Genomic DNA, 57,671 nt, shown 5'->3' with positions numbered 1-57,671 from the left:
CCACCAGCCTGCCCTCCTCAATGGAGAAAAAGAATTCAATCACCGATATTCTTTTTTGCTGCGGCAGCGAGAATCTGCGGTCCATCCCTTGCTTGGAGAACTCAAAGTCCGGCAGCTTCGGCATATCCCGGTTTCCGAGATAATTGGCCCTGATCGGAGTCAGTTTGACGTCCGGGTACATATAGAGCGGCAAATTCTCAGAAACCAGATCATAGCTCGCTCCGCCAAGCGGAACTTCCTCTAAACCCTGGCGAATGCTGCGGATGAGCTCCTGCCAGCCGCTATTCTCCCCTACCCTTATACCCATCGGGAAATTGACGGCAAAGTTGCCCGGTGTCTGCATGAAGCTCTTGCCGCCCAGCTCTCTTCCGTGTACCCGGTGGCTGACGATAACCTTTGATTGCTGGAAGAGATCGCCCAGCATCCGGTATAGAGGAGCCAGCAAAATCGGGTAGACGTTGCTGCCAAAGTGCTTTTTGGCCTTACCTAAAATCGACGATGTATTTTCTTTGTCAAATTCAAAACGCATAATCCTTGCGGACTGCTCATCATTTGGCCCCTTGAAAAAATCGGCGGGGAGCTTGCATACGGACTCCGGCGGAAACTGTGAAGACCAATAATCCACATAGTTTTTGGCATGGATTCTTTTCTCTTCCTGCGCCGCCCGTACAAAATCGGCAAACGGCTTAGCCTTCGGAAGCCGCACTTGCTCCGACCCTGATCCGAGTCCGGCGTAAATTTGCCAAATCTCCTGCAATAACAGCTGATTCGTAATGACATCCGAAATCAGGTGATGGCCAACCGCCGCGATATCGTACACCGACTCCGATACTTGAACCACGATAATTCTCCATAAAGGCCATTGATCGACCTTGAAGCCCTGTATCGCTTCGGTCAGGATTGTTTGGATCTCTTCATTTCTGTGGGCTTCCTCCATGTGGCTGCCATCGTAGAAGTCCACATTGCTGGCCATATCCCCTTCCAGGAAACGCTGTTCCCATCCAGAGTCTTGTTGCACCAGAACGCTTCTCAGCGCGTCATGACGCTGGTTCAGCAGAGCGGCGGCTTTCTTAAATTGCTGTAAATTGAGCTTCTGCTTGTATACAAACCGGGTATAGCCCGCCCAGCAGTACGGATAGTCAAAATAATTCATCAGCCAGCTTTGAGCCGGCGCAAGCGGAAGTGTGTTCTCCCCGGTCAAAGGGCGTTTCACTGAAGGCTCTTCCGCTCGTGGCTGTTCTTTCGCTGAACCTGATCCGCTGAACATAACGCGCAGCGCTTTGCGGTCCAGCTTGCCGTTCGGATTCTTGGGCAGCCGCGGCAGCCATTCCAGCCGATGCGGAACCATGTAGTATGGAAGCTTCCGGCCAATGAAATCTTTGATTTCTTTGTCTTCAGTCTGCTTTCCTGACAGGCAGGCGAGCAGTATTTGTTGTCCGGGAGAGGGCTCGATGACAATGACGGCTGCCTCATCAATCTTGGCATGAGCGCCAAGCACAGCCTCAACTTCACCCAATTCCACCCTGAAGCCGCGAAGCTTCACCTGATTATCGATGCGGCCATGATATTCGTAGCTGCCGTCCGCCCTTTTCGCCGTTAAATCACCCGTTCGGTAGATGAATTCTCCGGGAATTTCCGCGAATGGATTGGGATGAAAAGCTTCACGGGTCTTCTCCGGATTGTGCAAATACCCTTTGGCAAGCTGAATGCCGCCAATCCACAATTCGCCGATCTCGCCCTCGGGCAGTTCCCGCATATGCTCATCCAGATTCTTGATAAACACTCCAGGAATGGGCTTTCCGATGGGAATACTCATCTCACCAGCCGAACCCGGTCTTTCGGAAATAATGTGATAAGTCACATCTATAGAAGCTTCTGTAGGACCATAGAGATTAGCAAGTCCGGTGGATTTGCCATACCGGTCCATCCACTTCTGAACCGGCGAGAGAGGCAGTCCTTCTCCGCTAAAAATCAACCAGCGCAGCGCGGGAAACGTATATCCCTCGTCCTCCAGTGAATTTACAAATTCACCAAACAATGAAGGCACAAAGTGCATGACATTGATGCGGGTATCGGCCATCCACTGGGCTAAACTCCATGGATTCTTGACGACCTCCTTCTGTGCAGGACATACGGTCCCGCCATACATTAGCGGCCATAATAGCTCCCAAACCGAGATATCGAAGCAGCAGGAAGTCTTTTGCGCTACCCGTTCACCGGGTTGTAACCGGAAGGTCTCTTGATGCCATTCCAGCCGGTTCATATAGCCCCGGTGATTGAGAATGACTCCTTTGGGATTTCCGGTTGATCCTGACGTATACAGAACCACCATTACATCATGGGGCGAACTATCGACGTCAGGATCTCGATCGGAGCAATTCCTCCATTGCGCCGAATCAGCATCTTCATCCAGAATAGTTAATGTCTTGATAGACGGACTCTCCGAAACGATGAAGTCCGCCTGCTCTTTCAGCAGCTGTTCCGTCAACAGGAAATGAAGCTGAGCGTGCCGGGTAATATACTTAATCCGTTCAGGCGGATACACTGGATCAAGAGGAACATAAGCGGCCCCGGCCTTCAGAATTCCTAAAATTCCAATCAGCATTCGATGACCGGGGAGCGTCATAATCCCGACCAGACTTTGCGACTTCACTCCCTGTGAGCGAAGATAATGTGCCAATCGGTTAGATAATTCATCCAGCTCACGGTAAGTGACGCTTCGTTCTCCGTCCAGGACAGCGATCGCATCCGGTGTGACCTTGCATTGTTCGGAGATTTTCAAATAAGGAATGTCCGTTCCCGCCACTTTGTCGTTCACAGACGGCCGAATGTTCCTGTCTGCCATAGTGGAAATCATTTCATTGATTGTCCGGCACCCGAACAAAGACGCCTTATCGATATTCTCGAATACGTTGCCAAGCCGCGCGATGAGCCGGATACGCTGTAAGGAATCCAGGCCCAGTTCAGCTTCCAAATCCCTGGACATATCATCGGCCTCAAGTTTCCTAGTGCAGATTTCTTCAACGATTCTCCGTAATTTTTCTTCCATTTCTCTAGCCACTTCAACAACTTGCGTTCCCGGCATACCAGCGAGAGGTTCAGCCGTCTTCACTTCAACAGCGGCGAGCCTGTTAATATTTTCGATGAATCTACCCATATGCTCTTCCATGTACCCGTCGTCAAAAAAGGAGCTGTCATAATTCGATGTGATCATAAGTCTTCCTTGAAAGATTTCAACCAGGTTGTCTATCGTCCCGGGATTGGTGCCTGTGTAAGCTTCATAATCATGGATTTCATAATTTCCATATTTCTTATCAATGGATGTGTTCCCTACGAAGGAGAGGTAAAGATTTGATTTTAGAGTCGAACGGATCATGGAAGCTACCGCATCCGGCATGCTGCCATTCTGCAGACGGATCGAGTCTTTGGCATAGTGTGCAGCTCTGCAGGTCTGCGCCCTGTCCATTCCTGAGGATAACTTGCTGTTAATTACTTCTTTGGTTCTGCCAATCAGCGATTCCCAACCTTCGCCGGCATCCTCACAAGAAAAGGTGAGGGCAAGATTCTGCGCAAACGCGCTGAGTACGTCCGTTGCATCCATATTGGGGTAGAGCCTTCCGCTTGTCGGCAGATTGAGAATAATTCGGCTTTGCTCCTCCCCCTGCTGTTTTATCGTCTTTAGATACGCGCTGACCAGAAGAACAAACAGTGAGGTGCGCCATGCTTTCGTACGCTGAATAAGGAGAGCCGTTGTTTGCTCATCGATCCAATATTTCCGGGTATGAATCACAGGCCCGGTTGAGTGTTCAGCGGAAAACGTTCTGAAGGATTTATAAGGGTTAAAGAAATAGGTTCCCCTGCCCTGCTGCTGTACGTAATCATCCAGAGCTTGAATTTCCTCCGGCGCATTCCACGCATTCATTTTCATAACGATATGGTTATATTCATTGGCACGCAGGGCAGGCCCTAATTCCGCCATTCTTTTTTGTGACCTCGCGCCATAAATCTCCAGCAATTCCTTCAATATCTGCTGGTTGCCCAGACCGTCCGAGATGAGATGGTTGATGTCCAATATGAGCTCATATTCATCATCGGCGGTACGTATTACGGAGATAGTGTGCAGCGGCCACTGTGTAATATCAAATTTATGATTGAGCGAGTCTTCAAATTTCCGGGAGATCACTTGCTGCTGATTCTTTTCGTCCAGATGCCGGATATCCTCTACAGAAATTTCCGGAAGGGCAACATCCGTGAGCAGCTTCAGGCGGTAGCCTTTCAGACTGCTAGTCCCCTGATCAAGTGTAAACACGCTGCGCAGTATGGGATGGCGGTACACAAGTTCTCTCCAGGACTCCCGCAGACTTCCGGCATTCAGCTCACCCCTAACCTTCACTCCCGAGCTGATGGAGAGATTGGCTACAGATAAATAGGTAACCAAGAATAAATACTGGCTATGTATCATTTCAAGATATTCAGGATCATTTTCAGAAATTTCTGTCAAAACAGGAACGTCAGTGTTTATAACCGGTTTGGGGCCAATGCTATTATTCTTCCGCCAATCGACAAACAACTCCACAATATCCCCTATTGTCTGCAGGGTGAGCAGTGCAGCAAAAGAATATCTGCAGGTAAAATCATCTACCTGATCTGCAGGAATGAGTCTGAGCATACCGTTCATGAGCGAAATCATTTTGATGGAATCCAGACCTAAATCACTTTCCAGATCCATATCCACATGCAGATCCTCTATGTTGTGGCCGGCGATTTCGGAGATCAGTCCGCAGACCTCCACTTTCAATTGTTCGCGCATTTCAAGGGGTATGGATAATGCATTGGAAGTAACTGCGATTTCCGGATACTCCATAATATTTCTTCGGGAGGCTTCCCACTCCTCAAAAACCTTCACCAATTGGCGGACAGTTTGTATAATCAGTAATGACCCCACCGGATGGGCAGCATTAAAATCATCCAGTTGTTCCTCCGGGATAAGTGTAATCATTTCATTCATAAGCGTAATCATCTTAATGGAATCCAGACCCAGATCCTCTTCCAAATACATTTCAAGATCAATATCTTCAATCCTATGACCCGTTACACTGGAAACTATCTGAAAAATCCTTTGTTTTGTACTGCCGCTTTCTTTTGCTGGATCAACGTACATTTTGCTCATTAAGCTATCCCCCTCAAATAGTGAAATTCGCTTTGACCAACATCAAATACACCCTCACACTATCCATTCATGAAAGACTAGACTATAGATGCAAATCCTACTTGGGTTTATTGCCTCATACTATGTATGTACCTTTTACTGGGATTTCATGTCAATGATGATTTTCCTTAAATTTCATTTTTTATAAAATTTAACATTCCATTAACATAGATATGTATTAATACTATATAATCTGTTTTTACTAAATTTTCCAATAAAGTTTCAACAGGCAGCCAATTCATAACGAAAGCTTAAAAAAAAGAAGACGGACAGCATATGGATTTACGCTGCCCGTCTTCTGTTTCAAGTTATATGCAAACCGAAAATACCTCTCCAGAGTCTACTGCCCGCTGATATCCGCTTCATCCCCTCAGCCCCATCCGGTTGCCGGAGCTGTACCGGGCGAGCCCCCGGTGGAACAGCGTTAACGCGCCTGTCCCCAGCACAGTTACCGCAGCCAGCAGTCCGCCCATAAAGCCCCAGTTGAACTCCCGCAAGAAACCGACCGGCATATAGCTGATGAATCCGGCAGGCAAAATGGTAAACAGCATGATTTTTCCCCAGCTTTTGAAAATATCCGTTGGGTAGGTGCTGAATGACAAGAAGCCTATAAACATCTGATACCCGATTCCTTCCGCATTTCCGATATAGAAGGCAAGAGACTGGATCAGCAGGTTAAAAAAGGTGAAGATCATGGCGGCCAGCAGCACCGCAGCACCATATTTTATAAGCCCTAGCGGGGTATGCTGCCCGAACCAGGCATAGATCAACAGCCCGAACACAAAATCCCCTACCGCCGTAAGCGACATCCGGTTGACCAGAACATTCAGCAGCACCGGCTTGGGCTGAGCCAGATACAAATCCAAGTCACCGTGCGCCACGATAAAAGCGATGCGCAGCGTATTGCCGAACAGCATATTAGATATGCCAAAGCCGGCCGTGCTGACGGCCCAGACCATCATCACATCGCTCAAGGTCCATCCGTTGATCAGGGGAAATCGCTGAAAGTACATGGCCCAAAAGAACAGGAACACCGCATTGCTTAAGGCCATCATCCCCGCCGTCATGAAGAAGCTGAGGCGAAACTCCATGGCGCCGGCGAGATTCAGCTTCCATGCTGTAAAGACAAAGCCGTATTTTCGTTTAACCGCCGTTAACATTAAGCTTGTTCACCCCTCTCCTGTACACCAGGCTGAGCAACAGCCCGAACACCAGGCCCCAGGCAGCCTGGATTCCCAGCATCTGAAGCATTCTCCCGGCTTCAAATTGAACGGCCGTCTTGACCGGAAAGTAGATCATGGTCTGAAAAGGCAGCCAGCGGCAGATGCTCCGGAACGGCTCAATAAACAGCTCCAAGGGGAGCAACATCCCTCCCACTGTAAACAGCAGCTTGTCGTACACGAAGACCAAGCCTTGAATTTCTTCAACCCAGAAGGCACAGAGAGCCAGCATCATCCGGATCATAAAATTTAGCGTTACCGCCGCAGCCGCCACCGGCACAAAGCCGAGCCACCCCCATCCGAAGCCCGGGAGGCCGAAAAGCGCTAGACCCAGGGCGCCTCCCACCAGCAGGTTGACGACAAGCCTTACGGCAAATTCCCCGGCAAACTCCGCATACCGGTAGAGGATATAGCTCACAGGTCTGCACAGCAGGTACCCGATGCCGCCCGTCTTCACCTCGTCCTCCACAGTAATATGAAGCTTCGGCATAGCCGTAACCAGGGATTCCGAAAAAATCAGATACCAGATCAATTCCTCGAAGCGGTATCCTCCGATGACGGTCTCCCCTGCACCGGCATAAGTGGCGGTCCACAGCTGAATGAAGATATAGAGAATGATGAGAAGAAACAGCGTCCTTACCAGCAAATCCATAACATACATGAACTGATTTTTGACCGTTATCCGGCTGACGGCTCGATATTTGCGCAGCTTGACCGATACATTCATAAGGAACCTCCAGAAGCCTTGCCTTGGTGAAAAGCGGCTGCATGCGCAGCTTCCTTCTCCGCGCCTGCGGGATACCCGGCCAAGGAGCCTCGCGCCCCGCCGGTGCGCTCGTATATTTTGGCGATAATCTCCTCCATAGGAGGATCTTCAATGGTTACATCTTCTACCCTGTAGTGGGCGACGATGTATCCAAGAACCTCTTCGATGTTAATAACTGCGGTGTCTACGTTAAGCTTCAGCCCGCTCCCCTGCTGCTTCAGGATTTGTACGCCGGGGAGATCCATGGAGGCAGGCTTCTCCTTTAGCCGCAGCTCGATGGTTTTGTAGGTGAGGTAATCCCGCTTCATCCGGGATACCTCCTGATCGAGAATGATATCGCCATGGTTGATGACGATAGCTCTTTTGCACAACTGCTCAATATCGCCGGCGTCATGAGAGGTAAGGAACAGCGTGGTTCCTTCCTCCCTGTTCATCTCTACGATCAGGTCGCGAATCTTCTGCTTCACGACAATATCCAATCCGATGGTGGGTTCGTCCAGGAATACCACCCTCGGGCTGTGGAGCAGCGCCGCCACAATCTCACAGCGCATTCTTTCGCCAAGAGACAGCCTGCGCACCGGAGTATTCATATAAGGCCCAATCTCGAAGCGTTCCGCCAGATCGTCTCTGCGGCGCAGGAAGTCCGTTCTTGGGAGCTCGTAGATTGCCCCGAGCAGCTCGAAGGAGTCTACAGGCGGAAGATGATACCAGAGCTGCGACTTCTGCCCGAATACAGACCCGACCACGAAGCCCAGCCTGCCGCGCTCTTTCCAGGGGCACAGACCGAGCACCTCTGCCTGGCCTGATGTCGGATGCAGAATACCGGTCAGCATTTTGATCGTAGTTGATTTTCCCGCCCCGTTAGGTCCCATAAAGGCCAGGATTTCTCCCTCCTTCACCGCAAAATCAATCGGCCTCACCGCTGTTTTCTCCTTGTATACAGGCCGGAACAAAGACTGTACACTGCCGCGAAGCCCCTGCCGCTTTTCCTTGACATTGAACACCTTACTTAAGCCCTGCACACGTATGGCCGACATTGACAGTTCCTCCCCGGTTTTACTCCTAAAATAAAAAAAAGACCCTGGCATACGAATTTGCCGGAAGTCTTTTAACTCTATGATGTGACGCCATGATGTGGGTGACACCGTGCAGCATATTCGCAGCGCCTGGCTTTGCTTGGTTCAGCGGACTTGAGCCCCATTTCCCAGATATCCTTCCAATTATTTCTACCGATACTACCATACGGACAAAGAAACTGGCAAGTATAATATTACATATGTACGAGAAGTATTTGAGGGTTACCGGTCCAACAAGCTTTTCAACTTATCGAGCAGTTGCGGACTCAGATCAAGAATGCGGCTGTATATGTCTTTGGGCGAATCAAGCAATACCGTCTGGACTCCGGAAGGACCGATAATGAGAAACGCGACGGGAGTTACGGACGCGCCCGCTCCTATACCTCCTCCAAACGGCAGCGACGAAGAAGCAGAGCTTGAGAATTCGGTGCCCCCGGTCACAAATCCAAAATGGGTTCGGCAAATGGGGATTACGACGGTACCGTCCGGTATCTGGATCGGTTCTCCGATGACGGACTCTGCATCGATAACGCCTTTCAGATTAGGCAATGCGGTCTCCAGCAACCGATGAATATGCTCGGACATGTAAGCACCTCTCTATCGCTTAAGTGCTAACTAGTCTTGACAACATATTATCCCTTCAAACGGTCAAAAAAAGAAGACGGGGACGCATCCCCGCCTTTCTTGTTACTGAACCGCCTCTTTAATCGGCTCAGCAGCCTTGTTAACCAGCGGATTCCGGCTTATCATACTTCCCGCTTGCCCGCCTACAACCCGGCCCACCCGGTCGCCCAGTACGCCTCCAAGCATCGCCCCAACCACGGTGCCTACGCCGGGCATCACCGTACTTCCGAGCACCGCTCCGTACTCGACACCAGCCATTACGCCGACAGCCCCGGTTACGTTCTCAACCGTGTGCGCCGTATATTCCTTCTTGCTCAGCTGCCCTTGCTGCAAGCTCTTCGTGTCCTGAAGCTGCGACATGCCTCCGGCAAGAAGGCCTGCCCATAGCGATCCGCCTTGGAACATTAGGAAGCCCTCCATTCATTAAAATAACCGCATCTTGCGGTCTCATCAGATTGTGCCCAATTTGACTATTAGTTATCGGCTGTATTCTTGGAAATTGTCTCCTCATTTCGAGTAGTTAGCGACTGCAGCTTGCTTTGTGCCGAGGTACCCGCATCCTTCGCCATTTCGGTTAAATCGAGCACGGTCTCCGTCCCTTTGACGGCCCATCTCCTCACGGTTTTTCTAGCTTCCGGCGATAATGCCAACCATAATGCCGCAGCGCCGAATATCAAACCCGCACGTGATTTTATCATGAGAACCCTCCAAAAAAAGGATTAACTTAAGCAGATAAGATTATCTCTCAAAGCAAGGCGTTTTATGCATGAAGCTCCTTTAATCCAGCGCATAATCCAGTTTAAATTGCAAATACTACTTTTTGCGTAAAAATAAGCAGTAAATCCCCCCTATAAGGAGCAAATTCATGTCGATTACCGCTCATAGCAGGTTTATCCGCTTTTTGCCGGGGCGTATTCGCCTGGAATTTGCGGGTCTGCTGCACAGCAAGCCAACAGAGCTGTCTTTGCGTCAGGATCTGGCGCTCCTGGCGGGTGTCACTAAAGCCGAAGCATCCGCGATAACCGGCCGCATTCTCGTTATATATGACGAACGGCAAACTTCAGGGCGCCAACTGCTGCATCAACTGGAGCTGCTGGAGAGCAAGTATAACGGCCATGATAAAGAAGAAACAAGCATTCAAACATCCCAGGGCGGTCCTGAAAATGCAGCTGCCGAGCGGGAGGCATACGCCGAAGCGGCCGCTTCTTTGGAAACGCCAGAGCTGCCTGTGCAACCTTCGGTGCATGAAAGCTCCATTCCGGATTCACAGGCTGAACCCGAAACGCTGGTAACAAACTTGGCCCCGGTCTATCCCAGGTCCGCTTCGCCGCCAGGCGTCCCCCTCCCGCTTGCGATTGCGATGGGCGGACTTCTGGTGCTTGGAACCAAGCAGCTGATGTTCGGCAAATCTGCATTGGCCGCAAGCCCCGTTCCCTTCTACATGTCCGGGCTGGTCGCCGCCGTTACCGGGTATCCTTTTCTGCGAAGGGGCTTTAATCATCTCACCAAGCAGGGTAAGCTCAGTCCCGATCTGATTCTCGGCACCGCTGCGTTAGGACTTGCGCTCGTCCGGGAAAATCTTGTTGTATTGGGTGCTGTAAGCATTCTTCAGTATGTAAATTGGAAACGCAGCCGGATCGGGCTGACCGATACGGATGCCCAGCCGCTTTCTCCGGAAATTCAAGCCTACAGCGAGCGTGCCGGCCGCTTAGGCGCGGCCGCCGCGGCAGCCACCTGGCTGTTCACCCGCAGCCCTCTGCGGGCCATCGCGGTGCTGCTTGCCGCCAATCCGCGGCCTGCAACGATTCCGGTTAAGACGGCTTGGCAGCAGGCGGAGCTTTACTCCAAAGAAGCGCAGCCGAGTCTTCCCCAAGGAGCGCCGCTTTCGCATTTGGTCCAAACCGGCACGCTGCTGCTGGAAGACACATCGCTGCTGATGCAGACGAATATTCAGGAGACGGAATGTGTGTCACATGAGGAAGACCCGGACAAGATCATATGTCTAGCAGCAGGCTTGATGAAAAAAACCGCGCATCCGTGGAAAGAGGAAGTGCTGAATAAGGCAAAGCTAACCTGCCGTACGCTGCGTTCGGCCTTCCACGTCGCCGAAGAGGAGGACGGAATGAGCGGCCTGATCAGCAATACGTCTTATTGCGTCGGCAATCTTGGCTTTTGCAAGCGGCACGGAGTTGCCTTTGAGCGGTATTATCTTGAAGCTAAACGGATCGAAAGCAAAGGCTGCGAGGTACTGTACTTGGCGAAGCAAATCGGCGGGAATTGGATAACCCAAGGACTGATCTACCGCAGTCAGCAGCTCGATTCCGGGCGCAGGGCACTGCTCTCGCGGGCACGGCAGCAGGGCATTCAGGCCGCCGTGCTGGAGGATAGCCCCGGCATCGGCCGGGAAGCGCTCGCCCGGCTCGGCCTGCAAACGGATTGGCTGAACACTCCGATCAGTGAAGCGGCGGAGCGCATCGCCAAGCTTCATGAACAAGGAAACCGCGTGCTCCTTGTGAGCGAGTCTTTCGGTGGTGAGTACAGCCGCTATTTAATGGAAGCCGGCGTCCCCGGTGTAGCTTTCGAGCAGCTTGAGCGGGTGCTGGACGCCAAACAATCCGCTCAAAAGCTGGAGAATACTATAAATGAGCACTTCCAAATTACGAAGAAATGGAATGTACTCGGAGCTCTGCTGGCCGCCTTTGGCATGCTTAGCGCCCCAATTGCAAATTTGGCTAACGACGCCCTGTCGCTGATCTTTCTTTCCCGCACGCAAAAGCTGGCTCAGCAAGCATTTCCCGCTAATGCAGGTAGTGCCGCGTATGCCCATAACGAGGTGGCAGCGACGGCAGAAGCCGCCATGTGGCATGGTTTGCCCTGGGAATCTGTCACGCAGCAGCTTCAGGTTAACGCGCAGCGGGGCTTAACGGCGGCTCAAGTAAACGAATCGCGCAGCCGGTACGGAATGAATCGGCTGGCCGAAAAAGAGCATACCCCATGGATTGTCTCGTATGCTAGCCAGTTCAAAGAATTTACGACGCTGATTTTGCTGGGTACCTCCGTGCTCGCCCTGTTTACGGGCGGACTGTTCGACGGTCTCGCCATGGGCGCCGTGCTGCTCGCCAATGCAGCGATCGGCACGTTCCAGGAGCGAAAAGCTGAGCGGATTGTCGAAAGCTTGAATCAGTTTCAGCCTCCGGCCAGCAAGGTCATCCGTGACGGTGCGGAACAAAATATAAGCGCCATCGACCTGGTGCCGGGCGACATCGTCTGCCTTGAGCCAGGGGACCGGGTGCCTGCCGATATTCGTCTCATTCGTGCATGGAACCTGGAAGTTAACGAAGCGGCGTTAACCGGCGAATCAGTCCCTGTCGTGAAGCAGGAGAGCGAGGCCGAAGAAGATTGCCCGCTGTCTGAGCGCAGCTGCATGCTGTATATGGGGACGGATATCTCCCGGGGAAAAGCTTTGGGTGTCGTTGTCCAGACCGGCATGAATACGGAATTCGGCCACCTGATGTCGCTGCTCAAAACCAATGAGAAAACAACTACCCCGCTTCAGGAGAAGGTTACGTCCATTAGCAAAAAATTTATCAAATGGGCGTTTATCGCCGGAAGTATCGTATTTGTTTCCGGGCTTCTGCGCGGCGTTCCGTTTCCTCAGTTGGTGAGCACCTCGATCACGCTTGTCGCCTCGGCGATTCCCGAGGGGCTTCCGGTTACCATCACGATCGCGCTGAGCGCGGGTATCTTCCGCATGTCCAAGAAAAATGCGCTCGTCCGCAAGCTGTCGGCTCTTGAGACACTGGGCCATGCGACGATCATCTGTACGGATAAGACCGGCACGCTGACGAAAAATGAAATGACGGTCAAGCAAGTCGCCGCCATCGGCCGTGCCTGGGAGGTATCCGGGGGCGGATACGACCCGGCGGGCGGTTTCCGGGATAAGAGCGGGGCAGAGGGCGGCTCCAGCCTGCCGGATTCCACGGCGTATGAAAGCTCCCCTGCGCAGCCGGAACTGCAGCGAATCCTGCAGATCGCCTGCTTGTGCAATAACAGCAAATTGGTCAAGCAGGGAGACAACTGGTCGATGCAAGGAGATCCGACCGAGGGCGCGCTGCTGGCCATGGCCTATAAAGGCGGGGTCAAGCCGGAGCAGCTGACCCACTGGCATCGCGGCGCGGAGGTTCCTTTTGATTCCGGCACGGGAAAAATGAGCGTAATGTGCAAGGACACTTCGTCCGGGCATGCTTGTTACATTTTCTCCAAGGGCTCCGTAGAATCGATTCTCCGCCGCTGCAGCAAATATCAGCAGGACGGCGAAGTGTACCCCGTCACCGAGCAGCTTCGAGCGGATATCCTGAAGGAAAGCGAACGGCTCGCTTCCAGCGCTCTGCGTGTGCTTGGCTTCGCCTACCGTCCGCTGGAAGCAGATGAACATGATCAGCAGGCGGACCTCGACGAGCGGGATATGATCTACGTCGGCATGGCCGGCATGATCGACCCGCCGAAGGCCGATGTGCAAAAAAGCATCGAAGAAGCGCTCTCTCTCGGCGTGAAGCCTGTCATGATTACCGGGGATCATCCGATCACGGCGATCGCCATCGCCGAGCAAATCGGCATTGTGGGCGGCAGCCAGCCGGGTCAAGTCCTCACCGGTCATGAACTGGACCGGATGAGCGACGAGGAGCTTGAGCAGTCTGTCGACCGGGTGTCCATTTTTGCCCGTATGACGCCGGAGCATAAGCTGCGCATCGTCAGCATGCTGCGCAAAAAAGGGCATATCGTCGCCATGACCGGGGATGGCGTGAATGACAGCCCAGCGATCAAGCGGGCGGACGTCGGGATCGCGATGGGTCAGGCCGGGACGGAGGTAAGTAAAGCAACCGCCGATATCGTATTGAAAGAAGACCACTTCGGCTCCATCGTTGAGGGGGTCAAGGAAGGCCGTACAATTATCGGCAATATCCGTAAGGCGCTTGGCTGTCTGCTCACAGGCAATCTTGCGGAAATTCTCGTAACGAGCGTTGCCGTTATTGCCGGGATGCCGATTCCGCTTGTGCCCATTCAAATTTTGCTGATGAACATGCTGACGGACGCGCTGCCGGCCATGGTTCTGGCCGTCAACCCAGGCAGCAAAGCGAAGCGGACGAAACGGGCAAATATTGTGGACAAGCCGCTGTATCGCAAGGTTATCACGCGCGGAGTACTGCTTGGCGCGGGATCGCTCGGTCTGTTTGGTCTGGCTCTGGCCTCCGGGCAGCCAGTAGCGGTGGCGCAAAGCGTCGCTTTCGCGACGCTGGTGGCAGGCCAGCTGATCCAGACGTTCTCCTGGCGCCAGGAAGACACCGAGCAAACGGTGAGCGATTGGAGTAAAGACCGCTTCCTGGTCGGCGCATTGAGCATCTCCTGGCTCGCCTTACTGAGCGCGCTGTATGTGCCTGCACTCAACCAGTTTTTTCATACCGCGCCAATTCCCCTGCAGCTCTGGGGGCCAATCCTGCTCGTCGCAGGTTCGATTTCCTGGCTCTCGAAGCCGATCCTGTCCTTACTCGAAAGGAAGGACCAGACGACGGGCATGGCTGCCCTCTCCTATTCCGCGGCCTAGCTGCGGGATAGGCTTTTCATATCATTTCCATATCAACTTTAGGGAGGTTACCGAACATGCTGGAAAGAAACGCGGACAGACTTATTGTGGGCACTGCTCTCGCTTTTGCAGCCTCCACGCTTTGGCCGATTGTGAAAAACACCTTAAAGCCGCTTGCAGCTACCGGGATGCAAGGTGCCGCAGGTTTGACGGAACGTATCCAATACGCCATGCAAATCGCTCGCGATGAAATGGAAGACATTGTCGCCGAAGCCCAATTCGAACGGATGAGAAAGAAGCTCGATCAGGATATTTCTGCGGAATCCGCTTCATTCGAAGAGACCGGAGGCACACTTCATGCAGAATGAAGCCATTGATCAGCATCTTCAGGAAGCGCTGGCGCATTTGGAGGAAGCCATCAATCAAAGCATACATAGCGTGATGGACAATCAAGCCTCCAGCAAGGAGATCGGCGGCAAGTGGGAGCATTTTTTAGGCCAGTTCTACGGTATGGTGAAGGATAAGGGGAAAAAGTCACGGGTCAACCTGCTCAGTTGGATCTCTTTTGCCAAAATCCGTTGACCTTCGGTACAAAACTGTATTATCATCGAGCTATGTAAATCCGGCAATAGCCGGACGCATCCAGATTGGATGCCTACCGTTTGGGGCCGCAGGCGCCAGGCGACTTGTGTGAAAGATCAAGTCCCTGGTTTTCTGCGGTTTTTTTGCGTTCACCAAAACGTTATTTTAAGGGAGGTAATTGTTTGAATATTCACAGCCGGTTAAGGGCAGAGGTTGCACAGAGGCTAGTCATGAAATCTTTGGATTTGTATAAGAACGACGTATTATCCATATTTGTCTGCTCGTCCGTTGGCAGAGGGGACTCGGATGCCCATTCAGATATTGATCTGCATTTCATTTATAAGGATACCTTACGCGATTTCAAAATGTATGCAACGCTTGAAGAGGGGATCGCGGTGGATTGGGTCTGGGAACCGTATGAGCACTATAATGATTTTGAAGAGATCATGTGCCATTTTTCCAAGCCGCATAACATTAAAAACTCGATAATTTTATATGACCCCCACGGCTGGTTCGGCGAACTGAAAAATCAGGTAATTCCTGATCTGGAGAAGAAGGACTATGTTTTAAGAAGGGTGAAGCTGCTTTGGGAAAATAAATCAAGATCATTAGAGCAGGCGATCCAAACGGATCAATTCGGAGATTTTATTCGTTCTTTTATGCAATACCGGACCATCGCTTTAATCCCGCTGGCTGCCTGCACCCTCGATCCCAGCGCAAGAAAGCTGCTCATTCAAGCCAAACGATCCCTGGAGCTGCTTGGCGCGAATAGCGATGCCGGGATGTTCGAGCTATTATTTGGATGCCGCGGCATAACAAAGAACGAAGCATTGCACTTTTCAACAAGAATGATGGAAACGTATGACTACTGTATAAAAGTCCAAACTGCCGATTACCACGGGATCAATCCGCCCAAAAGAGATTACCATTATAATGGAATCAAACAGCTCATTGAAGAAGGCTTCCATAAAGAAGCCATCCACCCCATCCTCGAATGGATATCGCTTGCGGACTATCGGATCACCCAGGATACCGGACGCACCGGATGGTGGACGTCTTACAAAGACGAACTGTACAACCGGCTTGGCCTCTCCCCGGAAGGAATGAATGTCAAAAAAGAATTCATGCTGGATACTCATAACCTGCTCAAGAAATACTGTAACGTTCGAGGTTTCAATTAAGCAGCAAAACAGCGCCAGCCACCAGGCTGGCGCTGTTTTTCATTTTAGGCCGGTTCTGTCCTTCCTCAATTCCAAGTTAATCATGTAACAATATATAACTTGCAAATAAAAAACTTCTACCAATGCATTACTCCCACGAAAGATAGACCTCGTTTTAGCGGCAGTTTTTCTTACATTTCAAGGAATCGGCCAACTCGTTAATATCTGATAACCTTCCTTAATCTTCAATAATTACCTATCCCCCCTCATTTTTTTATGCAAAGTGAATAATTTTCTAATTTTCTTTTGTTGAGTTTAAATAATGAATAATTAAAATTTTTGCCTTATACTAATGCCATCAAGAAGGTTTGCTTGCCCGAACATGTTAATATCACTAACATTTAAAGAAAGGTTGGTTGGAATGGAACCCAAAAATTTTTCTCCGTCCCTCAGCAACACAGATTTATTACCGGTTAAACCGGAAGAACGAAATTGGAAGGCTTTTAACTTTGCTTCCATCTGGATGGGTTGTATTCATAACATACCGACCTATGCGACTGTTGGCGGACTCATTGCTATCGGCATGTCTCCTTGGCAGGTTTTGGCGGTAATCCTGGTCGCTTCGCTGATTTTGTACGCAGCGCTTTCGTTAAATGGGCATGCGGGCGCAAAATACGCCATTCCGTTTCCGGTATTTATTCGATCGTCCTATGGTGTTCTCGGAGCAAATATTCCTGCACTCCTTCGCGGTTTTGTTGCCATTATGTGGTTTGGCATTCAAGCATTTGCCGGAAGCACCGCGCTTAACATCCTACTGCTAAACGTCTGGGATGGTTGGGGAACGCTCGGAGGAGACTGGAATCTGCTTGGTCTTCACCTGCCCGGACTGCTGTCTTTCCTTCTGTTCTGGGGTTTGAATGTTCTTGTCCTGCATCATGGAATGGAGTCGATCAAAAAGTTTGAGGTGTGGGCAGGACCTTTAGTGTATGTCGTCTTTGGCGGCATGGTTTGGTGGGCGATTGACATCGCCGGCGGACTGGGCCCGATCTATGCTCAGGCGAGTAAGTTTCAATCATTCAACGAACTATTCTGGGTGTTTGTAGCATCTGTTACCGGGATCATCGGCATTTGGGCGACTCTGATTTTAAATATTCCTGATTTCACCCGTTTTGCAAAATCCCAAAAAGAACAAATCAAGGGACAATTTTGGGGATTACCGGGTACCTTCATTTTATTCGCTTTCGCAAGCATTACCGTTACGTCCGGCTCTCAGGTTGCTTTTGGCGAACCGATCTGGGATGTTGTGGAAATTCTCAAATACTTCAATCATCCGTTTATTATTGCTGTTTCCGTAATTACGCTGTGCATGGCATCGGTTTCCGTTAATGTGGCTGCCAATATTGTTTCGCCTGCTTACGATCTGGCCAATCTGTTCCCGAAATGGATCACATTCAAGCGCGGAGGATATATTGCGGCTTTCCTGTCTTTGTTGACTGTACCGTGGAAAATGATGGAGCAATCTACCAGCATCTTTGCCTTCTTGGGCACCATTGGCGGAGCGCTCGGACCTGTAGCCGGGGTCATGTTCGCCGATTACTTCATCATCCGGAAGCGAACACTGGAGGTAGAAGACCTTTACAAGTTAAATGGGAAATATACGTATTACAAAGGCTATAACTACCGCGCATTTGTGGCAACCGCCATTGGAGCCTTCGTATCCCTGATTGGGCAGTTTGTTCCTTCGCTAAAATACTTGTACGATATTTCCTGGTTTGTAGGGGTTTTGTTTGCTTTCGTTACGTATGTTGCCCTGATGAGACTGCATCCGCCGGCTGAGATGGCAATGAATGAAAGCAAAAAGTCCCTCATTCAAAAATCGGTTTGAGGTGATACGAATTGAAAAAACATGATCTGGTCGTTAAAGGAGGGCACGTCGTCTTGGAAGACGGCGTGCGTCTTCTTGATATCGGCATTCTTGATGGGATTATTGTTGAATTAAGCGAAAATATCGACGCCGGCGGGAACGTGATCGACGCCTCGGGCCTGACGATCATGCCGGGGATGATCGATATTCATGTTCATTTTGATGAGCCGAACCGTGCGGACTGGGAAGGGTTTCAGAATGGGTCCCGGCTGATCGCGGCAGGGGGAATTACCACCTATTTTGACATGCCGCTCAATGGCAATCCCCCCACGACAACCGCAGCCACGCTTATTGAAAAACAATCATTGGCTAACAGGAATTCTTATGTGGATTATGCGCTGTGGGGCGGCTTAGTCCCGGGGAACCTGAATGAACTGGAAGGAATGGCGGAACAGGGGGCCATTGGCTTTAAGGCGTTCATGTCCTCCGCAGGCTCCGAGTTTGGGCGAGTGGATGAAATGACCCTTTACCGGGGAATGGAAAAAATATCCAAGTTGAATAAAGTTCTGGCGCTGCATGCGGAAAGTGAGGCAATCACGCAAGAATTGACCCGGGAAAAATGTTCAAACGGACGTGTCTCGGTCCGTGATTATGTGGAATCCCGCCCCCCGCTTGCCGAGATGGAAGCGGTCAGCCGCGCCTTGCTGTATGCTGAAGAGACGGGTTGTCCGCTGCATTTTGTTCATATCAGCCATCCGAAGACCGTGGAAATGATCGAATGCGCGAAGCAAAGCGGATTGGACGTGACGCTTGAAACCTGCCCCCATTACCTGCTGTTCACAGAAGATGATTTTGAACGGATCGGCCCTTCCGCCAAATGCGCCCCGCCGCTGCGGAACAATCAGGCCAAGGAACAATTATGGGAGCAGCTCGGGAATGGAAAGATCGATATGATTACCTCGGATCACTCTCCATGTCCTTCCTTTATGAAATTTGATCATCCGGATAATATGTTTGAAGTTTGGGGCGGGATTTCAGGAGGCCAGTTCTCCCTGGAGACCATGGTGACCGAAGCTCATCTGAACCGAAATATACCGCTGCCGCAAATCTCCAAATATCTATCAACGAATCCGGCCAAGCGGTTTGGGTTATATCCTCATAAAGGGGCTATATCTGCCGGTTTTGACGCCGATTTGGTCCTGTTGGATATGAATCTGGAACGAACAGTTGAGCAGGAAGATCTGCTTTCCAAACATCCGCACAGCCTTTACATTGGGCATACACTGAAATGCGCTGTACAAATGACCCTAAGCCGGGGAAAAGTGGTGTACGACCGTAGGCATGGCATTCAAGGCGAATGCTCCGGTGAAATGGTTCGGTAGCTCATTTGGGTGAAGTAAGCTCGGGACATTCGGGCAGAATAAGCTCCTCCTCTTTAGCCGACAAATTGTCGGCTTTTTGCTTTATCAATAATTGGAGAAAAGACCCCTTCCTCTACTGCCAAGAAGATGCTTTCCATTCGAGGAGTAAATGCTACGAGCTTGGCGGGTGTTAGGGGAAGCCGGTGATCTAAGCGGTCATGCGCACGGAAATGCCTTGCTTCGCCATGCAGGTCTAAATCTGGCTACAGCTAAAGTGTGTCCGCAAGCAGCTTAACGGCGTTATTTCACCAGTTGATGATTCGCAGGATTGACAAGAAGCACGGTTAGCGACACGATAATATGTCAATTCCAGTATATGGTACAATGTTATTAAGGGTTCATAAGGCATCAATCTAGCAATAAAAGGAGGTTGCAAAGAGTTGAGTAAAGATGAAAGACTATTTGAATTTCAAACCTTAGCTTCTAATACATTAGAATCATTAGTTACAACGTTTAATCGAAAAGCAATCATTAACAGCATTGCTCCGTTAACTAGGGGGATGAGTACAAGCAATTATGTTGTACAGTTAGAAGGCAATACGAAAAAGTATGTGTTAAGGATTTATCCACTTAACAATGACCACAGCCAACTTGAAATCGCAGCGTATAACTATGCGAGAACAATGATACGAGTCCCCGAAATTTATTTCTTTGACAATAGCAAGCAATTAATTCCTAACTCTTACATAATCATGGAATTTATTGAAGGTTTTACTCTTGGAGAATTTATTACCGAGAACAATGGATTTCCTAATAGTGTTGTTCGCAGTATTAGCGGTTCTCTGGCATTGTTACATCAAACTGAATACACGCATATGGCACTACTTGATGAAAATTTGCGTATTAAAGAAAATTTTGAACCTATAACGAGCCAGTATCACACTCTTTTTAATGGATTAGCTGGTATACATATTAAACCTTCAACAAAAGAGAAATTCCTCCATTTTATTAACTGCAATGCAGAGTTATTAAAACAAGTTGCTTCAAAACATGTTTTTTCTCATGGTGATTTCATTTTTTCTAATATCATTGTTACCCCTTCATTGCAAACCTGTTTTATAGATTATGAGTATTGTTTTTCTGCACCTGTGTTTTATGATATAGGTAAATTTTTTAGGACAAGAACTAATGTCGAAAGATATATCGGTACAGAAACCATCTCCGCTTTTTTTGAAGGCTATAACAGTAAGGCAAAAGAGCCTTTACCTAAAGAATGGTATATCTATTCAAAGATTGCTGATGTAGCGACCATGCTCCATCTAATAAATAAACCTAATATTCCCGAAGGGTGGGGTCTTGCTATTGACACCGAAATTGAAAAAACATTGGACTTACTTGCATACTAGCTTCTTGCATTGAGGTAAAGAAAACGATAGAAAACCACTCCATTCTTTAGGAGTGGTTTTGACTTTATATGCTAATGTATATTTCAAGCACTCATTAAGGTGCTTAGAGCATAGATATTTCTTAAGGCCGCCAAAGTCTCCTGCACTTTCTCTCTTATGATGTTTCGAGCTTATTTTACGGAAGCCGGTGGCTTTCCCGTTTTGGCTGATACAGAAAAATAACTCATCTCAACAGGTGAGACGGGCTTTGATTTCGGTTCCCCCCTCAGTTTCTCCGACACGCCGTCCTGGCTTTCATCTGAGCAGTCCCGGCGGTATCTTCCCTCCTCCAGCTTCATGTCGATAAAATCGACGACCTGCTGCAGCGAGGCGATTTGGCTGACGATATTTTCCCGGTGGCTCCTTATGTGCTCCACCAGTTCGGGATATTCCGCGGGATCGGTGTCGGCGGAAACCGCCAAAAACGGCCGCATTTTCTCCAGCGGCATCCCCGTTTTTTTCAGGCAGGATATCAGCCGGATCGTATTGATGTCCTCCTGCCGGTAGATGCGGTGCCCGTTGTCCTTCCGGTCCGCCCGGGGTAGCAGCGCGATCTTTTCGTAATAACGGATCGTATCCTCGGAAATTCCGGTTTGCTCGGCGGTTTGCTTCATTGTAAAGGTTTGCTCTGCCATCATCCTGTTCCCTCCCGGAGATTGCTTTTTTTGTGCATTATACATCTTGGTGCTGGCTCCAAGTCAAGTCTCTTATCCTTAGGACAAAAACTTTGCTTACGTGCCTTGACTTGGAGTCGACTCCAAGTTATAGAATGTGCGCTATCAGGGGGAAATATCCCGACTTCAGGAGGAGACGTACAATGAACACGAACCAACGTGAAAATATCGCACTGATTACAGGCGCAAGCAACGGGATCGGGTTGGAATTAACACGGAAGTTGCTGTCGGAGGAATGGCAGGTGGTTGCTTTGAACCGTTCCGACTTTCCTGCGGATGATATGAGAATCCAAAAAGCTATCAATAATGGATGGCTTCGCATTTATAAAATAGCGGATCTCGCCGATTATGCCAGCCTGAGACGTACTTTGGAAGAGATCAAAGGAAAGGAGCGGCGGATCGACATCTTGTTCAACAATGCCGGCGGGAGCTTTCCCGAGCTAAGTTATTCGAAACAAAGGCGTGAGAAACATTATGAACTGATGACGGTCGTTCCGTATATCATTCTGATGGAATTGAAGGAACTCTTAAAAAACGGCGGCTTAAAAACGGTGGTCAATACCTCATCTTCAGCACTTAACTATGTGAAAGAGTTTAATATCGAAATCCTGGAACGCCCCAAAACCTTCCGCAAACTGCTCGGTCCTTATGCCACTTCAAAGCTGGCGCTTTCGCTGTGGACTCAGGCTATCGCATCGCAGCTTGCCAAGGAAGGCATTAAGATCCGCAGCGTTGACCCGGGTGGCAATAATACACTAAGAAAAGGAACAAAATCCGGACTGCCCATAGTGGTTAATTTGCTAATGAAGCTGTTTTTCTCTCCGACTACCCACGGCGCGAACCTGTTGTATGAGGGGGCCCTCGGGGAACACCGTAATGAGACCGGCGTGTTTTTGCTGAAAGGTCAGGTTGCAAATTTAAAATTTAAAGATCAAGCGCGGAACATTTTGGAAAGAATTAATGCGATTTACAAACACGAATTTCTTGGTGAGCGCACCTGAGGACATGCTCCTTCTTTCATCCGCGAATCTCAAAATATCTACGGAAGACGATTCCTTTATGGAATTTGCTTTATAAGTGAATGAAGTAAGTTGAACCGAATCATAAGTAGGGCCAAGTTTTCTGATAATGCCTATGTTAGATCTTATTATTGATAAAAAGGCGGCTTAATTTCACTACCGTTCAGCTTCGGCTGGGCGGGGATTTTTTCTTGGCATTCGCCCAAGCGCCCTTTCCGCGAATGCATATGATGATTATGCCTACACATTGAAAGGAGCGATCACATATGGGATTTTTTCCAACGCCGGGAACCGGCCAAGGATTTCCAGGGTTCCCGGGCGGACCTGGCATGCCGGGAGGACCGGGGTTTCCAGGTGGATTTCCCGGGACTCCGGGACTTCCGGGAGGTGCACCGGCAGGTGTTCAAGCGCCGACGGCTCCTCCACCGCAATTCGTACCGCAAATGTCGGCCACCACATTTGCCATCGACCCCGGCGGGATCAGACGCTGCCTGTTCCGCAACACATACATTTGGCTGAACAACGGCGAGCAATTTTGGTTCTACCCGGTATTCGTCGGGCGTAATTCTATTGCTGGGTTCAGATGGTTCGGTTTCTTCTGGGCGTACTTCGGCATTGATTTGAATCAGATTCGCTCGTTCACCTGCTTCTAAGGCAGACAGTGAAAGAGAACAGCTTGCGGGCTGTTCTCTTTGTCGTGCGACTATTTGTGTTTTCCGCTATCATCCAAGAGTCAACGGTTAGGGCTTGCACTGGATAGTAGTGAGGATCCAGAAGATATTTTTATATCTACTGAAGTAGGCTCGCTAGAAAATCCGGGGGTTGTGAATCCTGTAAAAGATACCGAGAAAATCTTGGTTAGGCTAGTGTCTGAACTTTTTTGATCTTCTTCATTCGGCCTTCCCCTTCAATCCAATATTTGCACTTATTCTACCTGAAAATGATAGAATGATGAATAATAAGTTACAAACATTGACTTTCCAGAAGAAACGGCTTCGCCGTCCTTTTAGGGACGGTACCGTTTCTCGTAGAAATATAAGTCAAAATGATAAGCGCTCAGTTTATAAATACTTATATTTTGGAAAAAAACCGGGCTTTGCCCGCAGCAAAACCCGGTTCGCTAATGAACAGCGGTGATCGGTGCGGCTCTTGTCCTATTTAGACGAGCTTCACCCATTCCCCTTGGGCATCCGCTGACTTCATCTCCGCTTCCACGACTTCCAGCGATTCCGCCGCGCTTTCAGGCGTGCAAACGTCAACAGGCTTGTCATGGATGACCGCATCCAGGAAATAGTCCAGCTCCCGGTAATAGCCGGCTTCAGGGGAGATTTCCGGGGTAAAGCCGGGGGCGTCATTCGGATTCACCTTGACCTGGCTTCCGTCAAACACCACACTGCCCCCTTCAAAATTGACCCGATAGCCCATGTAAAAGCCGAAATCGCCCTCCAGTGTCCAGTCCACCTGGGAATTGATGACTTTTCCGTCCTTATAATAATAATGGGAGGAGGCAATATCGTATCCGCTTCCCGGAAGCACATTGCGCCCAAGGGTCGATACTTTCTCCGGCTTGCCGAACAGATAGTTGATCATATCCGTATCGTGAATATGCATGTCCATAATACAGCCGCCGCTCAGCTTTTCATCAAGGAACCAGTCCTTCGGAGCTCCGGAGCCCCGGTAGAAATAGCCTTCCGTTGCCTGTCCGAACTTGCCGCTGTCCACAATATCCTTCAAGTATTCATAACCCGGCCAAAACCGGAGGCACTGCCCGATCATAAGCTTCTTACCGCCGCGTGCAGCCGTCTCCACCATCTTCCAGGCGTCCGCCGAATGTCTCGCCATCGGTTTCTCACAGAATACATGGTGGCCGCGTTCCAGCAGCGAGCAGGCCATTTCGGCATGCAGATACGTAGGAGCCGCAATATCGATGATATCCAGCTGCTCGTTCGCCAGCATGTCCTCAAGATCGGTGTAGAGATGGTAAGCGGATAAATCATACACTTCACGGGCCGTACTCATGTTCCCGCCAGCTTTGCCGTCTTTCAGCTCTTCAATCCGCGGATCGCAGATCGCGGTGAGCGAGACAGGGCAGCCTTCCTCCATTAAGCGGACATAATTGTCAAAGTGCATCCGGCCCATAAAGCCGAACCCGACCAATCCTATTTTCAACATGGCATAAACCACCCCGCTAAATTGATATCGTTTAAAATAGTGTAACCCATGCCCCGTCATGCCGGGCGGATTCCATTTCGGCTTCAATGATTTCGATGGACTGAGCCGTACTTTCGGGCGTGCACACGCTAACGGGCTTATCCTGAAGAACGGCGTCCAAAAAATAAACCAGCTCCCGATAATAACCCGTATGCGGAGAGAGATACGCCGTAAAGCCGGGCTGGCTGTTCGGATTGACTTTGACCTGACTTCCGTCAAATACCAGATTGCCCCGCTCGAAATTGACCCGGTAGCCCATATAAAAGCCAAAATCCCCTTCCAGCGTCCAATCCGCCTGCGCATTGATTACTTTTCCATCCTTGTAGTAATAATGAGAGGACACGATATCGTATCCGCTTCCCGGCAGGACATTCCTTCCGAGCGCCGAAACCTTCTCCGGCTTCCCGAACAAATATTGAATCATATCGGTGTCGTGGACATGCATATCCATCATGCAGCCGCCGCTCAGCTCTTCATTTACCAGCCAGCCCTTCGGCGCGCCGGAGCCCCGGTAGAAATATCCAGCCGTAACTTGACCGAATTTCCCGCTGTCTATCGTTTCCTTCAAATATTCATAAGCCGGCCAGAACCGAAGACAATGCCCGACCATCAGCTTCTTTCCGGTCCGCGCCGCCGTTTCCGCCATCTTAACCGCTTCTGCCGAATGCCGGGCCATCGGCTTCTCGCAAAACACATGATAGCCCCGTTCCATCAGCGAACAAGCCATCTCGGCATGCAGATACGTAGGGACTGCCAGACTGACGGCATCCAGCTCCTCGCCCGCCAGCATGTCCTCCAGATCACGATATAGATGATAGGCGGACAAATTGTATACTTCACGGGCCGTGCTCATATTTCCGCTCGCCTTTTGGCCCTTCAGTTCTTCAATCCGCGGGTCGCAGACCGCCTTCAGCGTGATCGGATAGCCGTCTTCATTCAGCTTGACGTAATGGTCAAAATTCATCCGGCCCATGAAACCGAATCCTACCAGTCCTACTTTAAGCATTTCCCTCACTCCCGTTTAGGCTTTATAATCAGTCCGTCCCAAAATAGCGTCCATAGACGCGGAAGTATTGAAAATGATTTGCTCCGTGTAATGCTTGTAAGCAGGAATCATCTCGCCTGTCACATAACCGTCGTATCCAATCTCCCGAAGGGCGCTAACGACAGCAGGATAATCTACATCTCCGGCGAGCAGGTCCACAAACCCGTGCAGACCTCCCGCTTCCCGGCGGTAATCTTTGAAATGCACCTTCTTGATCCGGCCGCCCAGAATCCGCACCCACTGCTCCGGATAACCGGAATGAACGATATTCCCTACATCCAGGTACGAGCCTACGAAGCGCGAGCCGATCGCGTCAATAAATCCGCGCATTTCAAGCGGGGACAGCAGGAACTTGTTCCATACATTCTCGATGCCGATGGAAACGCCCAATTGCTCGGCCTCCGGCGCCAGATTGCCGATCGCCTCCAGCGCCCGGTCATATGCCTTGTCATAATCGACAACCTCAGAGCCCGGAATGAAGTCCACGCCAACCGCACCCGGAATGACCAGAATGGTATCCGCTCCGAGAACGGCCGCGAGCTCCAGCTGCTTTTTGCAGACATCCATCGCCTTGGTGCGGTTCGCCTCCGATTCGCTGGTCATCGCATAGGACCAATAAAGTCCCGTAGCAAGTCCCGCAATCTCCAGCCCCGCCTCGCTGATCGACTCCCGAAGTGCGCGCGCTTCCTTCTCGGTCGTTTGCAGACCCATTTCTCCGGACTCATTCAGTGACAATTCAATTCCGTCAAATCCCGCCGCTTTGGCCAAACGAACACAATCCTTGATTGGCGTCCCTTCACGAAACGACCAAATATTAATCCCTTTTTTCACTTGGATCACCCTCCGATTTTTGTTATTTTCCGTTTTATAGAAACGTAGACTGTGTTTTGCTGTTTTCCTTATCTTTTTTATAGTATATTAGATCTGAAATTTAATTTATTTAGGGGAAAAAGATACTTTTTGCATTATTCCGGTGTATATCTTTGGTTGCCCCGTTCGTTATGGGAGGCCTTGCCATGCAGGAAAGAGAGAATTTCCATTCCTTGAAAAGGGAAACGCCCTACGGTGAATGGTCGCCCGGCATCCATTACGCCCAGTTTCAGAACCTCCAGCCCTGCAGCTTTCCCGAACGAAGGCTGTACGATTTCGAGCTGCTGTATGTCCGTCAAGGGAAGCTAACGACTAAAATGAATGGAACGAGGCATGTCCTGACATCCGGACAGCTTATTTTTCTTTCTCCTGGCGTCTATCATCAAAATTCGGTCGCGACTTCTCCCACGAAGCTGCTCGGCATTCATTTTGATTTTTTCGGCGAATCCCGTATTCTGCGCGAAGAAGATATGGTGGTCAATGAAGAGGAAGTGATTCCCGGAAAATTCGCTGTGGAAGCGGTGGCCGCGCCCTTTTTACCCTTATCCGAAGATCCGGTTTATTCGCCTCCCCCTGAGTGTATCCATGCTATGGAACAGCTCGTGCAGGAATTTACGATGCGCCCGCCCGGTTATGAGCTCGTCTGCCGGGGGTTGATGCTCGGAATTCTGACTTCCCTGCTGCGCACGCAAAGCTCGCGCCGTCTGGCCAAAGCCTCCGTGCATGGCGAACGGATTCGGGCCCTGATTGAAGAGATCGAAGCCGCGCCCGCCCAAGGCTGGACGAATCGCTCCATGGCCGCATTAATGAACTTGCACGAGGACCATTTCTCCAAACTGTTCCGTCAGATTGCCGGCATGCCTCCGGGCGAATATCTCCGTTCCATCCGGCACCGGGAAGCGCGTAAGCTGCTCAGAGAGACAGACTGGACGATCGAGACGGTCGGGGAGCGGGTCGGTTATCCGGATATCCATTATTTCAGCAGGACCTTTTCTTCCCAGGAGGGCATTTCCCCCCGCGCGTACCGCAAGCTGTCCCGGATATTGTGATACCGTCTATATAAGGCCGATTTTCGTACTTCACTCTGTTAACCGCCAAAAGGAGGCGCCTGCCATGAACGAAACTAGATTGTACAAGGTTGCAAACCATTCGGGTTCAAAAGATTGGAAGGATATTCCCCCGCTCGCTGTGGACCGGTATCTTTGGCTAGACAACGGGTATACCCCAAGGTCGAGGTCAGGGGATATTACACATCCGAGCTGCTGCACATCCAGTTCAAGGTTTTTGAACAAGATCCGCTCGTCCGGTATAAGGAGCAAAATGATCCGGTCTACACGGACAGCTGTGTCGAATTTTTCATGCAGCCGCTTCCCGGCTCCGACCCGCGCTACCTTAATTTCGAATTCAATGCAGGCGGAACCCTCCTCTTGCAGATGGGCGAAGGAAGGGAGAACCGGATGACCCTTGCGGATTCTCCGGCAATTTTTCAAATCGAAACAGCGCTTAACCGGATTGATGAACATAGCAGGGATACGTACTGGGAGCTGGCTTTTGCGATTCCTTTTAAGTGGCTGCAGAGCCGGTTTTCCGGCTTCGAGGCACAATCAGGTGGGACCTTTCGGGGCAATTTCTATAAATGCGGAGACGAAACGCCGCTCCCCCATTACGGGTGCTGGAACCGGGTCGGTTCCGCTTCGCCTGATTACCATCTGAGCCGGTTTTTTGGGGAATTGGTGTTTGGGTAGTTGGGCAAGAAGCCGCTGCCTGAATGGGGAGAGACAAGAGAAAAGCCAAGCCCAGAATGTGGGTCAACGCTGCAAAAAAGAGACGTTTCCCATAGATTCATGGAAAGACGTCTCTTAGACTGCGGTACGAGGAGTTCATATTAGTACAGCAATATAATCTAATTTTCAATCCATGAAACTTATGAGTAGCGTCTGGGCAGCTTGTTTATTCTCGCTTGAGAGCCAGACTCTCACTGTAGGAACGGTATCTGTTGAATCCAGAATAGAAGCCAAGCCAGAGGCTGTTCCCTCATTATATCTGCTTATGAGCTGATCTTTAACGAAAATAATATGCCTGATAATAATTTTAGTTGAGGCATCGTAGGGTATGCTGCTATATTCATCTCTGGTTTCCGATGTTTGAGGTGTTTCCAGTATAACATTATACTTGGGATTCCTTTTTACATTAATCGCACCCGCCTCAACAGATATCAAATCGCCAAATAGATCGGCTTTTCCTTCGTCCAGCCCAGCCATCAGTTGCTTATTTTCATCTACGTATACCATCTCAGTAGCTGCAAAAGGCAGTAAACTGCGGTCAACCTTCCCGATTACCATTGTCCCGCTGATTCCCGCCAAGAGAAAAAAGCCGACTATGGCCATAAGGAGATGATCTCTGGAGTGAATGATCTTACTTAGCACTATATATATTGCTATGCCAATTAACCCTCCCGTGAAGTTCAAAAGAATATCGTCCACATCGCTGCTGCCTAAAGCAAAAACATACTGAAGAATTTCAAATGACAGCGTGGTCATCAGGAGAATGCAAGCCTTAAAACCTAACGACCGCTTCACATCTATGTATGATATAAAAATTCCCAAGGGAGCAAAAATAACAATATTGCCACATATATTTGTGAGTGCTCTCTCAATGTCCATGGATTCGGTGAAATAAACGCCAATCGTGTGAAAAGGAATGATATTTATACTTCTTAATGATACTGGTTGGGCAGTAAATAAAGCCGTTAAAGGAATGGTCTTGAACAGTATAATATTTAGTGCGAATAATGCGTACGCGGCAAACAACATATAAAAAATGATCTGTAACATTCGCCTTCTGTCCAGTTTAAATCCCATGATACCCGGCCTCACTTTACAATTTTTTACAATTATTAGAAACCATGAATACCATACATTCTTCTAATGAATATGCAATATCTATATAATAAAAAATACAATTATCATCATATTTATAATTATAATTACATTTAGTGGTAATTTCAAGAAAATAATGCTCTTTGGAAGGTCTATCTGTAGAGTCTTTAAAGTGATCGAGTGGTAGGGCGCGGCTTATAATAATATTTTAATCGGGAGCAAGAGGTCGCCGGTTCAAAGCTGTCACTATCTTAAGTGGTACAGGAATTGATGCCTGTTTAGAATCGGGCAGACGTACTTAGGAGCTCATGGTATAAAAAAAGATACTATACAACATTAATGTGCGTACTATGATTGTTGATATTTATGTACTACAATATGCCTATAAGAAAAAAATACAAATAAAGGAAGGTAGCTATCCCTATGCAAAATGTAAAAGATCAAATTATCAAAGCCTATCAATTTCGGCATGCTTGTAAGGAGTTTGACGCAGACAAAAAAATAAGCGACGCCGACTTTGATTTTATTCTGGAAACCGGGCGTCTATCCCCAAGTTCGTTTGGGTTTGAGCCTTGGAAATTTGTCGTCCTCCAAAACCCGGCGATTCGCGAGAAGCTGCTTCCGGTAACATGGGGAGCCCAAAAGCAATTGCCGACATCGAGCCATTTCGTGATCGCTCTCTCCCGCACAAAGGACGATATGGTTGCTGATTCCGCACATATCCAAAGGATGATGAAAGAAGTTCAACTGCTTCCAGAGGAAGTTCAGCAGGGCAAAGGGAAAGCCTATCATAACTTCCAAGAAAATGATTTCAAGCTGCTTGAGAATGAAAGAGTTACTTTTGAATGGGGTGCCCGGCAAACGTATATCGCTTTGGGCAATATGATGACCGCCGCCGCTCTAATCGGAATCGACTCCTGCCCAATAGAAGGGTTCGACAAAGAAAAAGCAGAGCAAATTTTGAAAGAAGAAGGAATCCTGAAGGAGAATTTCGGGATCGCCTGCATGGTTGCATTCGGCTACCGGCTTCAAGAGCCTCGTCCCAAAACAAGACAATCGATCGAGCAGATCGTGGAGTGGGTTCGATAATAGCATAGACGAAAAAGGCTGTTCCAAAGTAGAATTTTCTACGAGCGGGATGGCCTTTTTTTGTATGGATTTTAAAGGGGAGGCAAATTTATGAAGTTAACTTTACGTCATCTCATATTTAGGGTTTGCTGAACAACATATCGGTTTTGGTTAACACCCGGTAAGTGGCCTATAGAAAACCCAGCCGAAAAAATGGACAAAAAGAGCCCGTAACCGGCGCTCCAAATTCATGACCATGAATGAAAGGGCGATTACTGTCAGGCTTCTTGCCGCGCCTTTCGCTCGAATCAAGCCTAACCCGTAGCGGCGTTTGCCTTCTCCAAACTTGCCTTCGATCGCATTGCGTTCCGCTGCATCTTGCCGTTCTTGCTTACGGTGTGTCGCCTGGTTTTCTGCTGAAGGCCTGCCCAGTTTGGGGCCGCTGAGACGAATGCCCACCCCTTTACAGTAGGCAAGGTTCTCTCGATTCCGGTAGATCTTGTCTGCCAGGATCACCGCCGGATACGCGCCAAAACGCTCTTTGTACGATTTCACCGCATCTTGCAGGGTGCCCGATTCGTTAAAGTTGTCCCATTGCATCGTTTCGATCCAGGCGTATCCGTTGGACAGACTGGCTGCTATCTTGGCTCCAAACTCGACGGACGCTCCGGCTTTTCCCCGGACAATCGGTCGGACATGCGGCTGTTCGATGCTTACGATTCGATGCTCCACCCGGTGCACTCCGCCATTCATCATTTCTTGTTGCTGCCGGTGCAGTTCGCGAATGACTAGCAAACGGCGATAGGTCATTTTGCTCAAAGTACTCAGCGAGGTTTGCTGGCTCAGGTTTTCAATGATTCGCAGATCCCGACCCACATAGCCGAGCTGCTTCTTGACCGCTTTGCGGATCGTTTTACCTTTGGGCTGGCGTTGTTTAGATACAAGCAGGTACGCTTTACGGGCTTGTCTGCGGTACGTGCACCGATCAGCGGCTGATGCAATGCGTCAATGATACCTTCCAGGATTTCACGAGCATGATTCAATAGCCCCAGATCTGTCGGATACTTGATGTCGGCAGGCGCACAGGTTGCATCCAGCATCAACGTGCCGCGATGGGTTTGTGCGTCGGGATTGGGAAGAAGACGAAAGAGGGACTTGGCCTTGCCCTTTTGTTGAGACTTTTCCGGCGTGGTATCCACTTTCAGAATCGTTAGGGTGTCGTCCATTTTCATGACCATTTGTCCACCCCCCGGGTGATCATCGTCGTCATCACGTGTTTGTTCCTTGGCTTTAGCCGCTGCTTTTGCTGCTTCCTGCTCGGCCTTCAGCCCTTCTTTTATGATCCAGTCATTGACCTCGTGAAGGATGTCGGGACCCAACCGGTCGCGAAAGTGAGTCATCAAGGAATGATGGAAGGGCTCTTTGTCCACGTAACCGCCAAAACCCAGAAAATACTGCAAATAGGGGTTTTCCATGATCTGCAAAGTGGTTTCCCGGTCGGTTAAGCCTAGACGTTCCTTGATCAACAGGGAGCCCAAAGCCAAACGTACCGAATACGCCTTTTGCCCTTCGTCGGGTGCGCCGAACACCTTTACATATTTTTCTTCCGCTTGCTCCCAGGGAACGAGCTTGGCCAGCTTCACCCACCGATTGTTGGGGTTCAGTTTGCCGCCAAAGGGCAGGTAAAAATCTTTGAGAAGATCGTCGGTCGATTCTATCCGTTCAAACATGATAATTCACTCCATCTGCAAGGTTTTTTTGCATTTTTCGAGTATTTCCTTGCAGATGATTTCGACAAAAACGGCTTCTATTCCTTGTGGGAGTAAGAGTTTTTGTTTATTCAGCAAGCCCTATTTACCGTTATTATAATGGGCTCACTAACACTATCCACTGGCTGTAAGGAAAGCAGCGACGCTAAAGAGTTTTCTGAAATCGGAAACGGCTTAGCCAAGAGTCTCAATCAACTAAGGGACGAACCCGGTGTCACACTTACAGGTTTTTCAAGCGATTCTGATAAAAAATTATTCAGCGTAGGAATTGGCATTGACCATAACAAAATAACGATTGAACAGTTGAAGCAAGCTGTCGATTCCTATCTCAAGAATGCCGCTTCTTATACTCATGTGAAAGATTCCACGAAAATGCTGCGGCCCTACAATTTACGTATTGAAGAGCTCGGTATCGACAAGGAAAACTTTCCTATTTTGGCCAAAAAAGATGCTGGTTCTAACGAAATTAAATGGAATGGAATAAAGTAACGCAATTATCCTGTAATATACTTAACGGCCTCTGTATATCCTGTAACTTTCTTGACTGTAAAATACTTCCTAAATTCTTTCTTCCATAATAAACACAACGATCTTACAATCTGTTCTTGACATGGCTGGCAGCAATACTGAAAAACCCCATTCAACATCGTCCTTCTCATCCTTAAATCCATTTCTTGCATCTACAACAAAATTACTGTTCGAATGCTTCTTTAATAGGTCTAATGCAAATGTTGTTGAATTTCTATAGTCATCGTAGCAGCAAAATTTTTTCCAAGTAAGAAGAACTATATTATCCTCGGCTATATATTTTATAAAAGGCGAAAGAGGTACACTCATGGCAAATTCAAGTCCGGTTTCACCGCTGCAGCCCAATACGGATGGACAGACAGTCCTGCTCCCGCACTGTTCCAGCTGCCTATCTCCTATATCCGTTTTTTAATAGGAATGTTCATGTGAACTCTCCCCCACTTAGCTATACGCATGAAGTGGGAGCTTCAGTTGGCATCGATACAGGGTTGCACACGCTGCGAGCTTCATGTTTAAAGTCTCAACGCCTGTTGCACCCTAATGAGGGAAGCCAACGTCCAATACGTTCGTTTTGCCAATGAAGGGTCTTTTGCCTCCAAGGACAACCACATCTTTTCAGAGGTGGCTTTTTGTATATTACGTAGCACGTACCGTGCGCCGATGTTATACGAGGCATTAAGGTCCGCGTGATACGTTTTGCCTGTTGCGAATACAGCAACATCACGCTTTGTGTTGCGTTGTACAAATCCACTGCCGTCAAAAGCAAGCGCACTGGTATTCGCCGGGTTGACCATGGAAACCCGCATCCCCAGGAAATGCGCCATTTCGGTCACTTTCGTTTGGATGCGCCGTTTGGCCCAAAACTGGAGTTTGGCACGAAGCCGCTTGGCTCCCCACGTTCCTTTAGGCAGACGCATCTTGCCTAAATACTCCATGACGATGACCTCTGCGCTGTGCTTTTGGGCAAAGGCGAGGATTTGATGCGCGGTATCGTGGACGATATGCGTCTGTAAGCCGTTCATCCGCCGCCAAAAATTCGGTTTTGCACCTAGACCTGATTGTCGCTGGGCTTGTTTCAGTTTGCCTGTGATTTGGCGCATCCGGTCTTTTTCTTTGGCTTGGTTGATAAAGCTCCTCGCCAAGACAGTGCCGCCTGCGTCCATCACGGAACAGACTGCGGAATTCGTTAGCCCTAAATCAACGGCACACACCCGCTGCTTGGAAAATTCCGTCTGAGTCAACTTCACATCCCCCTCATAGGCGATATGAAGGGCATAGCGTTTTCCTTTTCGGACCAATCTGGGGTTGCATTCTTTCATGTTCCACACGTTACGTTTAAATAGGTCCTGCCCCTTAAAGGTAATGGGGAGCCAGACCCAATCGCCTTGATGAAATACCTTGATGTTGGCTGCCCTATCGGAGGTTCGAATGAACATATTGCCTTTGTACAAGCAAGGGAACGCCTGATGATGAGCCTCAAGTGTCGGCGGTTTCTTTGAAAAGCGTTTCCCTTCTTGCTGGGCGCGTTGCCGCTCGGCTTGCCAAAGCCCAAAACGGGAATGATGACTTTTCACCATGCCAAACGCTTCTGCAATGGCACTTCTGCGGAAGTACGAAGGAAACTTATAAAAGCGTTGATCAAACTCGGGGTAGAGCGGATTCGGATTATGCTTGGTACGATGAGTCAACCGTTCTACCGCCGTCACCACCGCTTGGGTGGATAACGATTCCAAGGCGATAAACTGCTCATGAATGACCGTAATCAAGAACGACAGCGCCTCTTGATACACATGAAGAGTCGCATCTAGCATGCGGTGGTGAGACGTAATCGGATGTTTGAGTGTTTTGACCACCTTCATGAGATACGCCTCCATCACAAGTTTGATGAGTCTAGTATAACACAAGAACGTATGTTTGGTGAAGCGAACGTGTCTAACCCTCACCTTCGCTGTTGGAGAGGTGGGGGACTGCGACACTAAATCTATTCAAGATTGGGAGATTCTTTATTTACCTTCGCTATTCCGTGGATCTCCTACAAATTAACTCAATCCAGTATCGTAATGGGGTCCATGTATGCGGTGAGCGTCCTGCCGATTGTCTTGTTTGGTCCACTCGCAGGAAGCCTTGTTGACCGCTGGGAACGTAAAAAGCTTATGATCTTTACCGATATTTCGAGAGCGCTGCTCGTCGCCTTGATTCCTCTCCTTCACTTCACTGGCCAGCTGCAGCTTTGGGCGCTGTATGCAATTTCATTCGTGCTCACTATACTTTCTCTCATGTTTGATGTATCCACTGTAGCCATCATTCCTGCCTTGGCACCCAAGCAGCTAACCCGCGCCAATGCTTCCTACCAGTTGACCAATCAAATTGCGGAGCTGGCGGGACCGCTGCTTGCAGGTGCGTTGATTATTTCCATCGGCGGGTTCCATTCACTTTGGTTGGATGCCGTTTCATTCGCAGGAACTCTTATTGTTCTAATACTCATGCCCAGTTTCAATAAACCTAAGTCACGGACAAGCCTTTCGCAGATTTTCAAAGACATCGGTGAAGGATTCCGCTGGCTGATTCATTCCAAAATCAACCTATCCTTCTCGTTTCAAGCGATGATCGGAAACTTCGGGTACAGTGCAGCTTTCGGCGTGCTAATGTTCTATCTGTTGAACACACTTCATCTTAACGCGCAGCAGAGCAGTCTTAACTACACCCTGCTGGGATTTGGGGGGGTTGTCGGCAGTATTCTGGCCGTTCCGCTGGAGAATCATTTCCCTCGGGGAAAGTTGATTCCGGTACTCTTGGGAATTGGAAGCGCCGGGTTTGTTTTTGCTTCAATCAGTCAATTCTGGCTGGCGCCTGGCATTGCTTTTTTTGCCGTAACGGTCTGCAATACAGCCTGGAATACAATCGTCACTTCCGTTCGCCAAGAGACTATTCCCTCGGATATGATCGGACGGGTCCTTGGTTTTTCACGAGTATTGACCCGCCTTGCCATGCCTTTAGGAGCAATGACAGGCGCTGCGCTTTCCGAATGGACCGATCCCCGGGCAGTATTTGCCGTTGCGGCAGCAGCCAAGGTCTTGGAAGTAACGATCGCTCTGATCACACCGATTCGAAAGCTTTAATTATTGCAACATGATATCCATAACCTTACGGCAAAGCCAGCTTCCCCAGTACCGTCGAACGGTTCGCGCCGGTAGCCGAAGGGAGATGGTTGCTGATGCCGTGCATAAAATCATTTCCCAGCAGCGCGAAAATGACCGCCTCCTTCGCATCGTCGCTGACGCCCAGTTCGCCCGAGGTCAGGATGGACTGCCCCGGCAGCAATTGCCGCAGCATGTTCAGCAGCGTACGGTTATGCGCCCCACCGCCACTGACGATTACCTCGTCGATGGGACAGCGGGGAAAGACAAAGCGGTTACAGCCTTCCGCAATCGTCCGGGCCGTGAAGGCAGTCGCCGTTGCGACAATATCGCTTTCGCTAAGGCCCCGCGATACGGCCCGGGAGACGAATTCGGCGGCATACGCCTTTCCGAACAGCTCGCGGCCTGTGGATTTCGGCGGCTCCATGGCAAAATAGGGATGCTCCAGCATCTCTGCCACTAGCGCTTCGTCGGCATTCCCCCGCGCGGCCCATGAGCCGCCTTCGTCATAGGTCCATTTGCCATCCGACAGCAGATATACGGTCTGGTCGATCACCATATTGCCGGGGCCCGTATCGAATGCGAATACGTCTTCGGGTCCGGTAAGAGGCGGCAGAGCGGTGCAGTTGCCGATGCCGCCGATGTTTTGCAGCAGCCGCCCCTTCGAGGGATGGCGGAACAGAATCAGGTCACCGTATGGGGCGAGCGGTGCGCCCTGACCGCCGACCGCCATGTCGGCCGGGCGGAAATCACCGACGACAGGCCGGCCTGTCCGCTTGGCGAGCACGGACAAGTCGCCCAATTGCAGCGTTGAACGGACCTTATAAGCGTCAACGGCGTCTTCTTCCGGAATATGCCACACCGTCTGGCCGTGGGAACTGATGAGATCGATCTCTTCCATCTCCATCCCCGCGCTGTGAACGGCCGCTATGGATGCTTCGGCGAATTTCTCGGCGAGGTAGACGTTCATGCCGCAAACGAGGTCCACCGAGGAGCGCTCGGTGGTGCACAGCTCCTTCAGCCGCTCGCGCAGCGCTTCGTCATATGGGACGCTGTAATAATGCAGCAGCTTCGCCTTCGCCGCAAGCCCAGCGCCTTCGATGGACACAATGGCCGCGTCGATGCCGTCCAGCGAGGTGCCGGACATCAGTCCGAGGACCGTCGCCCTCCGTTTATTCCACAGGGGCCCGATCATAGCTCAAGCCCCCAGCCAGCCGGATGCAGCTCTCCGAGCGATACGGGCAGGCGGCCCCGGAACGGAATGAGGCCCAGCAGCGCCTTCGCCATGCTGTCCAGCGCAAGCGGACGGGACCCGTAGGACGCTGCGTACACCTGCACTTCCGGAAATGCCAGCAGGTCATAGGGATTGCGCAGTGCGGCCACCGCGAGCGGTTTCCTCAGCGCAAGCAGGGATTTCACCAGCGAGATTTGCGCGGCGTCGAATTGCGCGTTGTACGTGCCGACAACGAAGTGCCCATATCCGCCGGACACCGCTTCACGGATCAGTGAATCGAGACTCCCGGCAATTTCGGACGGCGGAATAACAACCTCGCCGCAGTCCAGACCATGCCGCTTCAGCGCAGAGCCGAGTCCGGCGCCTGCCGTCATGGATTCATCGACGAGCGTTGCCACCGCCGGTGCGATGGTGATGACCAGCGTCCGTTCCCCGCCCAGCGGCAGCATCGGAAGGCCATGCCGCACAAGCGTCATGCTTGCTTCGCTGATTCGCCGCGCAATCTCCCGGTGCTCCGGACTATTCAGGATAGACAAGTCCGCCGTAAAAGAGGCGCTCTGAATTGTATCACCCGAAGCCGATCCGCTTGCCTCCGGAATTCCCACAACAGGATCAATAGGGTCAGGGATGATAATGACGGGATCAATGTCAACGGGGATACTGGCTGCGGGGTTACCGGGTTGGCCCTCCGGCGACAGCCGGTTGCCCAACACGCCGCGCCATAGCTTCATGGCAAGCAGACGGCGCACTGATTCGTCGATGCGCTCCGCGCTTAATTTGCCTTCCTTAACCGCCAGTTCAATCGCTCCAATCGCGCCGAGCTGGCGGTCGAGACGGTGGCTGACCAGCACGAGATCCGCGCCGGCCTCGACCGCCATCACGGAAGCCTCGACCGTGCCGAAATGCTCGGCAATAGCGTTCATTTCCATGCAGTCGGTCATGATTATGCCCCGGAATCCAAGCTCTTCGCGCAGCAGCCCGGTGAGCGCCGCCCGTGAGAGGGTTACAGGAAGCTTCCGGGTCTCCAGCGCGGGGAAATAAATATGTGCCGACATTATGGCATCTACACCCGCCCGTATCGCTTCCCTGAACGGCTTCAGCTCTACCTCTTCCATGCGCTCCCGGTCGTGCGGCACGATTGGCAGGTCGAGATGAGAATCGACATCGGTGTCGCCGTGACCGGGAAAATGCTTGGCTGTCGCGGCGACACCGGCATCCTGAAAGCCGCGAAGCGTCTCCGCGCCGAACCGGGCGACCTTCTCCGGCGACTCGCCGAAGGACCGCACCCCGATCACGGGATTGCGCGGGTTGTTGTTGACATCCAGCACCGGGGCATAGTTCAGATTAATGCCCATGGCGGCAAGCTCCCGGCCGCTGGTATAAGCGGCCAAATAGGCGTCCTGCTCCGACCCGGCGGCGGCAATGGCCATTCCGCCCGGCATCAGCGCGACGCCTTCGGTAATCCGGGCGACCATGCCGCCTTCCTGGTCGATGGTGATCCAGAGCGGCGCCGTTCCGCTCTGCGCGGCCGCGTCCTGCAAATCGGCGGTAAGCCGGGCAATTTGCGCCGGTGATTCCACATTGCGGGCGAAATAAATGACGCCGCCGATATTATTGTCGGTGACCAGCCGCCGGAGATCACCGTCCATAGAGGTTCCTTCGAAGCCGCAGATCAGCATCTGACCGATTTTGTCCCTGAGGCTCATTCCGGCGAGGAGCTCTTCCACCTGACTGGAAACGTCCGGAACGTCCGGCGCATCAGATAACCCCCTCCCCGCCGCTGCCTCTGTCTCCGGCGCCGCGTAATCGGGCGCTTTTGCCGCATCATCCTCCATCTCCTGAGCTTTCGCCGCTGCGAACGTTTCCTCATTCTGCCGCTCCATGCTGCCATTTCTCCTTCCGTAACTTAAACTTGCGAATGACCGCTTTTTTACGAATATAAAAGATAGGGCCTGCGCGCCGCGTTCCACTCTTCGCTTTCTTTAAGCCATGCATCCATAATTCGGGCAAGACCCTCCTTGATCCTAATGCGCGATCGGACCTCGTCTCCGCCGGTCAATAAGTCGATAAAATAACGGGAGCCCGCTTTCGGCGGGACCAGCCACTTGAAATGCTCCGGATACAGCGATATCGCTTCATGCAGCAGAACAAGTCCGGCCTGCACGGATTGAAAGCGGTCCGAGTCCGTTACGAATAGACGAACGCCGCCGCATAGACTTCCTTGATGTTTGGAAAAAGACGGCGTCATATATACCGGATGGGCATACACTCCCGACATTTCATGGCGGTTCACCGCTTCAGCGAATAACTCTCCGTCCAGCCAAGGCGCTCCGATCCACTCGAACGGCCGCGTCGTGCCCCGCCCTTCGGACAGATTGGTTCCTTCGAAAAAGCAGGTTCCCCCGTATACCCTGACGGTATCGACCGATGGCATATTCGGGGACGGAAGCAGCCACGGCAGACCGGTATCGCCATATTCCATACCGCGTTCCCACCCTTCCATTGGGATGACGCTTAGGTCGCAGCCAAGCCCTTTCTTCTCGTTCGCCATCAGCGCCAGCTCCCCGAGCGTCATGCCCGTGCGGATTGGCATGCTCCATGCGCCCACCATCGACTCGTAGCCCCGCTTCAGCAGGCCGCCTTCGCAGGCGAGACCGCCAAGCGGGTTGGGCCGGTCCAGCACCAGCAAGCTTTTGCCATTCTCCGCGCAGGCTTCCATGACGTACAGCAACGTGGACAGGTAAGTATAGAACCGAATCCCTAAATCCTGAACATCGAACACCACTGTATCGACATTGTTTAGCATATATCTCTGCGGCCGGGTGTTCCTTCCATACAGACTGTATACAGGAACGTCTAAACGTTCATCCCATTCGCCCTCAAACCGTACGCCCGCCTGGTGCTGGCCGCGAATCCCATGCTCGTAGGCGAACAGCGCCGTCAGCTGGGAAGACGGCAATTCCGCGCAGATACTTACAGTTGATCTAAAATCCGACGTGATGCCGGTCGGATTCGTGACCAGGCCGATACGTCTTCCATCCAGCAGCGGATGGCTGAAGCCCCCGGCAAGCCGGTCGGCGCCGGTGCGGACGCCCTGGAATGCCGTATCCTTGTGGCTCTGCGCTCCGTTGTCCCAAGTCATTGCACCGAGATATGCGGCATTCTTCCTGGAGCTCAGACCCATGGCCGTTCTTGCTTCGCCAAGGTTCACGTCCTTATCCTCTCGGCCCGCATTCATAAACGCTCCCTTCCGGCATAGACGGCCCCGCCCGGCCCTTGTTCCTCCGCAGTTTCCCCGGCCTCGTCCGGGTTAAGGACATTATGAACGGCTTTATAAGAATAGACGGACAGCATGCCGCTAAAAAGAGCAAAGAAGCCCACAACGGTTACAGCCAGCATCGCGCCGACGCACACCGCTTGAAAGAATGCACCGATTGTATAAGCGGGATGCCGGAAGAACAGCTTTACACTCTCGCCCATTGCCTTAAAGATGCCCATCTCCCGCTGAATGACCAACTGCAGTGTATAGAACTGGGAAACGAGCGCCATAGCGACGAAATAGGTCTGAAAAATGGCAACCGCCCGGCCCGCCAAGCTGCCGCGCCCGCCGTAATACCACCAGGTCGACCATAAAATCAGACCAAGCAGAGCAAACAGCAGGCCAAGCAGCAATGAGGGCATGAAACCTTTTACCGCGCCGCCCAGCATGGAGCGAATCTTTAGCTTATTCCCCTCCGCTTTGCGGTGATACGCGTAGAACGAGCCAAATAGCAAAGGCATATAGACGAGAGGAAGCAGCAGCAGCGTCAGCGGCACCGGAAGAAACAGAATTGCGGGAACAAGTACGGCAGAGCCGGTCAGACTCAGCAGCGTAAGCGGGATGATTTCTCTGTAGATTTCCGTTCCCGTGCCGATCAGCACCTCATTCAGTTTTCTCATTGCGTGTGCACCCCTTTGTTCAGACAGAATTGACGCCTACCGCTTATTTGCCGGTTATCCGTTCCTGCGTCTCCGGATCGAAATAATGGCATTTTCTCAGATCGAGAATAAATTCTTTGGCAAGTCCGTTATAGCCCTTCGTCTCGGGATGCACCTTTGCCGTCACCAGCCGGTCGCCTACATGAAAATAAATAAGGTTCTCCGAGCCCAAATGCTCGACCACCTGGATATGAGCTTGAAGCCGGTGCTCCGTGGAAACGCCCGGTGCGAAATCCTCCCCGTAGATGTCCTCCGGACGGATGCCAAGTATTACCTTTTTGCCCGAGTAGGCCGACAAGCGCGCTGCGACTTCTTCCGGCAGTCCGAACGAAGCGCCATCCACCACAATGCGGCCCTGCTCGAAGCGGGCATCGATAAAGTTCATCGCCGGGGAGCCGATAAAGCCCGCAACGAACATGTTCTTCGGATTGGCATACAGCTCTGTCGGCGAGGCGATCTGCTGAATAACCCCCTGATTCATGACGACGATGCGCTCGCCCAGTGTCATGGCTTCCACCTGGTCATGGGTAACGTACACGATAGTCGCTCCAAGGCGCTTGTGCAGCTCGCTGAGCTCCACCCGCATTTGGATGCGGAGCTTCGCGTCCAGATTGGACAGCGGCTCATCGAACAGAAACACCTGCGGATCACGCACGATCGCACGGCCTAAGGCCACCCGCTGCCGCTGACCTCCAGACAGCTCCCGCGGCTTGCGTTCCAGCATATTGTCCAGCCCTAGAATGGCGGACGCTTCGCGCACTTTTTGCTCAATATATTCTTTCGGCTTCTTGAGATTGCGCAGCCCGAAGGACAAATTCTCGCGAATCGTCATATGCGGATACAGCGCGTAATCCTGAAACACCATGGCGATATCGCGGTCCTTGGGATGGAGATCGTTGACGATGCGGTCGCCAATGATAATATCACCGCTCGTCTGCCGCTCCAGCCCGGCGATCATGCGCAGCGAAGTCGTCTTTCCGCAGCCCGACGGACCGACGAAGACGACAAATTCCTTATCCTGAATCACGAAATCCGAACCCGCCACCGCCGTAAACGGCTGCTTGTTCCGGTCGATAAATTGCTTGCGCACCTGGCGAAATTCGACGAGTGCCATTGTTCTTCCCCCTTCGATAACCTCATTAAGTGACGTATATGCCGCGAAGCCAAGACGCCTTCCCGTCATTCATTGGCTCCGCTGCCGCATGGTTTATTGTCCAGCGTCTATTTGTGGCCTCAGCCTTTGACGGCTCCGATCGTAATGCCCTGCAGGAAATAGCGCTGCAGCGAGAAAAACAGAATCAGCATCGGCAGCGCGCCGACCGTCGCTCCTGCCATAATGGCGCCATAGTCGGTCGATTCCGCGAATACGAAGGAAGCGAGCCCCACCTGAATCGTCCGCATCTCGGCCGAGTTGGTGATCAGGAACGGCCAGAAAAATTCATTCCATGAGGCGACAAAGGTAAAGATCGCCAGCACTGCAAGTCCCGGCTTCGCAAGAGGCAGAATAACCTTCCAGAAGATCCCGAATTCGGAGCAGGCATCGATACGGGCCGCATGGATCAGCGAGGTCGGAAGCGACGACATGTACTGCTTCATCAAGAAAATATTCCCGGCTGTAACCGCCGTCGGCAAAATAATCGCCGTATAGCTGTCACCGAGGTTGAACACATTGACAATCAGAATATACAGCGGAATCAGCGTCACCTGCGCCGGAATCATCATCGTGCTGAGCAAAAGCCAGAATACCGTCTTGCTGCCCGGAAATTTCAGTTTGGAGAACGCATATCCCGCCAGCGAGGCAAAGAACACGTTCGTTATGGTCAAGACAGTTGAGATAAGGAGCGAGTTCGCCAGCCACCGCCAGGCGGCCGTTTTGCCAAAGAACCGCTCGTACGGTGCAACCGACAAGGCTCCCGGAAGCATCTCCGGCCGAAAGCTGGCCGACGCCGCCGAATCCTGCACTGAACCGACAATCATCCAGTACAGGGGAATAATCGTGATGAACGCCCAGCCGGCCAGACAAGCTGCGGCCAAGATCAGAAACAGTTTCGATTTCGATTTCAATTCACTTTCGCCCCTTTCATCCTAATACTCGACGTCACTCGAGAAATATTTGAACTGAATGACAGAGACCAGGATAATCAGAAACGCCAGCACGAAGGATTGCGCCGAAGCCAGTCCGAATTCGTAGAACTTGAACGCCGTCTGGTAGATCAGATAAGCGATGGTCGTCGTCGCAAAGTTGGGTCCGCCCTGCGTCATCATATAGACCGAGATGAACACCTGGAAAGAAGTGATGACTCCCGTTACCAGCAGATACAAAGTCGTCGGCTTGAGAAGCGGCCAGGTAATCGCCTTGAACTGGGTCCATCCGCTGGCATGATCGATATCCGCTGCCTCGTACAGCGATTTCGGAATTCCGCCCATCGAGGCCAGGTAGAGAATGATGCCCGCACCGTGAGAGCCGACCCAGTTCATCAGGATGAGCGAGAAGAGCGCGGTCTTCGATTGGCCGAGCCAAATGACCGGGTCCAGTCCGAACAAGCCGAGAAAACGGTTAAGCAGCCCCACATCCGTCGGATCGAAAATGGCGAGCCACACAATGGAAATGGTGACGCCGGACGCAACCGCCGGCAAATACAGGGTTGCTTTAAAGAACGTCTGCCATTTCGTCTTCATCTGATAGATAAAATGAGCGAGCACGAAAGTAATGACGATATTAACCGGAACTGTACAGACTGTAAAGATCACCGTGTTCCACATCGACTTCCAGAACGTGCTGTCCTTGAACAGACGCTCATAGTTGTCCAGGCCGACCCAAGTTGACTGGCTAATATTGTATTGCTGAAAGCTCATCACCAGAGCCGAAACGACCGGATAGAGCGTAAATACGAGAAATAACAGCACCGGCGCAAGGATGAATAAATAGGCCCATCCGTAGTCCCGAAGGAACCGTCCGGCGGCTCCCCGCCGTTTGGGAGCGATTGTTGTCTGCATGAAGTGATCCTCCTAACGCTTAAGCTAAATGTAAAGGGGACGAGATCGTCCCCTTTACATTTATGTTACTGCCCCAGCATTTGCTTCGCCTTGCCGGCAAAATCCTCCGCAATTGATTCCGGAGACTTTTCTCCCGAATAGAGTGCCTGGATATTCGGGGTCACGACCTGCTCCTTGAACTGCTTCATTTTGGCCGCGCTTGCGGTATCCAGGCTAAGGGTGACGGGAATCTGAATGTTCACCGCCATTTGTTCCGAAGCTGCTCTCGTCTCGGCCGTGCCCAGCTCCTTGCCTGCATACAGATCGGCTTGGGACTTGCGCACGAAAGGAAGCACCAGCTCGTTGGAGGCATTGCCGGCCTTGGCGTTGCTGAGGTATTCCATCACCATGAATGTATTCTTGGCGTGCTGCTCGCCTTGGTCGTTCTTCTGCTTGAAGGCGACGTAGCCTTCGGCGCCCATCGTCGTTTTGGCTGGAGCATTGTCACCATGCGGCACCGGAAGCAGGACAAAATCGAGTTTTTCGCCGGTCACCTTGCCAGCGTCAATATCTTTGTTGCGGTTCTGGATCATCACGTCATAGTAAGGAATGGCTTTGGAAATAATGGCGGCCTGACCGGCATAGAACATATCCGTGCGCTTCTTCGGGGCAATCGCTGCGGTTTCTTTTGGCATATAGCCCTTATCCAGCAGATTTTTGATGAAGCCCAGCGTGTCTTTGATCCGGTCGTCACCCCACTGGAACTCGCCCTTCTCATTCAGAACGTCCGGCATACCGTTGTTGCGGGTCAGCATTTCAATGAAATCCAGGGAAGCGCCGTCCGTCACGAGTCCGTACTGCGTGGAGCCGTCAGGCAGCTTCTTGGTCAGCTTCGCCGCCGTTTCAGTGAACTGGGACCACGTCCAGCCGTTCTGCTGAATGCTCTTCCAGTCTACCCCCGCTTCTTCTAGAATACGCTTGTTGCCGCCCCAGGCCCACTGGAACTGATAGAGCGGAAGCCCGTACTGTTTGCCGCCAATTTGGGCCAGCTCAAGCGTTCCCGGCAAATAATCGTTCTTGATGTCGTCCGTCATGTACGGGTCAAGATCAAGCGCCAGGCCGGTGTTCACATACGAGCCGTCCACGGCGTGGAAGTACAGATCCGGAGGGCTGCCCGCGTTCAGAGCCACGTCGAACTTCTGCGGGCCTTCGGCCCAGGACAGAATTTCGGTCTTGACCGTAATGTTCGGATGCTCGGTTTCAAAAGCCGACACCAACCCTTTCAGCTCGTCTTCATACGTGGTGTGAACCGGATACGTCCAGACCGTAATAGTATCCTTGGCTTCTGAAGGATTGGCGGAGCCCGATGCGGAATTGCTGGAGTTCGCACCTTCACCCGAGCTTCCGCAGGCGGTCATTAGCACAAGGACCAAAATCATACACAGCATGAGACTCTTTTTCATCAATCTCCATCTCCTTTAAATCGCAATTATATTTATAATAGAAAGACTTTTTTGGGGACCGGAATTCAGCATACCTCTTGGGCTTCGGTTACAGCTCCCTGATGCTCTGACGGCTCTTCTCCAGATATACAACGGACTTCTCGTAATTACGGCTGGCGACCGCGAGATACAGAATGTCGATCAGATTAAGCTGCGTGATTCTGGAAGCCATCGCACCGCTGCGGATTTCATTTTCCGTGGAAGAGGTGCATAGCGGGATATCGGCCCTGCGGCTCAGAGTGGAATTGCCGTATTTGGCGATGCTGATCACCGTTCCTCCCTGTTCCTTAAACAGGGCTGCGGCCCGGATGACCTCCTTCGTCTCTCCCGAGTAAGAAATACATACTGCCGTATCATCTGCATCAGCCGTTATGGCGCTGGTCAATTGGACATGGGGGTCGGCGAAGGAAAAGCTTGTCTTGTTAATCCGCAGAAATTTCTGCTGGGCATCCATGGCGATCAAATTCGAAGCCCCCACGCCAAAAAAATAAATCCGCTTCGCCCTGTCCAGCGCCTCAACCGCAAGCTCAACCATACTCGGGTCCAAAATGGTCAGCGTATCCCGTATCGATTGAATATTGTTGTTCGATACATTCTGCATGATCGCCGTTACCGTGTCGTTGGGGCGTATTTCCTGATAGCCGGCAACAACGGGGTCCCTGGTTTGAAGATCGCCGGCGACCTTGATCTTGAGCTCCTGATAGCCTTTGAAGCCGATGCTCTTGCACAGCCGGACGATCGCCGCCTGGCTGGAGCCGCTTTTCTGCGCCAGTTCCGCAACCGATAGATGAATGATCTCATCGGGATGCTGAAGGATGTAAGAAGCAATTTTTCCTTCTGATGGATTGAGCGTCTCCAGCATTTCCCTTAAACGAACCAGACCGCCATTCATCGATCATAACACCTCCCCTTTCGCACTGAATTTTCTTTTTGAGCATGATTCCTCAGCTGCGTATGTCATATTAAATGACGAATCGAGTTAATATTCCTCCGTGAATCAGGATTGAGATTATTATATGTGCAGTAAAACAAAATTTCAATATAAATTTTTCTCGTGAAATTTTATTTTACATCCTGTTCAAGTTCCCCTATAATAATGACAAAAATCAAAGTGGTGATCTGGCGATGAAGGTATACCTCGGTCTTGATGGAGGCGGGACCAAAACCGATGCTGCTGCGGTGGATTCACAAGGGTCCACTCTCGCCCGCTTTGTTGGCGGACCCTCCAATCCCCATAGCGCAACCTTCGGCTTAGCTTTTGCGGAGCTGGAAAAGGTCCTTCGCGGTCTGATCTCTTCTTTGCCGGATCAGAATGTTCGACTGGATGGTATCTGCCTCGGAATGTCAGGTATTGATACATTAGAGGAACGTTCCCTTGTAAAGACGGCTGTCAGCCGGATATTGGCCGAATGGTCAGAAGATATCCCGGTTGCAATCGCCTCTGAGGGGCAAATTTCGCTTATGGCCTGCCTGGGGCAAGAATATGGCGTTCAAATCATATCCGGAACCGGCTCGATCTGCTATATCTTCGCTTCGGACGGATCATACTGGCGCACGGGCGGCTGGGGACATTATTTGGGCGATGAGGGGAGCGGCTACAGCATCGGCCTGCGCACGCTCAAAGCGGTAATGCGCAGCTACGACGGCGTTCGGCCGCCGACCCGGATGACCGATATCATTCTTAACGAATACGGCTTCAACCAAATTACCGATTTGAAGAGTTATATTTATGAGCCCGCGCGGGGTAAAGCGGACATCTCCGCCTTTGCCAAAGTATGCCTGCAAGCCGCCTCCGGCGGTGATGAATGCGCCATTCATATCGTTATGGAGGAAGCCGAAGCGCTGGCAGATACGGCAGCCGCACTGCTGAAGCGGCATCCCGTTCCGCCTGGAAGCAAAGTCGTGCTCACCGGCTCTATCTTCGGCCATTCGCGGCTGTTCACGCGAACGCTCAGCGATAAGCTTCTGGCACAAATTCAAGGGCTGGAGTTTGTGGAGGGAACCAGTGCTCCGCCGCCCTCGGTCGGCGCGGCACTGCTCGCCCGCAAACGGTTCGGCGATTCGGATGAATCGCCGGTCCCCCTTCTCGGCCAGTAAAATAGAAATGACAGGAGGAGACAACCCTCATGGATTCCATTCTTGACGGTTTGATAACAGAACAACCCAATGACAAGACAAGCGCCATCGATCAGCTCGGCTCCGCTGAGATTATGGCTTTGATTAACGACGAGGACCGGCTAGTCGCCGAGGTAATAACGGGGCTGATTCCGCAGATTGCAGCGGCAGCCGACCGGATCGTGGAATCCTTCCGCTCCGGCGGACGTTTGTTCTACGTCGGTGCGGGAACGAGCGGAAGAATCGGCATTCTTGACGCCTCCGAGTGTCCGCCGACCTACGGAACAGACCCGGACATGGTGCAGGGGCTGATCGCCGGCGGCTTCCAAGCAGTCAAAGACCCCGTCGAAGGCGCAGAGGACAGCGCGGAACTTGGCGCCTCCGATCTTGAGGCCGCCGGCGTCACCGCCGGCGATGTCGTCATCGGCATCGCCGCCAGCGGACGCACGCCTTATGTGCTTGGCGCGATGAAGCGGGCCGGCGAGCTGGGCGCCGCCGTATTCGGCATCTGCAACAATCCCGAAACGCCCATGTCGCAAACGGGCTTCCCGGTCATTGAAGCGGTCGTCGGCCCCGAGGTCGTCATGGGCTCAACCCGGATGAAATCCGGGACCGCGCAGAAGATGATTCTTAACATGCTGACCACCACCGCCATGATCCGGATCGGCAAGGTGTACCGCAATCTGATGGTCGATCTAAATCCATCGAATAAGAAGCTTGTCCACCGGGCCAAGCGGATTATCGCCCTTGCCACGGAAGCATCCGACACCGAAATCGAAGCGGCCTACCGGGAATCGGAAGGCCAGGTCAAGACCGCCATCGTCATGCTTCTGGCGGGAGTCGGCGCCGCAGAAGCGCGGCGCCGTCTGTCTGCTTCGCGCGGCTTCGTCCACGGCGCATTGATCTCGCCAAACGCGCTGTAACGTCTCAGCAGCGACCTCGCTCTCATTTAAATGATCGGTAAAGAACCTCCGCTTCCATGCTTGAGATGGAAATGGAGGTTCTTTGTCATGAATTGCTTCAAGCGCTCAGCTTATATTATGAAAAAAGGTGTCCCGCAGCCATCCGGAGATGACGGCGGAACACCTTTTGATGATATTAGAAAATTAAGATACTAGAAAATTAAGATGCTTGTTTCTCCAGCATACGGAAGATAATAACCGCTGCCTGTGCACGGTTCGCGATGCCCTTCGGTGCGAATTTTCCGGCATCCACACCGTTCACAATTCCAAGCTCGGTCAGCTGCGCGACTGCTTCCTGCGCGTAAGGCGCAATTTTGGACTTGTCGGCGAACTTCTGCAGCACCGCGTTCTTATCTACCGGATGCAGTTGTCCTTTAAGGGCGTTCACGATCATAGTCGCCATTTCTTCACGGGTAATTTCGCGTCCCGGTTCGAATTTGCCGCTTCCGGAACCTTTTACAATACCGGCTTTAACCGCTGCGGCAATTGAATCCGAGTACCAAACACCCTGCTTAACATCTTTGAATGTATTGCTTGCTCCGGTATTCGTCAGGTTCAGCGAACGAACCAGCATTGTAACGAATTCTGCGCGGGTAACATTTTTGGCCGGTGCAAAATGGTTGCCGTCCACGCCTTTGATGATGCCTTTGGCCGCCAAGGAATTGATCGCTTCCTGCGCCCATGCAACTTTGCCCAGATCCTTGAAGACCGGTGCCGAAGATGCGGCAGGAGCCGATGTCGCGCTTGGCGCCGGCGTAGCCGAAGGCGCTGGGGATGCGGACGGGCTAGGTGCCGCTGTTGGTGAAGACCCCGGTAACGAAATCACCGCTGGACTCAGATTGTTGGTGATACGCCCTTCGATTTTGGATGTGATCAGTCCGCCATTGAAGGTCTTCACGATGTAATCATAGAACACGTCAAGGTCGATAGGCCCGGCGACAGAAGCGCTGGCTTCGGTCAGAACTTTGTAGTTATCTCCGCCGGCAGCCATGAAGTTGTTGACGACAGCCGTATACGTCTGATTCGGATCAATCGGTGTTCCGTCCGTCTTGGTGAGACTGGCAATGCGATTGGCTACCGGCAGATACATGTTAGCCGTGTATTTCAGACCGGAAATCTGCAGCGTTTTGGTGTCTGGCGAGCCGTCAGCTTTCACACCCCACTGCTGCTGCAGCAGCGTCTTGATTTGTGCTCCGGTGAGCGTCAGCTTCACCAGCGTGTTGCCGAACGGCTGGATTTTGGCCAGATCGCCGAAGGAGACATTTCCGTTCGGAAGGTCTGCGCGAATGCCGCCCGGATTCATGAAGGCAAAGTCCGCTTTCTTGCCGTCGCCGAAATCCGCATTGATCATAGCGTCGGCAATCAAGTTGCCAAGGGCCGATTCATTATTGTAGGCATCAGTGCGGGTAATCGTGCCATCCGTCGTACCTACCGGCTTGGTCAGCTCCGGATGCAGATTCAGGTACTTGTTAACAAGGTCAACGGTTGCCGCATCTGGTGTCACACCATCTTGGAAGGTGGTGGTGACGACAGCGGACTTCGTCTTGACATCACCTGTAGTGTGATCAATAACCAGCTTGATGTCCTCAAATGCCGTTCCATAAGAATAAGCCTGGACAATCAGCTTGCCGTTAACGACGCCGTTCGCCAGCGCGTGGTTGTCACCGGCAACGATAACGTCAACCGGCGAGTTCGCCGGAAGCGCACTGGCCAGATCAGCGGCTTCACCCGTTGTGGCCTCGCCTCTGGTAGACGCCGGATCATGCGCCAGCACAACGATCGTTTGCACGCCTTTGCCTTGAAGCTCAGCAGCGTACTTCTCGATAGCCTGCACTTCTTCATCCGGAGACAGGAAGCGGACGCCCGCTGTGCCTGCAGGAGAAACCTTGCTTGGCGTTGCTTTGGTCACCACACCGATAAAGCCGATCTTCACGCCGCCGACCTCTTTGATGACGTAAGGATTGATAATCGGTGTATCTGTCTTGCTGTCTACCGCATTGGCATTGACATAATCGAAATCCGTACCCGCGTGAACAACTTTGTTATTCTTAGGGTCCGCTCCGCCGAAGAGCTGCGTCTTCAGCGCTTCAACGCCTTGGTCAAACTCGTGGTTGCCCAAGGAGCCGACATCGAATCCCATCTTGTTCATCCATTCAATGGTCGGCTCGTCGCGCTCAAGCGAGGATACCGGAGCCGATGCGCCAACGGAGTCACCATTATGGAACAGCAGGGAGTTCGTATATTTCGTACGAGCCTGCTTCAGGTAAGTCGCGAGAACTGCAGCCGTTCCTACATTCTTGCCGCTGACAATGGAGGTTGTGTCAAGCTGGCCGTGGAAGTCGTTGATGCCGATCAAGTGAACTTCAACGTCCTCTGTAGGGGCGGGAACCGTTTCTTTCAGGTTCAAGCTGTAAACCTCAAATCCCTTAGCATCCGTCGCCCCGGTATCCTTGATATTGCTGGGGAGAACATTCTTCGCGTCAGGCGACGATGTAAAGGTAACATTGACATTGCCCTTGATCGGAGCCAGAGACCAGTTGTTGTCGGCGGTCGGGTCAATCGTCCCCGCCTCTTTGATATAATCCATCAGAACCTGGCGGTTCTCGGTTTGGGTGTCCATGATCATCGTGGAACCTTTGACGCCCGGGAAGTTGCCCCCGCCGCTGGCGCGGTAATTGTTCGTAACGACGATGAAATCCTGGTTCGGATCTAGCGGCGTATTGTTATACGTCAATTCCGTAACACGGCTCGAAGACGCATCGTTAATTGTGCCGTCCGTATTGTATTTTGCGTTCTTGGTTACATCGATTTTGTACTTGATGCCGTCAATCACGTCGAAGTTGAATACGGCAAATTTCGAATTCAGCAGGGGTTGAGGCGTGGAAATCGCCGGTTTGATGCGGTTGAACGCGCCAGCGCTCATTTCCAGCCATTCCTTGACGACCGAGCCTTTAACCTTGATCACTTTCAGCGTGTTGTCGTACAAATACAGATCGCTCGCGCTGCGGATCGTCAGCGGACCGGCGTCAATGCTTGTATATTCCCCAGGGCCGTTGCGTCCCGCCTTGAAAGGAGCGCCCACACTCAGAATCGGCAGGCCTTTATATGGGGCCAGGGAAGGGTCGGTGTTGATCAAATTCTCAACATAACGTTTTTGCGAATAAGTTACGATTTGAACGGTCGGATCGTCCTGTACCAGGGCAAAATAACTGTTCATCGATGCCGTTGTCGTACCGAGCGGTGTGCCAGTGTAATCAATTGTAGCCTGATGATCGCCCCCTACCGTAGCCAAAATGGCGGGATCTTCGGTGGCTCCAGAGGCCGAACGGGTGGAAGCTTTGGAAGCCGCCTTGTCCACCGCCCATTTTCCACTGCCATCTTGGGTGATCTTGAGATCAATAAGTCCCAGATAGCCTCCGCCGTAACCGGCCTGCACAGCCGGAACGCCGTGAATATGGCCGTTCACATTGTCAATATAGCTGTAAGGCTGCTTCGTTGCCGGATCTATAAAAGATGCATCCAGCTTCGCAGTATCCCAATTCGTCGGGAATACTTTGTGGGTGTGAGAGAAGGTAATCGCGTCAATGTCTGGAACCTGACTCAGCTCACTGATCGCATTTTCAGCGTTTGGTCCCGCCGCTGCAGCATCGAAACCGGTATGCGCCATCACCACAATAACGTCAGCCCCGGCCGCTCTCATTTCAGGGACAAACTTTTCTGCGGTTTCAACAATACCTTTGGTAACGACCTTGCCTTCCAGATTGGCCTTGTCCCACTCCGTAATCTGAGGGGTTACCAGACCAAGAAGGCCGACTTTAATCGTTTGGTCTTGTCCATTGGTGTCCTTTACCGTCTTGGTGATAATCTCATAAGGTTTGTAATAGTTTGTCACGCCATCGGGTTTATAAATATTCGCATTGATATAAGGAAAATTAGCTTTTGTGTTTGCGGCGTCTGCGGAGCTGCCATTGACCACCCGATCCAGGAATTCCAGACCGTAGTTGAACTCGTGGTTGCCGAAGATTGCTGCATCGTATCCCAGGGCATTCAGGGCCGCAATCATCGGATGGGGTTTGGAATCGTAGACCGCCTGAGTCACCGGTTGAACTTTCGCCTCATATGTACCGAGCGGCGTTCCCTGGATCAAGTCCCCGTTGTCGAGCAGCAGGTTGTTCGGTTGCTCGCTTCTCGCGGTTTGGATCAAGGTCGCTGTCCGCGCAAGTCCGACTGAAGAGGACGGGGCATTCTTGAAATAATCCCAGCCGTATACATTTGTATGCACATCGGTCGTGCTCATTAACCGTAGGTCAATTAAAGGCAGTGAAGAGCCCCCGGCATCCGCAGCCTCCGCCTTGTCCGTACTCCAAAACGCCCCAGCAACGAATCCGCCAAGCACTTGGGCCGAGAGTACGGCCGTTGCCAGCACAGAAGCCAGAGGCTTGTTCCATCGTTTCTTCCACGTCATCTACTAATCCTCCTATCAATTAATCTGCTTCCGCGATATCTTATCACAGAAAAAAATTCCAATCTAGCAGGAAAATATAAACTCCGCGTATTTTTTATGTAAAATTTCTCACATTAATTGTTAATTTAGAGCATTTTATGATTAAATTTAATAAAAAGTTCATAAATATTCATGGGGAATTGTAAAAAAAGCTAGACATGCTGTTATACCGGAGATGCCACATACTTTGTTTTTAAATCCTTTAATCTATCTTCGCTTTTCTTGTAATCAATTTGAAAGGGTATATTATTACTGTCAATATCAGCTTGAATATGCTTTAAGAACGCTTCATTGCTCTCCACACTGACTTTATAAAGTTCTTCAACAATATTAGATTTCAACTCCATAACCCATGGTGCTATAAAAAAGAAAACTATAGTTATAGTAATGCAGGCTTGATAGGTTTTTCTCCCCTGAAAACATCATGCTTTAACCCATCGGCATCTTCGGCAGCATCGGGCCCAATTATTCGGTTGAAATTTTCCGCTTTGGGAAATGATAACGGCGATGTTCCATTTTTCACTTAAGGAGGAAAACTGAATTGTTCAAACGCATGGATGAAATCATGATTGAAATTCCTCAGGTCAATCAGCCCGATGCAAATGCGGCGGCGGCCGTACAAGAACTGCTGGGCGGAAAATTCGGTGAGATGTCAACGCTTAACAACTATTTGTTCCAATCCTTTAATTTCCGCAGCAAAACAAAGCTGAAGCCTTTCTACGACCTAATTATGAGCATTACAGCCGAAGAGATCGGCCATGTGGAGCTGGTATCCCACGCTATCAACTGCTGCCTGCGCGGAACCACTTCCGCCAAAGAGCCCGATGCCACTCCGCTGGGATCGGCCAAAGATGCGCGTATTTCCTATCACTTTCTCGCGGGCGCACAGGGAGCGATGCCTTTCGATTCCATGGGCAATCCATGGACCGGTGCAAATGTATTTAACAGCGGCAACCTGGTGGAAGATCTGCTGCATAACTTTTTCCTGGAGTGCGGGGCCAGAACACATAAAATGAAGGTATATGAAATGACGGATCATCCATCCGCCCGCGAGGTAGTCGGGTTTCTGCTCGTGCGCGGAGGCGTTCACGTTGTGGCTTACGCAAAAGCGCTGGAGGTTGCGACCGGCGTCGACGTCACGAGGCTGATACCGATTCCATCGCTAAATAACAAACATTTCAAAGAAGCGGCCAAGTACGAGGCCAAGGGAGCGCATACGAAGCTGTATACGTGGAGTGAGAAGGATTTCGGGGCGATCAATCAAATTTGGAAAGGCACTCATCCCGAGGATAATTCTCCGCTTGAGGTCATTACAGGAGCACCTCAGGGCTTTCCGATTCCGGAAGCGCCGGCAGTGGAGGAAGAGTTCGCACCGGGGATTTCTTCCGAGGAATTCACGTCGATTGCGAACCGCCTGAAGATGGCGGGCAACATCAGCGAAGCGAAGGTCACGGCCCGGGGTTGATCGAAAAAGAAGGGCGGCTTTCCGGAAAGTAACAACTAACCGTAAAACCGCCCTATTTAAATCTATTTTAGTCAGAGCTGCCGCTTCCCTGAAACGCGGCGGCAAGCCGCAAGGTTAAGACCCGGATGACAGGATAAACGTTGTGTCCGGGTCCCGCCGGTTAAGCGCCTACTCCACTCTTTCCAGCCGCCAAATATGGCTCAGGAAATCGCCCTTCAGCAGCCCCGCGGGAACCCGCAGTCCGATGTTCATCAGCTCGTCGCCGCCCGACAAATGAAGCATGCGGTAATCCGCATCGCCGAAATCCACGCTCGCGCTCATGGCCCGCAACAGCTTTAGCCGGCCTCCGCCGTCATTTACGAAGCGGACCGAGAGCGCAATGGCGTCACGCCGCTTGAAGACCGTGTATAATAGCAGCGCCCGCAGGCCGGTAAGATCATCCCGCAGCTCCAGTTCCAGCGTCTCCGCTTCGTCATCGCTCTCCGCATAGGTTGCGGGCAGTCCTTCGAGCGCGGGCTTGCCCATGAAGATCCGATGTGAAAGATATCTCAAATCAACGACGGCCGAGCCGTCTTCATATTCAAATTGAAAGGCCGGCTCCCGGAAATCCGAGGTGCCGTACCCCGGATATTCCCGGGGCAGCGTGTCCAGGGAGAATCCGCTCGTTTTTTCATGAGGGTAAGGGTTAGGAGACAGCGGACGTTCCATATAGACAAGCGGATTGCTATCGCCAAACGCTTCCACCCTCGCTCCCCAGTAGCGGTGAGACAGATGGCCGTCCCGGATGATTTGCAGCACGTAGCTTAAACCCGGGGTCTGCAAATGAAATGTTTTCAGCGTTTCGTCAAAATAAATGGACACAGTACAGCCTCCCTCTTAATATTTGCCGTTTAATTTTGTGGAGAGTGATTTTTGTCATACCCTATCCTATCCCTTCACTGCTCCCGAGGCAAGACCCGAGATGAACCAGCGCTGCATGAACAGGTACAAGAGCGTCGCGGGCAGGGCAGCCAGAATAGTCAGCGGAGGCACAATCAGCGTCGCAATAATCAGGGTGTAGACTCCCTTGTTCAGCTTCGTCTGAAAACGGGATAGCGGATAGGCGGCGCAGGAGCTCCGAAAACCGTAACATCCCATTATAATATAACCACATCTTTTCCTTATGTTTAGTAAACAAAAAAGAAGAAGATCTCTGATTTGATCTCCTTCCTTCGCTCCCTCTTATACCATATTCTCCGGCTTAACCCACCGGTCAAACTCCTCTTCCGTCAGCAGCTTCAGCTTCAATGCGGCCTCCTTCAGCGTAAGCCCTTCCTTGTGTGCCAGCTTGGCGATTTCAGCCGCCTTTTCATAGCCGATATGCGGATTCAGGGCGGTCACCAGCATCAGGGAGCTATGGAGATTGCGGTGAATAATCGGCTCGTTCGCCGTGATGCCCCAGGCGCAATGCTCCTCAAACGACCGCATGGCGTCCGCCAGCAGGCGGCAGGACTGCAAAAAGCTATGGATGATGACCGGCTTGAATACATTAAGCTGAAAATGTCCCTGGCTGGCCGCGACACTAATCGTCACGTCGTTGCCCAGCACCTGGCAGACGACCATCGTCATCGCCTCGCTCTGCGTCGGATTCACTTTGCCCGGCATGATCGAGCTTCCCGGCTCATTCTCCGGGATCAGCAGCTCGCCGATGCCGCTGCGGGGACCGCTGGCGAGGAGGCGGACATCATTCGCGATCTTCATGAGGTCGCTAGCCAGCGCTTTCAGCGCTCCATGCACATGAACAAGCTGGTCATGGCTCGTCAGAGCGTGGAATTTATTCTCGGCCGGAACAAACGGAGCGGAGAGTTCCTCACCGATTGCTCGTGCAACCCGGGCCCCGAATTCCGGATGGGCGTTAAGACCGGTTCCGACAGCCGTCCCTCCTATAGCCAGCTCCAGCAGGGACTGGGCGCTGTTTTCGATAAAGCGCTTTCCTTTTTCCAGCATAGCCGCCCATGCGCTTATTTCCTGCCCAAGCGTAAGCGGCGTCGCGTCCTGCAGATGCGTGCGGCCGATTTTGATCAGGGACCGGTACTCATCCGCTTTCTGTTCCAGCGTGATCTTGAGCCGCTCCAGCGCCGGAAGCACCTTCCTCCAGACTGCCAGATATGCCGCGATATGCATCGCGGAAGGAAAAGAGTCGTTAGAGCTCTGGCCTTTGTTCACATCGTCGTTCGGATGGATAGCCGCTTCCGATCCGTCAGGCTGCAAAAGCTCGCCGCCTCTGCGGGATATCACCTCATTCACGTTCATATTGGTCTGCGTACCGCTCCCAGTCTGCCAGACAACAAGCGGAAAATGCTCATCATACCTACCCTGCATCACTTCATCAGCCGCCAAGGCAATGGCCTCCGCCTTATCGCTTGGCAGCAGGCCAAGCTCGGCGTTCACCTTTGCAGCCATTTTTTTGATCAGCGCCAGGGCGTAAATGACCTCAAGCGGCATTGTCTCGCCGCCGATCTTGAAGTTCTGCAGGCTGCGCTGGGTCTGTGCGCCCCAATACTTATCCGCGGGGACCTGCAGCTCGCCAAATGTATCTTTTTCCACGCGAAATTCCATCCTTCATCCCGTCCTTTTTGCCGGATTTAGCCTGAAGCGGCTTGTGAATGCCTATTCTTATTTTACAATGAGCCACGGCGGCGGGACAAACATCAGCCCACTCTATCGGCTTCACTCTTCCCGCCCGCTGATGCCGTAAAAGAACAGATGCACCATTTCCTCCAAAAAAGCGTCCCTATTGTCCTGCTTCTGGGCGATTTCCAGCATCTCTCCGGCATTCTGCATATAAAAATTCATAAATATGAGCAC

The 57,671-nt window shown here is 51.4% G+C and carries 44 protein-coding genes and 2 pseudogenes (2 of these 46 cut by a window edge); 18 read left to right on the top strand and 28 right to left on the bottom strand.

Annotated elements, in window-relative coordinates; genetic code table 11:
- The 7 genes from PDUR_RS08595 to PDUR_RS08565 all read right to left on the bottom strand — a co-directional run.
- Positions 1-5,170 carry the 5' portion of a non-ribosomal peptide synthetase gene (locus PDUR_RS08595; protein WP_233277508.1) on the bottom strand. 896 nt of this gene lie to the left of the window's left edge, so the window shows 5,170 of its 6,066 coding nt (coding positions 1-5,170); its start codon is at positions 5,168-5,170; its stop codon lies beyond the left edge, outside the window.
- A 401-nt stretch (positions 5,171-5,571) separates the two neighbouring features.
- On the bottom strand, positions 5,572-6,369 hold the full coding sequence (locus tag PDUR_RS08590) for an ABC transporter permease (RefSeq protein WP_042205913.1): 798 nt from the start codon (positions 6,367-6,369) through the stop codon (positions 5,572-5,574).
- Positions 6,353-7,156 (bottom strand): ABC transporter permease, encoded by an 804-nt coding sequence (locus PDUR_RS08585; RefSeq protein ID WP_042205912.1) that lies wholly within the window; start codon positions 7,154-7,156, stop codon positions 6,353-6,355. The genes PDUR_RS08590 and PDUR_RS08585 overlap by 17 nt, the downstream gene beginning before the upstream one ends.
- A complete protein-coding gene (locus PDUR_RS08580; RefSeq protein ID WP_081949441.1) occupies positions 7,153-8,232 on the bottom strand; it encodes an ABC transporter ATP-binding protein in 1,080 nt (359 codons plus the stop codon). Before PDUR_RS08580 ends, PDUR_RS08585 begins: the two co-directional genes overlap by 4 nt.
- 261 nt (positions 8,233-8,493) lie before the next feature.
- Positions 8,494-8,856, bottom strand: coding sequence for a GerW family sporulation protein (gene ytfJ / locus PDUR_RS08575; RefSeq protein ID WP_042205911.1), 363 nt, complete (start codon positions 8,854-8,856; stop codon positions 8,494-8,496).
- Between the two features lie 102 nt (positions 8,857-8,958).
- Positions 8,959-9,300 carry a hypothetical protein gene (locus tag PDUR_RS08570; RefSeq protein ID WP_042205910.1) on the bottom strand — a complete coding sequence of 114 codons (342 nt, stop codon included), beginning with the start codon at positions 9,298-9,300 and terminating at the stop codon, positions 8,959-8,961.
- Positions 9,301-9,368: 68 nt separating this feature from the next.
- On the bottom strand, positions 9,369-9,593 hold the full coding sequence (locus PDUR_RS08565) for a hypothetical protein (RefSeq protein ID WP_042205909.1): 225 nt from the start codon (positions 9,591-9,593) through the stop codon (positions 9,369-9,371).
- Between the two features lie 167 nt (positions 9,594-9,760).
- Between PDUR_RS08565 and PDUR_RS29110 the strand changes: the two genes are divergently transcribed.
- The 8 genes and pseudogenes from PDUR_RS29110 (at position 9,761) to PDUR_RS08530 (ending at position 20,849) form a co-directional block, all read left to right on the top strand.
- Complete coding sequence (locus tag PDUR_RS29110) at positions 9,761-14,497, top strand: HAD-IC family P-type ATPase (RefSeq protein ID WP_042205908.1); 4,737 nt, start codon at positions 9,761-9,763, stop codon at positions 14,495-14,497.
- Between the two features lie 56 nt (positions 14,498-14,553).
- Complete coding sequence (locus tag PDUR_RS08555) at positions 14,554-14,844, top strand: hypothetical protein (protein WP_042205907.1); 291 nt, start codon at positions 14,554-14,556, stop codon at positions 14,842-14,844.
- Entirely contained in the window at positions 14,834-15,058 is a 225-nt protein-coding gene (locus PDUR_RS08550; protein WP_042205906.1) for a hypothetical protein, read from the top strand. Before PDUR_RS08555 ends, PDUR_RS08550 begins: the two co-directional genes overlap by 11 nt.
- 182 nt (positions 15,059-15,240) lie before the next feature.
- Positions 15,241-16,239 (top strand): hypothetical protein, encoded by a 999-nt coding sequence (locus PDUR_RS08545; protein ID WP_156130375.1) that lies wholly within the window; start codon positions 15,241-15,243, stop codon positions 16,237-16,239.
- 400 nt (positions 16,240-16,639) lie between these two features.
- Entirely contained in the window at positions 16,640-18,103 is a 1,464-nt protein-coding gene (locus PDUR_RS08540) for an NCS1 family nucleobase:cation symporter-1 (protein WP_042205904.1), read from the top strand.
- 11 nt (positions 18,104-18,114) lie between these two features.
- On the top strand, positions 18,115-19,464 hold the full coding sequence (locus tag PDUR_RS08535) for an allantoinase (RefSeq protein WP_042205903.1): 1,350 nt from the start codon (positions 18,115-18,117) through the stop codon (positions 19,462-19,464).
- Positions 19,465-19,581: 117 nt separating this feature from the next.
- Positions 19,582-19,714: pseudogene (locus tag PDUR_RS29740) on the top strand (IS110 family transposase); the annotation flags it as partial.
- A gap of 169 nt (positions 19,715-19,883) precedes the next feature.
- Positions 19,884-20,849 (top strand): phosphotransferase family protein, encoded by a 966-nt coding sequence (locus PDUR_RS08530; RefSeq protein WP_042205902.1) that lies wholly within the window; start codon positions 19,884-19,886, stop codon positions 20,847-20,849.
- A gap of 170 nt (positions 20,850-21,019) precedes the next feature.
- Here the strand turns inward: PDUR_RS08530 and PDUR_RS08525 are convergent, their stop codons facing one another.
- Positions 21,020-21,526 (bottom strand): MerR family transcriptional regulator, encoded by a 507-nt coding sequence (locus tag PDUR_RS08525; RefSeq protein ID WP_042205901.1) that lies wholly within the window; start codon positions 21,524-21,526, stop codon positions 21,020-21,022.
- A 179-nt stretch (positions 21,527-21,705) separates the two neighbouring features.
- Between PDUR_RS08525 and PDUR_RS08520 the strand changes: the two genes are divergently transcribed.
- Entirely contained in the window at positions 21,706-22,563 is an 858-nt protein-coding gene (locus PDUR_RS08520) for an SDR family NAD(P)-dependent oxidoreductase (protein ID WP_042205900.1), read from the top strand.
- Between the two features lie 284 nt (positions 22,564-22,847).
- The gene (locus PDUR_RS08515) at positions 22,848-23,234 is read left to right on the top strand and encodes a hypothetical protein (protein WP_042205899.1); all 387 of its coding nucleotides are present in this window, start codon (positions 22,848-22,850) and stop codon (positions 23,232-23,234) included.
- 505 nt (positions 23,235-23,739) lie between these two features.
- Here PDUR_RS08515 and PDUR_RS08510 read toward each other — a convergent pair.
- The 3 genes from PDUR_RS08510 to PDUR_RS08500 are packed head-to-tail and all read right to left on the bottom strand — an operon-like array spanning position 23,740 to position 26,668.
- On the bottom strand, positions 23,740-24,753 hold the full coding sequence (locus PDUR_RS08510) for a Gfo/Idh/MocA family protein (protein ID WP_042205898.1): 1,014 nt from the start codon (positions 24,751-24,753) through the stop codon (positions 23,740-23,742).
- Between the two features lie 31 nt (positions 24,754-24,784).
- A complete protein-coding gene (locus tag PDUR_RS08505) occupies positions 24,785-25,798 on the bottom strand; it encodes a Gfo/Idh/MocA family protein (RefSeq protein ID WP_042205897.1) in 1,014 nt (337 codons plus the stop codon).
- Positions 25,799-25,813: 15 nt separating this feature from the next.
- Entirely contained in the window at positions 25,814-26,668 is an 855-nt protein-coding gene (locus PDUR_RS08500) for a sugar phosphate isomerase/epimerase family protein (RefSeq protein ID WP_042205896.1), read from the bottom strand.
- A 185-nt stretch (positions 26,669-26,853) separates the two neighbouring features.
- Between PDUR_RS08500 and PDUR_RS08495 the strand changes: the two genes are divergently transcribed.
- Together PDUR_RS08495 and PDUR_RS08490 are read left to right on the top strand one after the other, a co-directional pair.
- On the top strand, positions 26,854-27,756 hold the full coding sequence (locus PDUR_RS08495) for an AraC family transcriptional regulator (protein WP_042205895.1): 903 nt from the start codon (positions 26,854-26,856) through the stop codon (positions 27,754-27,756).
- A gap of 153 nt (positions 27,757-27,909) precedes the next feature.
- Positions 27,910-28,452: a carbohydrate-binding family 9-like protein gene (locus PDUR_RS08490; protein WP_052410128.1), complete on the top strand. Its 543-nt coding sequence runs from the start codon at positions 27,910-27,912 to the stop codon at positions 28,450-28,452.
- Positions 28,453-28,617: 165 nt separating this feature from the next.
- Here the strand turns inward: PDUR_RS08490 and PDUR_RS08485 are convergent, their stop codons facing one another.
- Positions 28,618-29,568 (bottom strand): VanZ family protein, encoded by a 951-nt coding sequence (locus tag PDUR_RS08485; RefSeq protein ID WP_042205894.1) that lies wholly within the window; start codon positions 29,566-29,568, stop codon positions 28,618-28,620.
- Positions 29,569-30,009: 441 nt separating this feature from the next.
- Between PDUR_RS08485 and PDUR_RS08480 the strand changes: the two genes are divergently transcribed.
- Entirely contained in the window at positions 30,010-30,675 is a 666-nt protein-coding gene (locus PDUR_RS08480; RefSeq protein ID WP_042205893.1) for an NAD(P)H-dependent oxidoreductase, read from the top strand.
- A 150-nt stretch (positions 30,676-30,825) separates the two neighbouring features.
- Here the strand turns inward: PDUR_RS08480 and PDUR_RS08475 are convergent.
- Positions 30,826-32,384, bottom strand: a pseudogene (locus tag PDUR_RS08475) (IS5 family transposase).
- A gap of 102 nt (positions 32,385-32,486) precedes the next feature.
- Between PDUR_RS08475 and PDUR_RS08470 the strand changes: the two are divergent.
- The gene (locus PDUR_RS08470; RefSeq protein ID WP_042205892.1) at positions 32,487-32,912 is read left to right on the top strand and encodes a hypothetical protein; all 426 of its coding nucleotides are present in this window, start codon (positions 32,487-32,489) and stop codon (positions 32,910-32,912) included.
- Positions 32,913-33,463: 551 nt separating this feature from the next.
- Here PDUR_RS08470 and PDUR_RS08460 read toward each other — a convergent pair.
- Entirely contained in the window at positions 33,464-34,810 is a 1,347-nt protein-coding gene (locus tag PDUR_RS08460) for an RNA-guided endonuclease TnpB family protein (RefSeq protein WP_042205891.1), read from the bottom strand.
- A 132-nt stretch (positions 34,811-34,942) separates the two neighbouring features.
- Here PDUR_RS08460 and PDUR_RS08455 point away from each other — a divergent pair, with 132 nt between their 5' ends.
- On the top strand, positions 34,943-36,070 hold the full coding sequence (locus tag PDUR_RS08455; RefSeq protein WP_156130373.1) for an MFS transporter: 1,128 nt from the start codon (positions 34,943-34,945) through the stop codon (positions 36,068-36,070).
- A gap of 25 nt (positions 36,071-36,095) precedes the next feature.
- Here PDUR_RS08455 and PDUR_RS08450 read toward each other — a convergent pair whose 3' ends face one another.
- The 9 genes from PDUR_RS08450 to PDUR_RS08410 all read right to left on the bottom strand — a co-directional run bounded on the left by PDUR_RS08450 (position 36,096) and on the right by PDUR_RS08410 (position 46,670).
- Positions 36,096-37,283 carry an anhydro-N-acetylmuramic acid kinase gene (locus tag PDUR_RS08450; protein WP_042205890.1) on the bottom strand — a complete coding sequence of 396 codons (1,188 nt, stop codon included), beginning with the start codon at positions 37,281-37,283 and terminating at the stop codon, positions 36,096-36,098.
- Positions 37,280-39,205, bottom strand: a complete 1,926-nt coding sequence (nagZ, locus tag PDUR_RS08445; RefSeq protein WP_233277507.1) for a beta-N-acetylhexosaminidase — start codon at positions 39,203-39,205, stop codon at positions 37,280-37,282. The genes PDUR_RS08450 and nagZ overlap by 4 nt, the downstream gene beginning before the upstream one ends.
- A gap of 47 nt (positions 39,206-39,252) precedes the next feature.
- On the bottom strand, positions 39,253-40,560 hold the full coding sequence (locus tag PDUR_RS08440) for a DUF1343 domain-containing protein (protein WP_330217250.1): 1,308 nt from the start codon (positions 40,558-40,560) through the stop codon (positions 39,253-39,255).
- Positions 40,557-41,261 carry a hypothetical protein gene (locus PDUR_RS08435; RefSeq protein ID WP_042205889.1) on the bottom strand — a complete coding sequence of 235 codons (705 nt, stop codon included), beginning with the start codon at positions 41,259-41,261 and terminating at the stop codon, positions 40,557-40,559. The genes PDUR_RS08440 and PDUR_RS08435 overlap by 4 nt, the downstream gene beginning before the upstream one ends.
- Positions 41,262-41,304: 43 nt before the next feature.
- On the bottom strand, positions 41,305-42,414 hold the full coding sequence (locus tag PDUR_RS08430) for an ABC transporter ATP-binding protein (protein WP_042205888.1): 1,110 nt from the start codon (positions 42,412-42,414) through the stop codon (positions 41,305-41,307).
- A gap of 119 nt (positions 42,415-42,533) precedes the next feature.
- Positions 42,534-43,364 (bottom strand): carbohydrate ABC transporter permease, encoded by an 831-nt coding sequence (locus PDUR_RS08425; RefSeq protein WP_042205887.1) that lies wholly within the window; start codon positions 43,362-43,364, stop codon positions 42,534-42,536.
- Positions 43,365-43,385: 21 nt separating this feature from the next.
- On the bottom strand, positions 43,386-44,297 hold the full coding sequence (locus PDUR_RS08420; RefSeq protein WP_042205886.1) for a carbohydrate ABC transporter permease: 912 nt from the start codon (positions 44,295-44,297) through the stop codon (positions 43,386-43,388).
- Between the two features lie 65 nt (positions 44,298-44,362).
- Entirely contained in the window at positions 44,363-45,739 is a 1,377-nt protein-coding gene (locus tag PDUR_RS08415; RefSeq protein WP_042205885.1) for an ABC transporter substrate-binding protein, read from the bottom strand.
- A gap of 88 nt (positions 45,740-45,827) precedes the next feature.
- Positions 45,828-46,670, bottom strand: a complete 843-nt coding sequence (locus tag PDUR_RS08410; RefSeq protein ID WP_042205884.1) for a MurR/RpiR family transcriptional regulator — start codon at positions 46,668-46,670, stop codon at positions 45,828-45,830.
- 233 nt (positions 46,671-46,903) lie between these two features.
- Here PDUR_RS08410 and PDUR_RS08405 point away from each other — a divergent pair, with 233 nt between their 5' ends.
- Both PDUR_RS08405 and murQ read left to right on the top strand, forming a co-directional pair.
- Positions 46,904-47,875 carry an N-acetylglucosamine kinase gene (locus PDUR_RS08405; protein WP_042205883.1) on the top strand — a complete coding sequence of 324 codons (972 nt, stop codon included), beginning with the start codon at positions 46,904-46,906 and terminating at the stop codon, positions 47,873-47,875.
- A gap of 29 nt (positions 47,876-47,904) precedes the next feature.
- A complete protein-coding gene (gene murQ, locus PDUR_RS08400; RefSeq protein ID WP_042205882.1) occupies positions 47,905-48,816 on the top strand; it encodes an N-acetylmuramic acid 6-phosphate etherase in 912 nt (303 codons plus the stop codon).
- Between the two features lie 199 nt (positions 48,817-49,015).
- On the opposite strand, the gene PDUR_RS08395 is transcribed toward murQ, so the two are convergent.
- A complete protein-coding gene (locus tag PDUR_RS08395) occupies positions 49,016-53,320 on the bottom strand; it encodes a bifunctional 2',3'-cyclic-nucleotide 2'-phosphodiesterase/3'-nucleotidase (protein WP_042205881.1) in 4,305 nt (1,434 codons plus the stop codon).
- A 580-nt stretch (positions 53,321-53,900) separates the two neighbouring features.
- Between PDUR_RS08395 and PDUR_RS08390 the strand changes: the two genes are divergently transcribed.
- Positions 53,901-54,824 (top strand): manganese catalase family protein, encoded by a 924-nt coding sequence (locus PDUR_RS08390; protein WP_042205880.1) that lies wholly within the window; start codon positions 53,901-53,903, stop codon positions 54,822-54,824.
- A gap of 168 nt (positions 54,825-54,992) precedes the next feature.
- Here PDUR_RS08390 and PDUR_RS08385 read toward each other — a convergent pair whose 3' ends face one another.
- The 4 genes from PDUR_RS08385 to PDUR_RS08370 all read right to left on the bottom strand — a co-directional run.
- Complete coding sequence (locus tag PDUR_RS08385) at positions 54,993-55,685, bottom strand: glycoside hydrolase family 36 N-terminal domain-containing protein (protein ID WP_042205879.1); 693 nt, start codon at positions 55,683-55,685, stop codon at positions 54,993-54,995.
- Positions 55,686-55,751: 66 nt separating this feature from the next.
- Positions 55,752-55,961, bottom strand: a complete 210-nt coding sequence (locus tag PDUR_RS08380; protein WP_042205878.1) for a hypothetical protein — start codon at positions 55,959-55,961, stop codon at positions 55,752-55,754.
- An 84-nt stretch (positions 55,962-56,045) separates the two neighbouring features.
- Complete coding sequence (fumC, locus tag PDUR_RS08375) at positions 56,046-57,422, bottom strand: class II fumarate hydratase (RefSeq protein ID WP_042205877.1); 1,377 nt, start codon at positions 57,420-57,422, stop codon at positions 56,046-56,048.
- 111 nt (positions 57,423-57,533) lie between these two features.
- Positions 57,534-57,671, bottom strand: the end of a protein-coding gene (locus PDUR_RS08370) for a TetR/AcrR family transcriptional regulator (RefSeq protein WP_233277506.1). Its footprint extends 396 nt past the window's final position; 138 of the gene's 534 nt are visible here — the last part of the coding sequence; its start codon lies off the right edge, out of view; its stop codon occupies positions 57,534-57,536.

This window comes from Paenibacillus durus (assembly GCF_000756615.1).
Taxonomy (GTDB): Bacteria; Bacillota; Bacilli; order Paenibacillales; family Paenibacillaceae; genus Paenibacillus_AQ; species Paenibacillus_AQ durus.
This window is presented reverse-complemented; position numbering and strand designations above follow the sequence as displayed.

Coding starts and splice junctions, on each gene's coding strand:
- PDUR_RS08525 (WP_042205901.1), bottom strand. CDS start 21,526: ATGATGGCAGAGCAAACCTTTACAATGAAGCAAACCGCCGAGCAAACC.
- PDUR_RS08450 (WP_042205890.1), bottom strand. CDS start 37,283: ATGATCGGGCCCCTGTGGAATAAACGGAGGGCGACGGTCCTCGGACTG.
- murQ (WP_042205882.1), top strand. CDS start 47,905: ATGGATTCCATTCTTGACGGTTTGATAACAGAACAACCCAATGACAAG.
- PDUR_RS08420 (WP_042205886.1), bottom strand. CDS start 44,297: ATGCAGACAACAATCGCTCCCAAACGGCGGGGAGCCGCCGGACGGTTC.
- PDUR_RS08510 (WP_042205898.1), bottom strand. CDS start 24,753: ATGTTGAAAATAGGATTGGTCGGGTTCGGCTTTATGGGCCGGATGCAC.
- PDUR_RS08485 (WP_042205894.1), bottom strand. CDS start 29,568: ATGGGATTTAAACTGGACAGAAGGCGAATGTTACAGATCATTTTTTAT.
- PDUR_RS08585 (WP_042205912.1), bottom strand. CDS start 7,156: ATGAATGTATCGGTCAAGCTGCGCAAATATCGAGCCGTCAGCCGGATA.
- PDUR_RS08495 (WP_042205895.1), top strand. CDS start 26,854: ATGCAGGAAAGAGAGAATTTCCATTCCTTGAAAAGGGAAACGCCCTAC.
- PDUR_RS08565 (WP_042205909.1), bottom strand. CDS start 9,593: ATGATAAAATCACGTGCGGGTTTGATATTCGGCGCTGCGGCATTATGG.
- PDUR_RS29110 (WP_042205908.1), top strand. CDS start 9,761: ATGTCGATTACCGCTCATAGCAGGTTTATCCGCTTTTTGCCGGGGCGT.
- PDUR_RS08555 (WP_042205907.1), top strand. CDS start 14,554: ATGCTGGAAAGAAACGCGGACAGACTTATTGTGGGCACTGCTCTCGCT.
- PDUR_RS08460 (WP_042205891.1), bottom strand. CDS start 34,810: ATGAAGGTGGTCAAAACACTCAAACATCCGATTACGTCTCACCACCGC.
- PDUR_RS08395 (WP_042205881.1), bottom strand. CDS start 53,320: ATGACGTGGAAGAAACGATGGAACAAGCCTCTGGCTTCTGTGCTGGCA.
- PDUR_RS08380 (WP_042205878.1), bottom strand. CDS start 55,961: ATGGGATGTTACGGTTTTCGGAGCTCCTGCGCCGCCTATCCGCTATCC.
- fumC (WP_042205877.1), bottom strand. CDS start 57,422: ATGGAATTTCGCGTGGAAAAAGATACATTTGGCGAGCTGCAGGTCCCC.
- PDUR_RS08430 (WP_042205888.1), bottom strand. CDS start 42,414: ATGGCACTCGTCGAATTTCGCCAGGTGCGCAAGCAATTTATCGACCGG.
- PDUR_RS08515 (WP_042205899.1), top strand. CDS start 22,848: ATGGGATTTTTTCCAACGCCGGGAACCGGCCAAGGATTTCCAGGGTTC.
- PDUR_RS08580 (WP_081949441.1), bottom strand. CDS start 8,232: ATGTCGGCCATACGTGTGCAGGGCTTAAGTAAGGTGTTCAATGTCAAG.
- PDUR_RS08405 (WP_042205883.1), top strand. CDS start 46,904: ATGAAGGTATACCTCGGTCTTGATGGAGGCGGGACCAAAACCGATGCT.
- PDUR_RS08415 (WP_042205885.1), bottom strand. CDS start 45,739: ATGAAAAAGAGTCTCATGCTGTGTATGATTTTGGTCCTTGTGCTAATG.
- PDUR_RS08440 (WP_330217250.1), bottom strand. CDS start 40,560: ATGAATGCGGGCCGAGAGGATAAGGACGTGAACCTTGGCGAAGCAAGA.
- ytfJ (WP_042205911.1), bottom strand. CDS start 8,856: ATGTCCGAGCATATTCATCGGTTGCTGGAGACCGCATTGCCTAATCTG.
- PDUR_RS08480 (WP_042205893.1), top strand. CDS start 30,010: ATGCAAAATGTAAAAGATCAAATTATCAAAGCCTATCAATTTCGGCAT.
- PDUR_RS08550 (WP_042205906.1), top strand. CDS start 14,834: ATGCAGAATGAAGCCATTGATCAGCATCTTCAGGAAGCGCTGGCGCAT.
- PDUR_RS08435 (WP_042205889.1), bottom strand. CDS start 41,261: ATGAGAAAACTGAATGAGGTGCTGATCGGCACGGGAACGGAAATCTAC.
- PDUR_RS08520 (WP_042205900.1), top strand. CDS start 21,706: ATGAACACGAACCAACGTGAAAATATCGCACTGATTACAGGCGCAAGC.
- PDUR_RS08505 (WP_042205897.1), bottom strand. CDS start 25,798: ATGCTTAAAGTAGGACTGGTAGGATTCGGTTTCATGGGCCGGATGAAT.
- PDUR_RS08540 (WP_042205904.1), top strand. CDS start 16,640: ATGGAACCCAAAAATTTTTCTCCGTCCCTCAGCAACACAGATTTATTA.
- PDUR_RS08410 (WP_042205884.1), bottom strand. CDS start 46,670: ATGAATGGCGGTCTGGTTCGTTTAAGGGAAATGCTGGAGACGCTCAAT.
- PDUR_RS08570 (WP_042205910.1), bottom strand. CDS start 9,300: ATGTTCCAAGGCGGATCGCTATGGGCAGGCCTTCTTGCCGGAGGCATG.
- PDUR_RS08590 (WP_042205913.1), bottom strand. CDS start 6,369: ATGTTAACGGCGGTTAAACGAAAATACGGCTTTGTCTTTACAGCATGG.
- nagZ (WP_233277507.1), bottom strand. CDS start 39,205: ATGGAGCGGCAGAATGAGGAAACGTTCGCAGCGGCGAAAGCTCAGGAG.